The 57,118-nt window shown below is 39.7% G+C and carries 63 protein-coding genes and 3 pseudogenes (1 of these 66 running past the window's edge); 28 read left to right on the top strand and 38 right to left on the bottom strand.

Annotation, left to right across the window (positions count from 1 at the left end; all coding sequences use genetic code 11):
- Positions 1-37 precede the first annotated feature (37 nt).
- On the top strand, positions 38-886 hold the full coding sequence (locus NST57_RS09490) for an STAS domain-containing protein (protein WP_341298448.1): 849 nt from the start codon (positions 38-40) through the stop codon (positions 884-886).
- Positions 887-918: 32 nt separating this feature from the next.
- Here the strand turns inward: NST57_RS09490 and NST57_RS09495 are convergent, their stop codons facing one another.
- Complete coding sequence (locus tag NST57_RS09495; protein WP_341298449.1) at positions 919-1,461, bottom strand: IseA DL-endopeptidase inhibitor family protein; 543 nt, start codon at positions 1,459-1,461, stop codon at positions 919-921.
- 296 nt (positions 1,462-1,757) lie between these two features.
- On the opposite strand from NST57_RS09495, the gene NST57_RS09500 reads away from it, so the two are divergent.
- Entirely contained in the window at positions 1,758-2,201 is a 444-nt protein-coding gene (locus NST57_RS09500; RefSeq protein WP_341298450.1) for a hypothetical protein, read from the top strand.
- Positions 2,202-2,314: 113 nt separating this feature from the next.
- A protein-coding gene (locus NST57_RS09505) for an IS3 family transposase (RefSeq protein ID WP_142155484.1) occupies positions 2,315-3,465 on the top strand; the annotation gives its coding sequence in 2 pieces (ribosomal slippage) (positions 2,315-2,585 and positions 2,585-3,465; 1,152 coding nt in all).
- A gap of 70 nt (positions 3,466-3,535) precedes the next feature.
- Here the strand turns inward: NST57_RS09505 and lexA are convergent.
- Positions 3,536-4,156, bottom strand: coding sequence for a transcriptional repressor LexA (lexA, locus tag NST57_RS09510; protein ID WP_007499350.1), 621 nt, complete (start codon positions 4,154-4,156; stop codon positions 3,536-3,538).
- Positions 4,157-4,315: 159 nt separating this feature from the next.
- Between lexA and yneA the strand changes: the two genes are divergently transcribed.
- The 6 genes from yneA to NST57_RS09540 all read left to right on the top strand — a co-directional run bounded on the left by yneA (position 4,316) and on the right by NST57_RS09540 (position 8,732).
- Positions 4,316-4,627, top strand: coding sequence for a cell division suppressor protein YneA (gene yneA / locus NST57_RS09515; RefSeq protein WP_007499348.1), 312 nt, complete (start codon positions 4,316-4,318; stop codon positions 4,625-4,627).
- Positions 4,628-4,644: 17 nt separating this feature from the next.
- The gene (locus NST57_RS09520) at positions 4,645-5,292 is read left to right on the top strand and encodes a YneB family resolvase-like protein (protein WP_341298451.1); all 648 of its coding nucleotides are present in this window, start codon (positions 4,645-4,647) and stop codon (positions 5,290-5,292) included.
- 69 nt (positions 5,293-5,361) lie between these two features.
- On the top strand, positions 5,362-5,592 hold the full coding sequence (locus NST57_RS09525) for a DUF896 domain-containing protein (protein WP_142155175.1): 231 nt from the start codon (positions 5,362-5,364) through the stop codon (positions 5,590-5,592).
- 188 nt (positions 5,593-5,780) lie between these two features.
- Entirely contained in the window at positions 5,781-7,784 is a 2,004-nt protein-coding gene (tkt, locus tag NST57_RS09530; protein ID WP_008343815.1) for a transketolase, read from the top strand.
- Between the two features lie 198 nt (positions 7,785-7,982).
- Positions 7,983-8,429 carry a sporulation inhibitor of replication protein SirA gene (gene sirA, locus NST57_RS09535; RefSeq protein ID WP_007499339.1) on the top strand — a complete coding sequence of 149 codons (447 nt, stop codon included), beginning with the start codon at positions 7,983-7,985 and terminating at the stop codon, positions 8,427-8,429.
- Positions 8,430-8,513: 84 nt separating this feature from the next.
- Positions 8,514-8,732, top strand: a complete 219-nt coding sequence (locus NST57_RS09540) for a YneF family protein (protein WP_003212379.1) — start codon at positions 8,514-8,516, stop codon at positions 8,730-8,732.
- A 264-nt stretch (positions 8,733-8,996) separates the two neighbouring features.
- On the opposite strand, the gene NST57_RS09545 is transcribed toward NST57_RS09540, so the two are convergent.
- Positions 8,997-9,170 (bottom strand): aspartyl-phosphate phosphatase Spo0E family protein, encoded by a 174-nt coding sequence (locus NST57_RS09545; RefSeq protein ID WP_369810454.1) that lies wholly within the window; start codon positions 9,168-9,170, stop codon positions 8,997-8,999.
- Between the two features lie 208 nt (positions 9,171-9,378).
- Here NST57_RS09545 and NST57_RS09550 point away from each other — a divergent pair, with 208 nt between their 5' ends.
- A complete protein-coding gene (locus NST57_RS09550) occupies positions 9,379-10,086 on the top strand; it encodes a cytochrome c biogenesis protein CcdA (protein WP_142155176.1) in 708 nt (235 codons plus the stop codon).
- 94 nt (positions 10,087-10,180) lie between these two features.
- Complete coding sequence (locus NST57_RS09555) at positions 10,181-10,663, top strand: CcdC protein domain-containing protein (protein ID WP_142155177.1); 483 nt, start codon at positions 10,181-10,183, stop codon at positions 10,661-10,663.
- Between the two features lie 21 nt (positions 10,664-10,684).
- Here the strand turns inward: NST57_RS09555 and NST57_RS09560 are convergent, their stop codons facing one another.
- The 4 genes from NST57_RS09560 to sspO form a co-directional block, all read right to left on the bottom strand.
- On the bottom strand, positions 10,685-11,113 hold the full coding sequence (locus NST57_RS09560) for a DUF2621 domain-containing protein (protein WP_142155178.1): 429 nt from the start codon (positions 11,111-11,113) through the stop codon (positions 10,685-10,687).
- 259 nt (positions 11,114-11,372) lie between these two features.
- On the bottom strand, positions 11,373-11,762 hold the full coding sequence (locus NST57_RS09565; protein ID WP_341298452.1) for an Hsp20/alpha crystallin family protein: 390 nt from the start codon (positions 11,760-11,762) through the stop codon (positions 11,373-11,375).
- A gap of 103 nt (positions 11,763-11,865) precedes the next feature.
- Positions 11,866-12,012: a small acid-soluble spore protein P gene (locus NST57_RS09570; RefSeq protein WP_012010105.1), complete on the bottom strand. Its 147-nt coding sequence runs from the start codon at positions 12,010-12,012 to the stop codon at positions 11,866-11,868.
- Between the two features lie 17 nt (positions 12,013-12,029).
- Positions 12,030-12,176, bottom strand: coding sequence for a small acid-soluble spore protein O (gene sspO, locus NST57_RS09575; RefSeq protein ID WP_008343809.1), 147 nt, complete (start codon positions 12,174-12,176; stop codon positions 12,030-12,032).
- Positions 12,177-12,396: 220 nt separating this feature from the next.
- Between sspO and acnA the strand changes: the two genes are divergently transcribed.
- The 7 genes from acnA to NST57_RS09610 all read left to right on the top strand — a co-directional run bounded on the left by acnA (position 12,397) and on the right by NST57_RS09610 (position 17,189).
- Positions 12,397-15,126: an aconitate hydratase AcnA gene (gene acnA, locus NST57_RS09580; RefSeq protein WP_341298453.1), complete on the top strand. Its 2,730-nt coding sequence runs from the start codon at positions 12,397-12,399 to the stop codon at positions 15,124-15,126.
- Positions 15,127-15,192: 66 nt separating this feature from the next.
- Positions 15,193-15,696, top strand: coding sequence for a TlpA family protein disulfide reductase (locus tag NST57_RS09585; RefSeq protein ID WP_008343807.1), 504 nt, complete (start codon positions 15,193-15,195; stop codon positions 15,694-15,696).
- A gap of 76 nt (positions 15,697-15,772) precedes the next feature.
- Entirely contained in the window at positions 15,773-15,898 is a 126-nt protein-coding gene (locus NST57_RS09590) for an FbpB family small basic protein (protein WP_003211002.1), read from the top strand.
- A 51-nt stretch (positions 15,899-15,949) separates the two neighbouring features.
- Positions 15,950-16,093, top strand: coding sequence for an acid-soluble spore protein N (locus tag NST57_RS09595; RefSeq protein ID WP_008357830.1), 144 nt, complete (start codon positions 15,950-15,952; stop codon positions 16,091-16,093).
- A 15-nt stretch (positions 16,094-16,108) separates the two neighbouring features.
- The gene (tlp, locus tag NST57_RS09600) at positions 16,109-16,351 is read left to right on the top strand and encodes a small acid-soluble spore protein Tlp (RefSeq protein WP_017359579.1); all 243 of its coding nucleotides are present in this window, start codon (positions 16,109-16,111) and stop codon (positions 16,349-16,351) included.
- A gap of 103 nt (positions 16,352-16,454) precedes the next feature.
- A complete protein-coding gene (locus NST57_RS09605) occupies positions 16,455-16,877 on the top strand; it encodes an acyl-CoA thioesterase (protein WP_008343800.1) in 423 nt (140 codons plus the stop codon).
- A gap of 3 nt (positions 16,878-16,880) precedes the next feature.
- Positions 16,881-17,189, top strand: a complete 309-nt coding sequence (locus tag NST57_RS09610; RefSeq protein ID WP_142155181.1) for a hypothetical protein — start codon at positions 16,881-16,883, stop codon at positions 17,187-17,189.
- Positions 17,190-17,230: 41 nt separating this feature from the next.
- On the opposite strand, the gene NST57_RS09615 is transcribed toward NST57_RS09610, so the two are convergent.
- Positions 17,231-17,518 (bottom strand): HesB/YadR/YfhF family protein, encoded by a 288-nt coding sequence (locus NST57_RS09615; protein WP_008343795.1) that lies wholly within the window; start codon positions 17,516-17,518, stop codon positions 17,231-17,233.
- Between the two features lie 97 nt (positions 17,519-17,615).
- Complete coding sequence (gene plsY / locus NST57_RS09620; RefSeq protein ID WP_142155182.1) at positions 17,616-18,197, bottom strand: glycerol-3-phosphate 1-O-acyltransferase PlsY; 582 nt, start codon at positions 18,195-18,197, stop codon at positions 17,616-17,618.
- Positions 18,198-18,351: 154 nt separating this feature from the next.
- Between plsY and NST57_RS09625 the strand changes: the two genes are divergently transcribed.
- The 4 genes and pseudogenes from NST57_RS09625 (at position 18,352) to NST57_RS09640 (ending at position 24,556) form a co-directional block, all read left to right on the top strand.
- Positions 18,352-18,765, top strand: a complete 414-nt coding sequence (locus NST57_RS09625; protein WP_142155183.1) for a CoA-binding protein — start codon at positions 18,352-18,354, stop codon at positions 18,763-18,765.
- Positions 18,766-19,181: 416 nt separating this feature from the next.
- Positions 19,182-21,149 (top strand): DNA topoisomerase IV subunit B, encoded by a 1,968-nt coding sequence (gene parE, locus NST57_RS09630; protein WP_142155184.1) that lies wholly within the window; start codon positions 19,182-19,184, stop codon positions 21,147-21,149.
- A 2-nt stretch (positions 21,150-21,151) separates the two neighbouring features.
- The gene (gene parC / locus NST57_RS09635) at positions 21,152-23,593 is read left to right on the top strand and encodes a DNA topoisomerase IV subunit A (RefSeq protein WP_341298454.1); all 2,442 of its coding nucleotides are present in this window, start codon (positions 21,152-21,154) and stop codon (positions 23,591-23,593) included.
- Positions 23,594-23,709: 116 nt separating this feature from the next.
- Positions 23,710-24,556 (top strand): annotated as a pseudogene (locus NST57_RS09640) (IS3 family transposase).
- A gap of 78 nt (positions 24,557-24,634) precedes the next feature.
- On the opposite strand, the gene NST57_RS09645 reads toward NST57_RS09640, so the two are convergent.
- From NST57_RS09645 to NST57_RS09655, 3 genes are all read right to left on the bottom strand, one after another.
- Positions 24,635-24,760, bottom strand: a complete 126-nt coding sequence (locus NST57_RS09645; RefSeq protein WP_008343787.1) for a hypothetical protein — start codon at positions 24,758-24,760, stop codon at positions 24,635-24,637.
- Between the two features lie 28 nt (positions 24,761-24,788).
- Positions 24,789-25,136 carry a hypothetical protein gene (locus tag NST57_RS09650; RefSeq protein ID WP_142155186.1) on the bottom strand — a complete coding sequence of 116 codons (348 nt, stop codon included), beginning with the start codon at positions 25,134-25,136 and terminating at the stop codon, positions 24,789-24,791.
- Between the two features lie 195 nt (positions 25,137-25,331).
- Positions 25,332-26,504: an MFS transporter gene (locus NST57_RS09655; protein WP_341298455.1), complete on the bottom strand. Its 1,173-nt coding sequence runs from the start codon at positions 26,502-26,504 to the stop codon at positions 25,332-25,334.
- A 77-nt stretch (positions 26,505-26,581) separates the two neighbouring features.
- Between NST57_RS09655 and NST57_RS09660 the strand changes: the two genes are divergently transcribed.
- Together NST57_RS09660 and NST57_RS09665 are read left to right on the top strand one after the other, a co-directional pair.
- Positions 26,582-27,745, top strand: coding sequence for an isocitrate/isopropylmalate dehydrogenase family protein (locus NST57_RS09660; protein WP_341298456.1), 1,164 nt, complete (start codon positions 26,582-26,584; stop codon positions 27,743-27,745).
- 2 nt (positions 27,746-27,747) lie between these two features.
- A pseudogene (locus NST57_RS09665) lies at positions 27,748-28,233 on the top strand (DapH/DapD/GlmU-related protein).
- 295 nt (positions 28,234-28,528) lie between these two features.
- Here NST57_RS09665 and NST57_RS09670 read toward each other — a convergent pair.
- Positions 28,529-28,766: pseudogene (locus NST57_RS09670) on the bottom strand (NAD-binding protein); the annotation flags it as partial.
- Between the two features lie 194 nt (positions 28,767-28,960).
- On the opposite strand from NST57_RS09670, the gene NST57_RS09675 reads away from it, so the two are divergent.
- Positions 28,961-30,052, top strand: coding sequence for a TrkH family potassium uptake protein (locus tag NST57_RS09675; protein WP_341298457.1), 1,092 nt, complete (start codon positions 28,961-28,963; stop codon positions 30,050-30,052).
- Between the two features lie 63 nt (positions 30,053-30,115).
- Here the strand turns inward: NST57_RS09675 and arsC are convergent, their stop codons facing one another.
- From arsC to NST57_RS09725, 10 genes are all read right to left on the bottom strand, one after another.
- Positions 30,116-30,535 (bottom strand): arsenate reductase (thioredoxin), encoded by a 420-nt coding sequence (gene arsC, locus NST57_RS09680; RefSeq protein WP_142155189.1) that lies wholly within the window; start codon positions 30,533-30,535, stop codon positions 30,116-30,118.
- A 14-nt stretch (positions 30,536-30,549) separates the two neighbouring features.
- Positions 30,550-31,848 carry an arsenic transporter gene (locus NST57_RS09685; RefSeq protein ID WP_341298458.1) on the bottom strand — a complete coding sequence of 433 codons (1,299 nt, stop codon included), beginning with the start codon at positions 31,846-31,848 and terminating at the stop codon, positions 30,550-30,552.
- A 12-nt stretch (positions 31,849-31,860) separates the two neighbouring features.
- Positions 31,861-32,175 carry a metalloregulator ArsR/SmtB family transcription factor gene (locus tag NST57_RS09690; RefSeq protein ID WP_200831260.1) on the bottom strand — a complete coding sequence of 105 codons (315 nt, stop codon included), beginning with the start codon at positions 32,173-32,175 and terminating at the stop codon, positions 31,861-31,863.
- A gap of 788 nt (positions 32,176-32,963) precedes the next feature.
- Positions 32,964-33,218: a hypothetical protein gene (locus NST57_RS09695; RefSeq protein WP_341298459.1), complete on the bottom strand. Its 255-nt coding sequence runs from the start codon at positions 33,216-33,218 to the stop codon at positions 32,964-32,966.
- A 14-nt stretch (positions 33,219-33,232) separates the two neighbouring features.
- Positions 33,233-33,415 carry a hypothetical protein gene (locus NST57_RS09700; protein ID WP_160141245.1) on the bottom strand — a complete coding sequence of 61 codons (183 nt, stop codon included), beginning with the start codon at positions 33,413-33,415 and terminating at the stop codon, positions 33,233-33,235.
- Between the two features lie 201 nt (positions 33,416-33,616).
- Positions 33,617-34,720, bottom strand: coding sequence for a threonine synthase (locus NST57_RS09705; protein ID WP_341298460.1), 1,104 nt, complete (start codon positions 34,718-34,720; stop codon positions 33,617-33,619).
- Positions 34,721-34,792: 72 nt separating this feature from the next.
- Positions 34,793-35,167: a RidA family protein gene (locus tag NST57_RS09710; protein ID WP_163116581.1), complete on the bottom strand. Its 375-nt coding sequence runs from the start codon at positions 35,165-35,167 to the stop codon at positions 34,793-34,795.
- An 11-nt stretch (positions 35,168-35,178) separates the two neighbouring features.
- Entirely contained in the window at positions 35,179-35,829 is a 651-nt protein-coding gene (locus NST57_RS09715; protein WP_341298461.1) for a helix-turn-helix transcriptional regulator, read from the bottom strand.
- A gap of 162 nt (positions 35,830-35,991) precedes the next feature.
- Positions 35,992-36,672 (bottom strand): TetR/AcrR family transcriptional regulator, encoded by a 681-nt coding sequence (locus NST57_RS09720; protein WP_445818787.1) that lies wholly within the window; start codon positions 36,670-36,672, stop codon positions 35,992-35,994.
- A gap of 42 nt (positions 36,673-36,714) precedes the next feature.
- Positions 36,715-37,884 (bottom strand): FAD-dependent oxidoreductase, encoded by a 1,170-nt coding sequence (locus tag NST57_RS09725; protein WP_341298462.1) that lies wholly within the window; start codon positions 37,882-37,884, stop codon positions 36,715-36,717.
- A 257-nt stretch (positions 37,885-38,141) separates the two neighbouring features.
- On the opposite strand from NST57_RS09725, the gene NST57_RS09730 reads away from it, so the two are divergent.
- Together NST57_RS09730 and NST57_RS09735 are read left to right on the top strand one after the other, a co-directional pair.
- On the top strand, positions 38,142-38,330 hold the full coding sequence (locus NST57_RS09730) for a hypothetical protein (RefSeq protein WP_142155196.1): 189 nt from the start codon (positions 38,142-38,144) through the stop codon (positions 38,328-38,330).
- Positions 38,331-38,612: 282 nt separating this feature from the next.
- On the top strand, positions 38,613-39,026 hold the full coding sequence (locus NST57_RS09735) for a pentapeptide repeat-containing protein (protein WP_341298463.1): 414 nt from the start codon (positions 38,613-38,615) through the stop codon (positions 39,024-39,026).
- 399 nt (positions 39,027-39,425) lie between these two features.
- On the opposite strand, the gene NST57_RS09740 is transcribed toward NST57_RS09735, so the two are convergent.
- From NST57_RS09740 to NST57_RS09765, 6 genes are all read right to left on the bottom strand, one after another.
- Positions 39,426-39,848: a cytidine deaminase gene (locus NST57_RS09740; protein ID WP_142155197.1), complete on the bottom strand. Its 423-nt coding sequence runs from the start codon at positions 39,846-39,848 to the stop codon at positions 39,426-39,428.
- 279 nt (positions 39,849-40,127) lie between these two features.
- A complete protein-coding gene (locus tag NST57_RS09745) occupies positions 40,128-41,054 on the bottom strand; it encodes an alpha/beta hydrolase (protein ID WP_341298464.1) in 927 nt (308 codons plus the stop codon).
- A gap of 26 nt (positions 41,055-41,080) precedes the next feature.
- Positions 41,081-41,482 (bottom strand): MerR family transcriptional regulator, encoded by a 402-nt coding sequence (locus NST57_RS09750; protein ID WP_081114679.1) that lies wholly within the window; start codon positions 41,480-41,482, stop codon positions 41,081-41,083.
- A 241-nt stretch (positions 41,483-41,723) separates the two neighbouring features.
- Positions 41,724-43,199 (bottom strand): glycoside hydrolase family 1 protein, encoded by a 1,476-nt coding sequence (locus NST57_RS09755; RefSeq protein ID WP_341298465.1) that lies wholly within the window; start codon positions 43,197-43,199, stop codon positions 41,724-41,726.
- A 14-nt stretch (positions 43,200-43,213) separates the two neighbouring features.
- Positions 43,214-45,106 (bottom strand): beta-glucoside-specific PTS transporter subunit IIABC, encoded by a 1,893-nt coding sequence (locus NST57_RS09760; protein WP_341298466.1) that lies wholly within the window; start codon positions 45,104-45,106, stop codon positions 43,214-43,216.
- 118 nt (positions 45,107-45,224) lie between these two features.
- Positions 45,225-46,067 carry a PRD domain-containing protein gene (locus tag NST57_RS09765; protein WP_144680422.1) on the bottom strand — a complete coding sequence of 281 codons (843 nt, stop codon included), beginning with the start codon at positions 46,065-46,067 and terminating at the stop codon, positions 45,225-45,227.
- Positions 46,068-46,440: 373 nt separating this feature from the next.
- Here NST57_RS09765 and NST57_RS09770 point away from each other — a divergent pair, with 373 nt between their 5' ends.
- Entirely contained in the window at positions 46,441-46,749 is a 309-nt protein-coding gene (locus NST57_RS09770) for a DUF4870 domain-containing protein (protein ID WP_007499277.1), read from the top strand.
- A gap of 54 nt (positions 46,750-46,803) precedes the next feature.
- Here the strand turns inward: NST57_RS09770 and NST57_RS09775 are convergent, their stop codons facing one another.
- The 9 genes from NST57_RS09775 to NST57_RS09815 form a co-directional block, all read right to left on the bottom strand.
- Positions 46,804-48,207 carry a sensor histidine kinase gene (locus NST57_RS09775; RefSeq protein ID WP_341298467.1) on the bottom strand — a complete coding sequence of 468 codons (1,404 nt, stop codon included), beginning with the start codon at positions 48,205-48,207 and terminating at the stop codon, positions 46,804-46,806.
- Between the two features lie 2 nt (positions 48,208-48,209).
- Positions 48,210-48,917, bottom strand: a complete 708-nt coding sequence (locus NST57_RS09780) for a response regulator (RefSeq protein WP_142155200.1) — start codon at positions 48,915-48,917, stop codon at positions 48,210-48,212.
- 131 nt (positions 48,918-49,048) lie between these two features.
- The gene (locus NST57_RS09785; RefSeq protein ID WP_341298468.1) at positions 49,049-50,317 is read right to left on the bottom strand and encodes a glucuronoxylanase; all 1,269 of its coding nucleotides are present in this window, start codon (positions 50,315-50,317) and stop codon (positions 49,049-49,051) included.
- Between the two features lie 41 nt (positions 50,318-50,358).
- A complete protein-coding gene (locus tag NST57_RS09790) occupies positions 50,359-51,903 on the bottom strand; it encodes a glycoside hydrolase family 43 protein (protein ID WP_019744146.1) in 1,545 nt (514 codons plus the stop codon).
- 223 nt (positions 51,904-52,126) lie between these two features.
- A complete protein-coding gene (locus NST57_RS09795) occupies positions 52,127-53,587 on the bottom strand; it encodes a CoA-acylating methylmalonate-semialdehyde dehydrogenase (protein ID WP_341298469.1) in 1,461 nt (486 codons plus the stop codon).
- Positions 53,588-53,959: 372 nt separating this feature from the next.
- A complete protein-coding gene (locus tag NST57_RS09800) occupies positions 53,960-55,291 on the bottom strand; it encodes an alpha-glucosidase/alpha-galactosidase (RefSeq protein ID WP_076821603.1) in 1,332 nt (443 codons plus the stop codon).
- 31 nt (positions 55,292-55,322) lie between these two features.
- A complete protein-coding gene (locus NST57_RS09805) occupies positions 55,323-56,153 on the bottom strand; it encodes an ABC transporter permease subunit (RefSeq protein ID WP_142155203.1) in 831 nt (276 codons plus the stop codon).
- Positions 56,153-57,085 (bottom strand): carbohydrate ABC transporter permease, encoded by a 933-nt coding sequence (locus NST57_RS09810; protein WP_341298470.1) that lies wholly within the window; start codon positions 57,083-57,085, stop codon positions 56,153-56,155. The genes NST57_RS09805 and NST57_RS09810 overlap by 1 nt, the downstream gene beginning before the upstream one ends.
- 30 nt (positions 57,086-57,115) lie before the next feature.
- Positions 57,116-57,118, bottom strand: the 3' portion of a protein-coding gene (locus NST57_RS09815; protein ID WP_142155205.1) for an extracellular solute-binding protein. 1,254 nt of this gene lie beyond the right edge of the window; only the last 3 of its 1,257 coding nucleotides appear in the window; its start codon lies off the right edge, out of view — the gene reads right to left on this strand; it ends in the stop codon at positions 57,116-57,118.

Here is a 57,118-nt window from a genome sequence, read left to right on the forward strand (position 1 = left end):
AGACTGACAAGTAAAAAATGTGAAGGGACATATGCTTATGGAAAAGAACCGTGCATTATACGATTTTTTCATGCAACATGCAGAGAAACTGACTGAAACATGGTATGAATCAATTGAAGATGATGATCCAGAATCCATTTATCGTTCAACAGATTCCAGTATCATAGCAGAACTGAAACGGCAAAATCAAGATTATTATCAGCATTTTATACGCGCACTTATTGAAGACAAGACGTATTTACATACAAAATTTAAAAAATGGTCTGAAGACTTAGCAAGTGATCCGAAGCACTTGAACACGCCATTAGATTATGTCGTAAGAGAATATATGTCCAATCAAAGAGTGGTTCTTCATTACTTAAAAGAGTTTATAAAACAGCATCAAGGTGATATTGACATTGACCGAATATTTTATTGGTATGATTTGATATCTGAGGCATTTAATATTTCAATTCATGTCTTTATTCAGCAATATGTGAAAAATACCACCAAAAAACTTGTTGCTCAAAGAGACATGATTTATGAGCTGAGTTCCCCAGTCATTGTGTTAAAAAGTCATGTTGCGTTATTGCCTTTAGTTGGAGATATTGACACTGCGCGAGCAAAGATTATCTTAGAAAATACATTAAAACAGTGTTCGCAAAAAGGTATTCAACATTTATGTATTGATTTATCGGGTGTCATCATCATTGATACGATGGTAGCACATCAAATCTTTGATCTTGTCACGTCACTTCGGTTAATCGGGGTTGATACGACCATTTCAGGCATTAGACCAGAAATTGCTCAAACGGCTGTACAGCTTGGACTTCCTTTTAATGAATTTCAAACGATGTCATCACTAGCTCACGCTTTAGATCGTATGACTGAATTTTCATCCATATAAAAACCAGGCCTAGTGAACGGCCTGGTTTTTATTTAGATCACAGCGTCAATTTTTGTTACTTTCCAATCGTTTTGTACTTTCTCGAAAGTGACAGTACGTTTTACTTTGCGTCCATCAAGTGTTGGGACTGTGAATTCGTATGTGCGGATTGTACTTTTCTTAGAGACGAGTTTAGGTGTTGCCTTATCCCAATTAAGCATATTGTCTCCGTCACCAACTGGCACAGCCATTTTTCCTTTATGAACGATGAACTGATAGTCTTTTAAACCGTGAGTAATGGCATCTTTTGTGAAAACTTGAGATAGATAGCTGTTTAGTTTTTTCTTTGTATCAAATGTTTTAGACAGGTAGTTGTAAGTCATATCTTTATGAGTAAATGATTTTAATTTGTAATCTGAATGCTCTTTAATGTTGTAGCCTGACATCGCACTCCAAAAGTGTTCTCTTGCATCAAGGGCAATATGTAACGCTTCTTTATTTGTCAAAGCGGCTGATTTTTTGGAAGCGGCCAGTGTTGTTGTTTGTAATGAGATCATAAGCATAATAGCGGTTAATAAAACAAATAATTTTTTCAAGGCAATTGCCTCCTTTTCTCAATGAAAACTTCTTATGTTACAAATGTTACAATAGTTACAGGTATATTACAAGTATTAAATCTAAATGTTTTTTATTTCTTTTCTTTCTATCTATATAACGTTTGAGGGAGACAAAAAGTTTTCATTTTTTTATTTTTTTCTTCCTCATTAGTATTTAACCGTTCTAAAGAAGAATAAAACGTCTTTTGGAAAGATTTCTATTTGTCTCCTCAACACTCTTTTTTTATGTATGACATATACTGTCGTGATGAATGTCTAAGAAAGTGGTGTTTAGTATGTATAATCCATATGAAGGTACGTGGAATGGGTACTTGTACGATCGGCAGGTACAAAGCATGCCGGCGTTTCCTATTTCTCAAGTTGGAGGATTTCCCGGCTTGCCATTGGGAGGGACTGGGCAAGGGCAAGGTTCAGGAGGACAATCGGTCCCGCCAGCCCCGCCGCAGTATATCATCTCGCAATATCAACAAGCAGTTTCTCAGCCTCAAAGTATGCAGCCGCTCATTGCAGGGCAGAGTGTAGGCGGAAGCCAGCAAACGGTTCAATTTGCAGCTGGTTGTAATAGAAGGTGGACCATTGTGTTCCTTAGAAACGGTCAAGTATTTCTCATGTATGTTCTTTCCTCGCAGCCTTTTGGCCGTACAACGGGTTTCATATGGCCGAACTTTACATTTGGCTCGTTCCCAAGCTCCAGTATTCTTGCATATTCTTGTTCATAAAAGAAAAAGCCGGCTCTCATCGGGACTGACCCCATAAAGTGAGACAGATAAAAACACCTTTAAGTTGAAAATCGGGTATAGAATACCTGAAAACAATTTGGAGGTGTTTTTCTATGGGTTCAAGAGTTAGTTATCCATTTGAAGTGAAGATGAAGGCAATTGAAATGCGATTGGCGGGAGTACCAGTTAAAAAAGTGTTGGAGGAATTAAATATTCGGAATGTGACCCAACTTAAAACATGGATGAAATGGTATAAATCTGGAGACATTCATCGTTTAAGACAGCCGGTAGGCAAACAGTATTCATATGGTAAAGGACCTGAATATCAAGATGAGAACGAAAAGTTAAAAACAGAAAATCGTTTTCTAAAACAACAAATTGACCTATTAAAAAAGTACATGGAATGGGAAAGGAAGTGAAAAAAGAAGCGTTCGTGTCGATTTACGATACGGTAAAAGACACAGTAAGTGTAAGTACATTCTGTCAGATGTTTGAGGTCGCAAGATCAACATTTTATCGTTGGAAAAAACAAGATCTCCAGCCAAAACAGCAAGTGTTAATCGACCTCATATCGTCTCTTTGTGAGGCACACCAATATACGTATGGTTATCGTAAAATAACGGCTCTACTGCGAAAAGAAATGAAAATGAACCATAAGACCGTACAACGTATTATGCAAACCTACGGTTTACAGTGTCGTGTGAAAGTAAAAAAGCGTAAACAGACTGGTCAACCTTATTATATTGCAGAAAATCACTTAAAACAGGATTTTACTGCGACAAAGCCACTTGAAAAATTGGTGACTGATATAACGTATTTGCCCTTTGGCCAAAAAATACTTTATCTATCTAGCATAAAAGATTTATATACAAGTGAGATTGTGGCTTATACGATTGGTGATAAACAGGATGTTTCGCTTGTTCTAGATACGTTGAATCAGCTACAGGCACTGCCTAAAGGCTGCGTACTTCATAGTGATCAAGGTTCGGTCTACACTTCTTATGCTTATCAAAAGGAGATAAAGGAAAAAAGCATTACCATGAGCATGTCCCGTAAGGGAATGCCCGCTGATAATGCCCCCATCGAATCCTTCCACTCCAGTTTAAAATCAGAAGGATTCTATCTCCACCACCTGACAAACACTACAACAGCCATTGTAGAAAAAACAGTCAGGGAGTATATTGATTATTATAACAATATCCGAATTCAATTGAAATTAAACAACCAGTCACCAAAAGAGTTTCGGCAACTGGCTGTTTCATAAAGGTGTTTTGATTCCTGTCTCAAAAACGGGGGTCAGTCCCCATCAGCAGTTGATGAAATACCGGCTTTTTTTAATGAATATTTCTAAATACGCCAATCACTTTACCTAGTATACTCACATTCTGTAAAATAATCGGTTCCATTGATGGATTCTCAGGCTGTAATCTAAAGTGTGTATCTTCCTTATAAAAACGTTTCACTGTTGCTTCATCTTCTTCTGTCATAGCCACCACAATATCTCCATTGTTGGCAGTGCTTTGCTGACGCACAATGACGTAGTCCTTGTCCAAAATACCTGCATCAATCATACTTTCTCCCATAATTTCCAGCATAAATACTTGTTCATCTGGCGCTGCAAAAGTTTCTGGAAGTGGGAAATATTCTTCTACATTCTCAACAGCCGTGATAGGCAAGCCTGCTGTGACTTTTCCGATGACTGGAACATTCATAACAGCGCTCTTTGGAATATTCATTTCCTCTTCATCTAGTACTTCGATCGCTCTAGGTTTCGTTGGGTCTCTTCTAATTAAACCTTTCGTTTCTAGTCTAGCTAAATGTCCATGGACAGTTGAACTTGATGCTAGACCGACAGCTTCGCCAATTTCACGAACGGATGGGGGATAACCCTTGCTTTTTACTTCTTCTTTTATGAATTTCAGGATATCGAGTTGTCTTTTTGATAGCTTCGTCATCTTTTGCACCTCAAAACGTCAATTTTAAAGAAATTATAGCATGTTTTTCCTAACAGTACAAACATAGGTTCGAAAAAAACGTTTGACAGAAACGTTTGTTCGTATTTATAATAAGTGACAGAAAGAGCGAACACACATTCTATTAGGAGAGATGACATTATGAGGTTAAAGGAATCTATTATTTTTATTGGGCTATTCTCATTCATCGTTGGCATATTTCTCTCACTTATTGCAGTCACTAGCCATAATGATCCAAATCAATATGTTAAAATAGAGGTTCAATCAGGTGATACTCTTTGGGGATTAGCTGACCAAGTAAATGACAGTAAATCAATCGATAAAAATGCTTTTATTGACTGGGTAACTGAACACAATGATCTTGCTTCAACTGACATTCAGCCTGGAGACATCCTTGTAATTCCAGTTAAAAAAGAGCATCCAGTCGTATATCAACTTGCAACAGTACAGTAGAAAGGTCGATTGAAGACATGAATGCAATCATTTATGCGAGAGTAAGTACTGCCAAAGAAGAGCAAGAAACCTCGCTTAAAAGACAAGAAGAAGAACTGCTCGCTTTAGCTGCAGCGCACAGGATGAATGTAGTCAAAGTGATTAAAGAAAAAGCGAGTGGATATGATCTTGATCGTGACGGTGTTTTTGACATGCTGGCTGCGCTGAAAGAGGAAGAAATCGATGCTGTTCTCATTCAAGATGAGACACGCCTTGGAAGAGGGCAGGCGAAAATCGCTCTTCTTCATTGTCTGTTTAAAGAAAAAGTCAAGGTGTACAGCGTATTTCATAGAGGAGAGCTTGAGCTTTCAGAAGCAGACGAGATGGTCATTGAAATTGTAGGCGTTGTAGAAGAGTATCAGCGGAAAATTCATAATTTGAAAATTAAGCGCGGGATGAAAAAAGCTGTTGAGCGAGGGTATCAACCCGAACTGAATTTAAAACACCAAGAGCAGGCGCCTGGCCGCGAACGTATTGAAGTACCGATTTCTGAAATTGTTCGATTAAGAAAAAACAACATGACATTCGCTGAAATTGCAGTGACATTGCAGGCACTTGGTTTTGACATTTCAAAAGCAACCGTCCATAGAAGGTACCAAGAATATGAAAAAGGACTTGCGACTTAAAGCGTGATTTGTTGTAAAAATGACTGATATTTAGTAGTATGTAGAGAAAATGTTTTAAAGGAGTTTGTCATGATTTCTAAAGAACAGCTTGCAAGAATCAATGAGCTTTCAAAAAAGTCGAAAGAGGCCGGTTTGTCGGACGCTGAAAAAATAGAACAGAAGCAATTAAGAGAGGAATATTTAAAGGCTTTTCGTTCTTCTATGAAAAATACACTCAAAACCGTGAAAATCGTCGATCCGGAAGGAAACGATGTCACACCAGAAAAATTAAAAAGAGAAAGAGACCAGAATCTTCATTAAAGGTCATCATTTCTTTATTTTTGAAAAGATGGGAGGAATATTCTCATCTTTTTTCATATTTGCATAAGTTTTTAGGTGATCGATAAACTAAATGTGACAAAATCCTTCTTTTTCGGCGTGAAATAGTTGTGAAAAAAGGACAGTAGATTTATGATAATGGAGTACACAACATACGGAAGGGGATTTATATGGAAACGATTGAATTGAAATCTATTGCAACAATACGTACTCTCTCCATAGACGCAATTGAAAAAGCGAATTCAGGTCACCCTGGAATGCCGATGGGCGCTGCACCAATGGCTTACGCTTTATGGACGAATCACTTAAACGTAAGTCCGCAAAATCCAAATTGGTTTAACAGAGACCGTTTTGTGCTATCTGCGGGACATGGCTCTATGCTTTTATATAGCATGCTTCATTTAAGCGGATACAATCTGAGCATCGAAGATTTAAAACAATTCCGCCAATGGGGAAGCAAAACACCTGGACATCCTGAGTTTGGACATACAGAGGGTGTAGATGCGACAACAGGTCCTTTAGGACAAGGGATTGCGATGGCTGTTGGAATGGCACTTGCAGAAAGACATCTTGCAGAAACGTATAACAAAGACAACTTTAATGTTGTGGATCACTATACATACAGCATTTGCGGAGATGGAGACTTAATGGAAGGCATTTCTTCTGAAGCTGCTTCACTTGCTGGTCATTTAGGCTTAGGCCGTTTAATTGTTCTTTATGATTCAAACGACATTTCTTTAGATGGCGACCTCGATCGTTCTTTCTCTGAAAATGTGAAGAATCGTTTTGAAGCGATGAATTGGGAAGTTCTTTATGTAAAAGACGGCAATAACATTGAAGAAGTGACGGCTGCCATTGAAAAAGCCAAACAAAGTACAGACAAACCTACACTTATTGAAGTGAAGACGACAATCGGTTTCGGTTCTCCAAACCGTGCGGGAACGTCTGGGGTGCACGGTGCACCGCTTGGCAGTGAGGAAGCGAAGCTAACGAAGGAAGCTTATTCTTGGACGTTTGAAGAAGATTTCCATGTACCTTCTGAAGTGTACGATCATTTCAAAACAGCTGTTAAAGACGCTGGACAGAAAAAAGAATCAGCGTGGAATGAACTGTTTGAGCAATATGAAAAAGAATATCCAGAACTGGCAGCTCAGCTGAAGCTTGCGATTGAAGGAAAACTTCCTGAGAATTGGGATCAAGAAGTTCCTGTTTATGAAGCAGGTTCAAGCCTTGCCTCTCGTGCTTCTTCTGGAGAAGTATTAAATGGCATTGCAAAGCAAGTACCATTCTTTATTGGTGGGTCTGCTGACCTTGCTGGATCAAATAAAACAACAATCAAAGATACAAATGACTTTGGTAGAGAGAATTATGCTGGCAGAAACATTTGGTTTGGTGTGAGAGAATTCGCAATGGGTGCAGCATTAAACGGTATGGCACTTCACGGCGGACTTCGTGTATTCGGTGGAACATTCTTTGTTTTCTCAGACTACTTAAGACCTGCCATTCGTCTTGCTGCATTAATGGGACTTCCTGTCACTTATGTATTTACGCATGATAGTATTGCGGTTGGGGAAGATGGACCAACGCATGAGCCAGTTGAACAGCTCGCTTCATTACGTGCGATGCCTAACCTTTCTGTTATTCGTCCAGCTGATGGAAACGAAACAGCTGCAGCATGGAAAATTGCTGTATCTTCAACGAATAAACCGACAGCGCTTGTTCTTACTCGTCAAAACCTTCCAACGATTGATCAAGCACCAGAGAAGGCATATGAAGGCGTAGAAAAAGGTGGATATGTCGTCGTTGAAGCAGCTGATGCACAGCCAGAAGCTCTTCTACTTGCTTCAGGATCTGAAGTAGGTTTAGCCATTGAAGCGCAAAAAGCACTTGAAAAAGAAGGCATTCGCGTTTCTGTCGTGAGCTTACCTGCATGGGATCGCTTTGATGAGCAGTCAGACGAATACAAAGAGTCCGTTCTTCCTAAAGCAGTGAGAGCACGTGTTGCAATCGAAATGGGTGCTTCACTTGGCTGGGAACGTTACACTGGCCTTGATGGCGATGTGATTGCGATTGATAAATTTGGCGCTTCTGCACCAGGCGAAACCATTATTGAAAAATACGGTTTCACTGTCAGCAACGTGGTGAGCCGCGTAAAAGCAAAGCTGAATAAATAATCAGTCTCCAAGCATCATGCTTTTTTGTAGTCGGTTTGCAGAGCTTTTCACTATGCTCTGCAAACTTTTTTCTTTTTTCTTGTTTTTTTGACAAAACTAGTTTCTTCTTGCTTCATATATAGACAATTCTTTCTTTCACATTTTTGTATAATACAAGCAATAAGCGAGATTGACGAAATGTGGAAGGAAGGGATAGACATGGAACGCCATTATTATATTTATTGGATTGAGGATGAGTTTGCTCATCATTATTTTGGTAGAGAATCTATTTTGTTTCATTTGTTTGAATCGTTACACTGGACGAACCGCAGTGATGACGAATTAGTCATGCTTGTTAAGCAAGTGGATTATGTAACGAAACGAATCCCTGCTTTTCATATGCATCAGCGTTTAATGAACAATTTAACCAACATACACTATACACAAATAGGCTCAATTTACAGTGCATCGCTACCAGATGGAAAAGGCACAGCCGCATTCATTATTAAAGACCGTTATATTCAAATGTCTGCCACAGGAAGCTATGAGGCAGAAGCGGTGTTTTTTGAAGTGCTAAGAAAAATTAGTCCTTGTTTCCTGGCTATGGACTTTGGATCAAAGAAGCACGGGTGGCTCAATCCGGTAAAAGTGAGGAATTTTGTTTAAAAAAATAAAATTGAACGTGAAATGTTGTATAATAGCCTTTTGTTTAGTACACTTTATACGAGACAACATGAAGGAGGAAGAATTATGGATTTATGGGTTGTCATCCTTGTAGGCGTTGTTGCACTGCTTGCAGGAGTTGCACTCGGATTCTTTATTGCTCGTAAGTATATGATGAGCTACTTGAAAAAGAATCCACCAATTAATGAACAAATGCTTCGAATGATGATGATGCAAATGGGCATGAAACCGTCCCAAAAGAAAATCAATCAAATGATGAAAGCCATGAACAACCAAGCGAAATAATACGTACGTTATTATGATCATAGATGGAACATGGTCCCTAAAGATTGGACAAGCGATGTCCTGTCTTTATTGAAGTCACCTTCATCAGACGCATAAAACCACTGTACTTGCATGAATAAAGCAGGGAAAGTGGTTTTTATTTTGCCGTGAACCATCCGTTAAAGACAAAAACAAAAAACCCCTGTGAGCAGAGGTTTTCGTTTATTGTCACACATATCAACTTTTCTAAAAATCGTGCGGCATTGTTTCTATCTTGAGATATCATTAGTTGGCTGAGTTTGAGTGTAAGTGTCGTTGATATTGTAAGAGGAGATGATCTAGCTGCTGGCTATGTTCGATGGTCACTGTTGATGTCATCCCATTATGCAAGACAACTTTCATCAGCTCTTCTCTTTTTTCTTCAATTTGAGTTAATAATGATGTTTTTACCAAAGTCATGTTCCTTTCATGCAAATCTTGATAAAAAGAATCGATTCTATTATATCCATTTTAAGGTTTATTTTCAAATTTAAAGGGTTTGGTATCTTGATGTCAAATTAAATTATATAAGGTTTTAAGAGATTAGACCATCTTTATTGAGGTGATGTAAAAAAAATGAAATGAATTTGTCATCTCTTATTGTATATTGTAAGAAGGGGGTGTTCTTTTGTCAGATTTGAATTACTTTTTAGCGTTTGGAGCAGGGTTTCTTTCTTTTATCTCACCGTGCTGTCTGCCACTTTATCCAGCCTTTTTATCCTATATTACGGGCGTTAGTATAGATGAAGTGAAATCTGAGAAGGTGATGCTGAGAAGAAGAAGTCTTCTTCATACATTATTCTTTTTAATTGGGTTCTCTCTTATTTTTATTGCCATTGGCTTTGGGACATCGTTTGTTGGGAAGTTTTTCATTGAATATCAGCATGCGATTCGTCAAATTGGTGCCATTCTCATTGTTTTCTTTGGCTTTATGATTCTTGGTGTATTTCAGCCTTCTTTTTTAATGGGAGAAAAGAGGTTGCAGTTTAAAAATCGTCCGGCCGGTTTTTTGGGATCGATTCTCATCGGAATGGGTTTTGCTGCTGGTTGGACACCATGTACCGGCCCGATTTTATCAGCTGTCATCACACTTGCCAGCAACAAGCCAGAGTCCGCTGTGACTTACATGATTGCATATGTATTAGGTTTTGCTATCCCGTTTTTTGTTCTTTCCTTTTTCATCACAAAAATGGCTTGGATCAGAAAGCGTCAGCAGCTCATCATGAAAACTGGCGGGATTATTATGATCGTAGTAGGGATCTTGCTGTTCTTTGATCTTCTGACATGGATCATTATTATGTTCTCATCATTATTTGGAGGATTTACGGGTTTTTGAAATCGTTTTCTACAGTCGCGGCGAATGGTTTTTTTTCGTCAATTGGAGTATATTATACATAGGCTGACCTTAAAGAATAAAGGAATGATTTGATATGATGATCATAATTTCTTCTATAGTTGCGGTATGTATGGCGGTAGCTGTCATGTTTATTCGCATTAAATCATCTGCAAAACCTGCAACCGCAAAAAAAATTATATTACCTCCTATCTTCATGAGCACTGGTGCACTGATGTTTTTTGTCCCAATGTTTCAAGTAACTGGAGCTGAATTTTTAGAAGCGATTACTGTAGGGATGTTTTTCTCTATCTTCTTAATTAAAACATCGAAATTTGAAATTAGAGGCAATGAAATCTATTTGAAGCGTTCAAAAGCATTTGTGTTTATTCTTATCGGGCTTCTTGTCCTCCGTATCGGAATGAAGACGATTTTAAGCTCTTCTATTGATTATGGTGCGCTCAGCGGGATGTTTTGGATTTTAGCCTTTGGCATGATTGTCCCTTGGCGGGTTGCGATGTATTTGTCGTTTAGAAAGATATCTAAACAATTAGATCTGCAGCAGGCCCAAATGAATTAAACCTCCTTTTTAAAAAGGAGGTTATTTTAATAAAGATTCATATGGCGAATGGTCGATATTTTTTTCTTGAAGGCGCTTTAGTAGAAATTTATGATCCCGCTTTGGTGTAGCGATAATATAGCCGCGAATGATTAAGTCTAAATTAATGCTGGCAGCTTGTTCTTTTAGTGCCAGCTCGCCAATTTTACCGGCGATTTTTTCTTTGGCGACATCTCTAAACAGCTCTGGAACCGGTAATACTAGCTCATTTAATAGCTGTTTGTCTTCATCGCGCCATAGGTGCAGGCTCTTTTGAATATATTCATCCTGCCAATCAAGCTCTGATTTCCCGTCTTCTTTCGGCAATCGTTTTAAAAACTTGCGAAACATAAAAAAGCCACCGATTGCTAGTAATCCAATCATCACTGTACCCCAAAATAAAATGAACCACAAAAACCAGCCGCTTAACATGTTCTCACTCCCTATATCCCTTCTCTCTATTCTATTTTACATGAAGGAAAGGTAGAAGAAAATAACAAAAATGTATGTGTTTTTTCTCTATAAACGCCTTTTTTGATCAAGAGGTGCCCATTTACTAGAATGACCCAAACCATTTAGTAGAAACGGAATACATTATTGTATAGCGACTCTACTATTTGGCCATGGTGGCTCGCACAAGGTATTGACTTGAAACGAACGGAAGAGAGCCCACCTGTATACAGGCGGGCTCTTAATGTTTGAAGTGCGGCATTTGAAAGGAAAATGCTCCGTCTTGACGATGGGCATTCTTTTTGATTTTTATTGATATGATTCTGTTTTCGTAATCTGTATCAATGTCTTTGTCATTCAAATAAAAAGGGAGCATGACGCTTTTTTCAATCGGTTGTTCTCTTTCATCAATCAAATAAGTGAGGATGAGCTCATATCCGGAAAAGGTCAGTTTTAAATCAGTGATCGATAGGGTGGAGAGGTCGATCTCAATAATATAATCACGGCTTGTTTCGTAAAGATCTATTGGCAGCTGTTCGTCATACCAAACAAAAGGATCGTCCATTAATACACTCAGCCAATCATCTATTTCAAGAAAATCAGAGGAATTCACTTGCTTTTCATTTCCCATAAACACTCCTCCATCACATCTCATAATAAATCATATGATGAAAGCTGAAATGTGTGAAAGACCTAAAACATTTCGTTTGGTCACGGGCCTTTGGAGAATATGTTTACATATCATGATGTGAATTGTGCTTTTGTCTTGTATGGTTACGGTTTTTCACTTTTTTACTGCCTGATAGCGGCTCAGGCTGTCCGCTTTGATGCTCTTTAGGAGAGTTTTGACGGATGTCTTTCCCAGTGTTTTTGTTCGTCATCATTTCTCACTCCTTTCTTATTGATTTTTTTTACGCTTTTTATTGTTTTGCTTTTGTTCTTCTGTTAAAACGAGCTGATCATTTTCTATATAGCCTGCACCATTTCCTTGGCTTTTGGCTGCGTTCATGCCTTCAATTACATGATTTGCTTTTCTTTTTGTCATGTTCTATCACCTCAGCATTAGTATGAACCCGTGCTGCTCAGTTTATGAAGAGTAATCATTTCCTCATGATAAGCTAAACTTATTGAATTTAATAAAAGCATTGTTATTTACTTATGTATGAATTTGTTTTAAGATGAAATTGTGAGAAAATTGTGGTGAAATACGACGATTTTTCTGAGAATTGAAATTGATCTTGATCATCAAAAGGGGGATTTTGGACATGTCGAAACAGCAGCAAGTCGCTAAACAAGACGCTTTTCAATCTAGAAAAACGTTTTCGACAAATGGGAAAACGTATCACTATTATTCGTTAGAAGCACTCGAGAAACAAGGAATCGGAAATGTTTCTAAATTGCCTTATTCCATTAAGGTATTGTTAGAATCAGTGCTTCGCCAAGTAGACGGTAAAGTGATCAAAAAGGAACACGTTGAGAACTTGGCAAAATGGGGAACTGCCGAGGTAAAAGAAATTGATGTTCCATTTAAACCATCTCGTGTTATTTTACAAGACTTCACGGGTGTGCCAGCTGTCGTTGACCTTGCTTCTTTAAGAAAAGCAATGGCAGATGTGGGCGGAGATCCAGATAAAATCAACCCTGAAATTCCAGTTGACCTGGTCATTGACCACTCTGTACAAGTCGATAAAGCTGGAACTGAAGATGCATTAAACATTAACATGGATTTAGAATTCGAACGTAACGCAGAGCGTTATAACTTCCTTAGCTGGGCAAAGAAAGCGTTTAACAATTATCAAGCTGTTCCGCCTGCAACAGGGATTGTTCACCAAGTGAACTTAGAGTATCTTGCAAGTGTTGTTCATGCAATCGAAGAAGATGGCGAGATCATCACTTACCCAGATACATTAGTTGGTACGGACTCTCATACAACAATGATAAACGGTATCGGTGTACTTGGATGGGGCGTTGGCGGTATCGAAGCAGAAGCTGGTATGCTTGGTCAGCCTTCTTATTTCCCAGTGCCAGAAGTCATTGGGGCTAAATTAGTAGGAGAGCTTCCAAACGGAACGACTGCAACTGACCTTGCCTTAAAAGTGACACAAGTACTTCGTGAAAAAGGCGTTGTTAACAAATTCGTTGAGTTCTTTGGACCAGGAGTTGCCCAGCTGCCATTAGCTGATCGTGCAACGATTGCGAACATGGCGCCTGAATACGGTGCAACTTGCGGATTCTTCCCAGTAGATGCGGAAGCTCTTGCATATCTTCGCCTAACTGGCCGTGACGAAGAGCAAATCAACATCGTTGAAGAATATTCTCGTGCAAATGGTTTATTCTATACACCTGATGCTGAGGAACCAATTTTTACAGATGTTGTGGAAATTGATCTTTCTAAAATTGAATCAAACTTATCTGGTCCGAAACGTCCACAAGATTTGATTCCGCTTTCTGAAATGAAAGAAACATTCCATAAGCATATTGAAAGCCCAGCTGGGAACCAAGGATTTGGTTTAGAAAAATCAGAGCTGGACAAACAAATCGAATTTGATCTTGAAAACGGTGAAAAAGCTGTTATGAAGACAGGTGCGATTGCCATTGCAGCGATTACGAGCTGTACGAATACTTCTAACCCATACGTTTTAATTGGGGCAGGTCTTGTTGCGAAGAAAGCAAGTGAGCTCGGTATGAAGGTGCCAAATTACGTGAAAACGTCACTAGCACCGGGTTCTAAAGTTGTAACAGGGTACCTTGTGAATTCGGGACTTCTTCCATATTTAAGAGACCTCGGATTTAACATTGTTGGGTATGGCTGTACAACATGTATCGGAAACTCAGGACCGCTTGAAAAAGAAATTGAAGATGCTGTCTCTGAAAATGATCTGCTGATCACTTCTGTTTTATCAGGTAACCGTAACTTTGAAGGGCGTATCCACCCGCTTGTAAAAGGAAACTACCTTGCATCTCCACCATTAGTTGTGGCTTATGCACTTGCTGGTACGGTGAATATTGATTTAACAAAAGATCCGATCGGTGTCGATAAAAATGGCGAGAACGTTTATTTCAATGACATTTGGCCATCAATGGATGAAATCAACAGCGTCGTTAAAAGCACTGTCACACCTGAGCTATTCCGTTCAGAGTATGAAACTGTTTTTGACAACAATGACCGCTGGAATGAAATTAAAACAACGGATGATGCATTGTATAAATGGGATGAAAATTCCACATATATTGATAACCCGCCATTTTTTGAAAACTTATCAGTTGAACCTGGTAAAGTTGAACCACTTAAAGGACTGCGCGTAGTGGCGAAGTTCGGTGATTCTGTCACAACAGACCATATTTCTCCTGCTGGAGCAATTGGTAAAGACACGCCTGCAGGTAAATACTTGCAAGAAAGAGGCGTTTCGCCAAGAGACTTTAACTCATATGGATCACGTCGTGGTAACCACCATGTTATGATGAGAGGTACTTTTGCAAACATCCGCATTAAGAACCAAATCGCACCAGGAACAGAAGGCGGGTATACAACGTACTGGCCAACTGGTGAAGTGACATCCATTTATGATGCATGCATGCGTTATAAAGAAGATGGAACTGGTCTTGCAATCTTAGCAGGCAAAGACTACGGAATGGGTTCTTCACGTGACTGGGCTGCAAAAGGAACAAATCTTCTTGGAATTAAATTCGTTCTTGCGGAAAGCTTTGAGCGTATCCACAGAAGTAACCTTGTCTTCATGGGCGTACTTCCTTTACAGTTTAAAGACGGTGAAAGTGCAGAAACTTATGGACTAACAGGAACAGAAACATTCGAAGTAGATGTTGATGAAACAGTTCGTCCGCGTGATCTTGTCACTGTAAAAGCAATTGATACAGATGGCAACGAGAAAACATTTGAAGTAATTGTTCGCTTTGACAGTGAAGTCGAAATTGACTACTACCGTCATGGTGGTATCCTTCAAATGGTACTGCGTGAGAAATTGGCAAGCAACTAATAAAGCAAAGAAGAGAAGGCGCTTAGACAGCTTTCTCTTCTTTTTTAACATAGTGGAGGATCAATCATGTGGAAAAAAGGAATGGCAAGCGCTGTTTTACTTGTGTTGATTGGTTTACTTGCATGGAATGTATTCGGACCAAAAGAACCTGCCATCGGTCTTGAAACAGGGGACAAAGCCCCTGATTTTGAGCTCAAAACCCTTGATGGCAAAACGGCATCGTTATCTGATTATCGAGGAAAAAAAGTACTCCTCAATTTTTGGGCGACATGGTGTAAGCCTTGCCGAACAGAAATGCCAGATCTAGATGCAATTAGAAGTGAAAATGACCAAGTTGAGGTACTAGCGGTGAATTTGACGAACACTGAAAAAAGTGTGGATCACGTCGCCTCATTTATTGATGAACTTAAGGTTAGTTTTCCTGTTTTATTAGATCAAAAAGGTATTCAAGCGAGATATCAGGTACTTTCATATCCGACAACATACATACTAGATGAAAAAGGGCGTATCCTTTCTGTAAAGCATCAAATGCTCACAAAAAAAGAAATTGAAAAAGAGCTGGATCTATAATGATTCAGCTCTTTTTTGCTTATTTTCTAAATGTTTTGGCGAAAATGGTATGAACAGAGTGGAGGTGGTGATAAAAATGAGAAGAAGAAAGCGCCGTACATTTGAAGAACTTGTGCTTGAAAATAAAAAAGAATTATTAAGCAATGAGGAATTTTTAAACCAGCTTGAAGAAAAGTTGGAAGAGCGATTTAGACAGAAATAAGTTATGATTTATCCTTTTTCGTTCATCCTAAAGAAGAGGGAGGGATGAATGATGGGTAGAGAGCATGATAAACAAGCGCAGTTTACACCAGACCATTTAGGGACAAAACCTGTAGCATACAAACGAAATAAAGGCAAAAAGATGCATAATAAATCGAATGAACAGCCTGATGTGATACAGACGAAGGGCGAATAATAGGAGGGAAGCATGATGAATGACAAGTCATATCAATCCAATCCAGATGATCGTTCTGATAATGTTGAGAAGCTTCAGGATATGATCGAAAACACACTTGAAAATATTGATGAATCTGAAGCAGCAATGGGTCTTTCAACAGAGGAAGAAAAGCAGATGATCAAGCAAAAAAATGAAAACCGTAGAACAAGTATTGACGCAATGCGTTCTGAAATAAAGGACGAAGAAGCAGCAAGAAAGAGCGGTTACACTGAATAAACCAGGGATTCCTGGTTTATTTTATTGCCTCTTTTTAGAAGAACCATTTGGAATGTGGTAAAATGTCAGAGACGTTAGGTTTTGATAGGAGAGCGATGAAAACGTGTATGTATCTAAAAAAGAAATAGAAGTCCGTTATGCAGAAACAGATCAAATGGGCATTGTGTATCACGCCAACTATTTAATCTGGATGGAAGTCGGCAGAACAGCGTTAATTAAAGAATTAGGCTTTTCCTATGCCCAGTTAGAGGCAGACGGTGTCCTTGCACCTGTTGTCGATCTTCAGGTTCAATATAAGAAACCACTACTGTACGGTGAAACGGCTACAGTTCACACATGGATTGAAGAATATAACGGCGTGAAAACGGTGTATGGCTATGAAATACAAAAACCTGATGGACAAACGGCTATTACAGGGACCACCTCACATATTTGTGTGGACAAAGAAACCTTTAGACCGATTCAATTTAGAAAAGCTTTCCCTGCATGGCACAGCGTATACGAACAGTCAAAGAAGCAGGTTTGATTCATGGCATTTGGTATTAAAAGAAAAGATTTGAATGCTTGGAAATCAGCTGTTCGGCAAGGAAATGTGGCCTTTTTGACACACTATTGGCTTGATGACCGTTTTCCGCATGCGAATACTGTCACAAAGGCAGCCTGTCAGGATATGGAGCAATTAATCGCTTGGGGACAAAAGCATGGATTAAAGAAAGAATGGATTCATGCTCGCGAAGGTTTTCCTCATTTTGATCTCATCGGTGATTCGCAAAAACGGATTTTGCAAAAAGAGCGGCTGTTAGGAAACATTCAGGAGTATGGACTTTATATTGAGTGATAAACAAAAAAGATACCCGAGGGATGAGGTATCTTTTTTGTTTATTCATAATGAAACTCTGGTTCTTTCACGGACTCGTTATAATCAATATGCAGATCATGGTTGTCAAAATACCAAATATCACTTTCTTCCACGAAGAAAGTAATGCCTTCTACTTCAGCGGTTGCGCCTGCATTTTGAGGTTCATCTTTTGCGACGCCGAGAGAAAAGCCTTTTTGTACATTACTGCATCCGCCATATCTGACAAAAAAGCGAACATGATCACCTTTTTCTAAATCCAGTTCATTCTTGTACCAATTGAGTGCATCATCTTTTATTGTTAATTTCAATGTGATCGCCCCTTTTTGAAGTCATGCTGTTTTTAAATGCAGGATAACAAAAACAGCTTTTCTTTACTTTTACCACATATTTAAATTGATGAAACGGCTAAAGCCATTTGATTTTCGGTTCAGTTTTGTTGAAAATCCGTTTGAGGTTGGCAATGTGTCTGAAGATTACAAAGCCAGCAAGAACGGCAACAACAATAATTAAAAATAAATCTTGGGTGAATATGCTGTAAATGAATGTGTAGATCCCAGTCAGCATAGATGATAATGAAACATATTTACTAATGTATAAAAATAAGAAAAAAGCAGCGATCATCGTAATAAATAAGAACGGGGCATAAAATAATAGCACGCCGCCTGATGTAGCGACCGCTTTTCCCCCTTTAAATTTTGCAAAAACAGGAAAGCTGTGACCGATAACAGCAGCAACTCCTGCTAATAAGGGATGAATGTCCAGTTGCATGAAAAACGGTAAAGCCGAAGCAAGAGTCCCCTTTAAAATATCAGCAGTAATAACGATAGACCCTGCTTTCACACCAAGTGTACGAAATGCATTCGTTGCACCTAGGTTTCCGCTGCCATGTTCACGGATATCGATTCCCTTTGCAGCTTTCCCGACAATGAGACCTGATGGAATACTGCCGAGTAGATAAGCCAAAATAAACATCAAAGCAATTAACATCTGCATAACTCCTTTATATTCTCCCTCTTGTCTTACATTTTAACATGATCTTATGAAAAACATGTCGATCTTTTTTTGAAAAAATCGACGGCCGATGAATTCGGCTTTGTTTTTAACAAGAAATTCGCTAAAATAGAAGAAAAGGAGTGTCTGGATGAATCATCCTTCAAAACAAGAAATTGGGCGTATATTAAAAAGCAGTAAGCGAATTGCGGTTGTTGGTTTGTCAGATCAGCCGCATCGAACGTCTTATATGGTTTCAAAAGCCATGCAGGATGCCGGTTATGACATCATTCCTGTCAATCCAACGATTGATGAAGCACTTGGGGTAAAAGCGGTAGGCTCTTTAAAAGACATAGATGGGCCTGTTGATATCGTCAATGTCTTTAGACGTTCAGAGTTTTTGCCTGAAGTGGCGAAAGAATTTCTTGAAATAAATGCACCTGTTTTTTGGGCACAGCAAGGCGTATATCATGAAGATGCGAAAAGGCTGATTGAGGAAAATGGCAAGGTCGCCATCATGGATTTATGTATCAAAGTGGCTCATGCGATGACAAAAACTCATTAAATCGTCAAAAATCCTTGAAAAACCAAGGATTTTTGCTTTTTTGTTGCAGAAATATATTTGCGATTCTAGAAGAAAGCGATAAAATAAGGCGACAGGGACATATCGGTGACCTTGCATATCGAGAAAAAGAGCGATAAGATAAATGTAGAACATTTGTTCTTTTTTGCTAAAACCATCATATGATTGCATTTGGCTTATGAAACAGTCTTGTTTATAATGGACTTCTAGTTCTGATTGCAGAATGTAGAACATGATTCATAACCGTGCAAAAGAGCATGTATTACTGAATCACACATGCATGGTGATGATGCAGCTTATTAAAGTGGACAGTAATGAGCAGCATGATCATCATTAAAATCTAGAGAGATCATTGATGATTAGCCGGTTATGTTTGTTAGTGAAAGGGGATTAAGCATTTGGTTAAAAAGCAGCAAGTAGATTATAACGATGATTCTATTCAGGTGCTAGAGGGACTTGAAGCGGTCCGTAAACGTCCAGGGATGTATATTGGGTCGACGGATTCCCGCGGTCTTCATCACCTTGTCTATGAGATTGTAGACAACTCTGTCGATGAAGTGCTCGCTGGCCATGGAGATCATATCATTGTCAAAATACATAAAGATAATAGCATTTCCGTCCAAGATAAAGGACGCGGAATGCCTACTGGTATGCATAAGCTTGGAAAACCGACACCTGAGATCATTTTAACGGTCCTGCACGCAGGCGGAAAATTTGGTCAAGGCGGTTATAAAACAAGTGGTGGACTTCACGGGGTTGGGGCATCCGTTGTAAACGCACTTTCAGAGTGGCTCACCGTGACAATAGAACGCGATGGATTTATTTATCACCAGCGCTTTGAACATGGCGGAAAGCCCGTCACATCACTTGAAAAAATCGGGAAAACGAAAAAGACAGGTACACTGATTCATTTTAAGCCAGATCCAACGATGTTCAGTGTCACCACCTATAATTTTGATACATTATCAGAGCGATTAAGAGAATCAGCCTTTTTATTAAAAGGGCTAAAAATAGAGTTGATTGATGAGCGCCATGATGTGCAGGAAACCTTTTATTATGAGACAGGTATTGAAGCGTTCGTTGCTTATTTAAATGAGGAAAAGGATGTACTTAGTGAAGTCATTTCATTTGAAGGGGAACATCAGTCCATTGAAGTAGATTTAGCCTTTCAGTTTAACGATGGCTATTCAGAGAATATTCTTTCTTTCGTCAATAACGTCAGAACAAAAGATGGCGGTACGCATGAGTCTGGTGCAAAAACGGCCATGACGAGAGCCTTTAATGAATATGCACGCAAAGTGGCCCTTTTAAAAGAAAAAGACAAAAATTTAGAAGGCACAGATATTCGTGAAGGCCTGTCAGCTGTTATTTCTGTCAGAATTCCTGAAGAACTTCTTCAATTTGAAGGACAAACAAAAGGAAAGCTTGGAACGAGTGAGGCAAGGTCAGCTGTTGATGCCGTTATTTCTGAAAAGTTGGCTTATTTTCTTGAAGAAAACCGTGAAACGGCGACACTGCTTGTGAAAAAAGCGATTAAAGCGCAGCAGGCAAGAGAAGCGGCTAGAAAAGCAAGAGAAGAAGCAAGGAGTGGCAAGAAACGAAAAAAATCTGAAGCAACACTAAGCGGAAAATTAACACCTGCTCAATCTAGAAACCCGGCAAGAAATGAACTGTATCTAGTAGAGGGCGACTCAGCGGGTGGATCAGCCAAGCAAGGACGTGACCGGAAATTCCAAGCGGTGCTGCCGCTTCGAGGTAAGGTCATTAATACAGAGAAAGCAAAGCTTGCGGATATTTTCAAAAACGAAGAAATCAATACCATTATCCATGCCATTGGCGGCGGGGTTGGTGTCGATTTTAATGTAGAAGACATCAATTATGACAAAATTGTCATTATGACAGATGCTGATACAGATGGTGCGCATATTCAGGTTCTATTGCTTACATTCTTCTACCGCTATATGAAGCCGCTGATTGAGCATGGCAAAGTATTCATTGCCCTTCCGCCTTTATATAAAGTCAGCAAAGGCTCAGGGAAGAAAGAAGTCATTGAATATGCTTGGTCTGATGAAGAAATGGATGACGTACTAAAGAAAGTTGGAAAAGGATATACGATTCAGCGCTATAAAGGTTTAGGTGAAATGAATGCCGACCAGCTATGGGAAACGACAATGAATCCAGAGTCGAGAACGCTTGTCAGGGTGAAGATCGATGATGCTGCACGGGTGGAACGCCGCGTCACGACACTGATGGGTGACAAAGTAGAACCACGCCGTAAATGGATTGAAAAGAATGTCGCCTTTGGACTTGATGAGGAAAGCAACATTCTTGAAAATGAAAACTTGTCGCTAGCTGAGGAGGTTTAAACATGGCACAACAAGAACGATTTCATGATTTACCGTTAGAAGAAGTGATTGGGGACCGTTTTGGTCGTTATAGTAAATATATTATCCAAGATCGTGCACTTCCAGATGCACGTGATGGATTAAAGCCTGTGCAACGTAGAATTTTATATGCGATGTATGCAGAAGGAAATACACAAGATAAAAACTTCCGTAAAGCTGCTAAAACAGTCGGTAACGTCATTGGTAACTATCATCCGCATGGTGATTCTTCGGTTTATGAAGCGATGGTGAGAATGAGCCAGGAATGGAAAGTGCGAAATGTACTGATTGAGATGCATGGAAATAACGGGAGTATCGACGGAGATCCTCCTGCTGCCATGCGTTATACGGAAGCAAGGCTTTCTGCCATTGCATCAGAGCTTTTAAGGGACCTCGACAAGGAGACAGTCGAATTTGTCTCGAACTTTGATGATACAAGCAAAGAGCCTGTTGTCTTACCAGCGATGTTTCCCAACCTTCTTGTGAACGGTTCAACAGGGATTTCAGCCGGTTATGCGACTGATATTCCACCGCACCATCTAGGAGAAGTGATTGATGGCGTGATTAAGCGAATCGAACAGCCGCATTGTACGGTTGAGGATTTAATGACAGTCATCAAAGGGCCAGATTTCCCAACAGGCGGGATCATTCAAGGTGTGGACGGTATTAAGAAGGCATATGAAACAGGAAAAGGAAAGATTATGATTCGCGGAAAAGCGGAGATTGAAACCATTCGTGGTGGACGTCAGCAAATCGTGATCACAGAAATTCCTTATGAAGTGAATAAGGCCAATCTTGTCAAAAAGATGGACGAGTTCCGCATTGAAAGAAAAGTAGAAGGAATTTCAGAAGTTCGGGATGAGACGGATCGTACCGGCCTTCGGATTGTTGTAGAGCTGAAAAAAGAAGCAGATGCGAATGGTGTCTTGAATTTCTTATATAAAAATTCTGATCTGCAAATCCCGTATAACTTTAATATGGTCGCGATACATAACAGAAGACCGACTTTAATGACGCTTACAACTGTACTAGACGCTTACATTGCTCATCAAAAAGAAGTGGTGACGAACCGCTCAGCATACGAGCTTAGAAAAGCGAAAGAACGTCATCATATTGTAGATGGGTTAATTAAAGCTCTTTCCATTTTAGATGACGTCATTGCGACGATCCGCTCGTCTAATGATAAGCGTGATGCGAAAAACAACTTGATGGAGAAATATGATTTTACAGAAGCACAATCAGAAGCGATTGTTTCTCTCCAGTTATATCGTTTAACAAATACAGATATCACCCAACTAAGAGACGAAGCAAGAGAGCTTGACGTGCGAATTGCAGAGCTTGAAGACATTTTATCGAATGAGAAGAAGCTGTTTAAAGTCATTACGAACAATTTGAAGAAGTTGAAGAAGACATATGCTGATGAAAGACGATCCGTCATTGAGGAAAAAATTGAAGAAATTAAGATTAACCTTGAAGTGATGATTGCATCAGAGGACGTTTACGTCACAGTCACAAAGGATGGTTACATCAAACGGACGAGCCAGCGTTCCTATGCCGCATCAAACGGTAAGGACTTCGGTATGAAGGATACAGACCGACTGATTCACCAGTTTGAAATGAATACAACAGATGTTCTTCTGCTATTTACGAATAAAGGGAGCTACATTTACTGCCCAGTTCATCAGTTGCCAGATATACGCTGGAAAGACATGGGGCAGCATATTACGAATATTATTTCGATTGATCGCGATGAATCCATTCAAAAAGCGATCCCAATTAAAGAATTCGATGAATCATCGTATCTCCTGTTCTTTACAAAAGGCGGTATGGTGAAGAAAACAGAGCTTCTCCAATATAAAGCGCAGCGTTATTCAAAACCGCTTGTCGCCTTGAATTTAAAAGGCGATGATGAACTTGTAGATGTTCATGTCACAACAGGTCAGCAAGAATTGTTTATTGCAACGAAAAATGGCTATGGATTATGGTTTGATGAAGAAGAAGTGAGTGTGGTCGGTCCGAGAGCGGCTGGTGTGAAAGGCATCAATTTGAAGGACGGAGACGAGGTGGTCTCTGGACAAATCATTGATCCGAAGAACAATGTGCTTGTGCTCACGACACAAAGAGGTGCTGTGAAGCGGATGAACCTCTCTGAATTTGATAAGACATCAAGAGCAAAGCGCGGAGTGATCATGCTAAGAGAATTAAAGAAAAACCCTCACCGAACTGTTGCTGTGATTGCTGCTTCACTGCACGATACACTTGAGATTGATACGGAAAAGGGTGCCACGATTCCGCTCGATATTTCCACACTGAGGGCAAATGATCGTTATAGCAATGGATCGTTTATTTTAGATGAGGAAGAGCAGGGAGAAGTAACTCAAGTTCTTCTAACACCTGCTGCATCTGACCAAGATGACAATAAATAAGCAAAACGAAAACCCCCTGCGTAAGGGACTGACCCCATAAAGTGAGACAGATAAAAACACCTTTAAGTTGAAAATCGGGTATAGAATACCTGAAAACAATTTGGAGGTGTTTTTCTATGGGTTCAAGAGTTAGTTATCCATTTGAAGTGAAGATGAAGGCAATTGAAATGCGATTGGCGGGAGTACCAGTTAAAAAAGTGTTGGAGGAATTAAATATTCGGAATGTGACCCAACTTAAAACATGGATGAAATGGTATAAATCTGGAGACATTCATCGTTTGTGAGGCACACCAATATACGTATGGTTATCGTAAAATAACGGCTCTACTGCGAAAAGAAATGAAAATGAACCATAAGACCGTACAACGTATTATGCAAACCTACGGTTTACAGTGTCGTGTGAAAGTAAAAAAGCGTAAACAGACTGGTCAACCTTATTATATTGCAGAAAATCACTTAAAACAGGATTTTACTGCGACAAAGCCACTTGAAAAATTGGTGACTGATATAACGTATTTGCCCTTTGGCCAAAAAATACTTTATCTATCTAGCATAAAAGATTTATATACAAGTGAGATTGTGGCTTATACGATTGGTGATAAACAGGATGTTTCGCTTGTTCTAGATACGTTGAATCAGCTACAGGCACTGCCTAAAGGCTGCGTACTTCATAGTGATCAAGGTTCGGTCTACACTTCTTATGCTTATCAAAAGGAGATAAAGGAAAAAAGCATTACCATGAGCATGTCCCGTAAGGGAATGCCCGCTGATAATGCCCCCATCGAATCCTTCCACTCCAGTTTAAAATCAGAAGGATTCTATCTCCACCACCTGACAAACACTACAACAGCCATTGTAGAAAAAACAGTCAGGGAGTATATAGATTATTATAACAATATCCGAATTCAATTGAAATTAAACAACCAGTCACCAAAAGAGTTTCGGCAACTGGCTGTTTCATAAAGGTGTTTTGATTCCTGTCTCAAAAACGGGGGTCAGTCCCGTCCCTAAGGCAGAGGGTTTTTTTATGATGAGGTCAATTTAACTCTCGTGATTGCCAAACATGCTTGTGATGGCATGCACTACTTCAATTCCTTGGTAAACGAAAAGAGAAAGTGAAGTGACAGAGAATAGACCTAGAATGAATACTCTTAAGAAAAATAACATCGTGTAAAACCTCCCAATTTTTGTTTGATTAAATGGTTGGGTTAACACGAGCTACTCGGAAATTCGAAGACTGGTAGAACACTGCAAGTAAATGCTTCTTTTTCCGGTCAAATCGATCAGTATAAGTGATGCGTGCAAATCCAGCTGCCATACTGCCAATGACTAACAGTGCTGTAAATGCCGCAAATACTGCGTTCACATGTTTTTGTTTTTTATCATCGCCTGCTGTCTGAACGATTTTCATTTCATGTGATTCTTGATCAGCAACCACCTTTGCATGATGGTATACCTGAACGGAATGAGGCATTGAGAACAAATGAAAACTTGCAAGTGCTATGAATAAGACTGCTAATTTTAACAGCATATTTTTTTTCATTTATCTCACCCCTTCCTGTTTATTTTCATGATCTTACCACGTTTTCAGTTATTTGAAAAGTCTTATTTTTTTACTTTCCCTCTTTAAAAAAGCGCTAAACATCAAGACATCTATAGGACTGTTTCACTTCATGAAAGGTTTCAATTTTATTTATTAAATTTAAAAAAAGTACCGAGATCAAAGATCTGGCACTTGTCAAAAAGAATGTATTGATGTCGGTTTTGCAACAGCTTTTGTGAAGATTCCCGCAATACAAATGGCAAACAGAACAAAAATAAACGCATGAAGCAGTCCGACTTGATTGGCGAGCAGTCCTAAAACAGGGGGCCCTGATAGAGAGGCTGTATACCCAGATAAAGTGACGATACTGACACGTTTGACAGCATAGCGGCTATCATCACCAGCTGCTGAAATGGTCAGCGGGAAGCCTAAGGACGCGCCAAGTCCCCATAAAAAGATAGATATCATACACACGACGAGTGAAATCTTTAAAATCACCAAGAATAGTCCGGCGGCAGCAGATAAGATCGCGATTCTTAGCAATAGCACCCTGCCAAAGCGATCAATGAAACGTCCGCTTACCAGTCTGCCACTAATCATCCCGCACAAAAATAATGCATAGATGACCGTACTCATTGAATGAGAAACCTGATAGCCATCAACCATTGCTAGTGGAATCCAATCATTTGCAGAACCTTCTACAAATGCGAGACATAAGGCAATCATCGCTAATGAGATCGTCCGTTTGTTCAGCCATGATGTTTGAGAAGCCTCAACTGATTCTGTCTGCGTCTCATCCGAATCTTTTCCTGTCCCGTGCGGAATAAACCGTGTACAAATCAGGATGCTGAGAAAGAAAAGGAGTGCAATGGTAAGAAGGTGAATGAGGACAGACACACCTAAATAAATAAAGAGAATTCCGGCACCTGCACCAATTAACGTTCCAATACTGAAAGAAGCATGCAAAATTGGCAGGATCGTTCTCTTGATCTGATACTCAATCTCCGTTCCTTCTAAGTTCATGGCTACATTGCACATGCCTGAGCCTGAACCAAAAAGAAAAAGACCAGCAGTGACAATTAGCGTAGAAGAGAGGGCGGCGCCGATTGCAAGGGTTGAGAATCCAATAAACATCAAAAAAGCGCTGACCACAATCGCCACTCGGCCGCCTTTTTTGCGAACGAATACATTGGAAAGAATCAGCCCGACAATGGAACCTACAGATAGGCCGAGTAAAATGAGTCCCATGGTGCCTGTATCTGCTTGCAACAAATCTCTCACTTCTGGTGTTCTTGAAAACCAAGTGGAGATGGAGATCCCAGACATCGTAAAAATAACAATGATCGCTTTATACCACTTTAATTTCATCTAATCCCTCATATCTATGTAGTCATACAGAACAAATCTACTCGATTATAAAGGAGACTTCCTGATTCGTAAATAACATGAGGGAGGATCATCATGAAGAAAATATTCCAACTTCATCTTTCTTTGATAGAATAAAGACAAAAGGGGCGATACATATGTCATATCGAATGGGTGTTTTAAAGGGAGACGGGATTGGACCGGAAATTGTTAATTCTAGTATGCGTATTTTAAAGACAGCGCTGTCACAGTTCAATGAACCATTTGTGGAATTTGTAGAGTGTCCCATTGGTGCTGAAGCCATTCATTCTCATCAAGATCCAGTGCCAGCATCTACGATAGCCGCCTTGAAAAAATGCCATGGCTGGATATTAGGACCTCATGATTCAGCTTCATATCCTGATCTATTGAAAGAAAGAAGAAATCCAAGTGGAGAACTTCGTCATACATTTGATTTATTTGCAAATATTCGTCCATCGCAATCGCTGCCAGGTGTAAAAAGCGTTGCCAGTGGCATCGACCTTGTCATTTTTCGAGAAAATACAGAAGGCTTTTATCCAGATCGAAATATGTATCAGGGGACAGGAGAGTGGATGATTACACCAGATGTCGCCATATCTACAGGTGTGTTTACAAAAAAAGCAATTACCCGTATTGCCCACGCAGCCTTTCAACGTGCAGTGGAGAGGAGGGGGAAAGTCACCATTGTTCATAAAGCGAACGTGATCAAATTAGGATCTGGCTTGTTTTTACGAACATGTCAAGAGGTAGCGAAAGCATATCCGCAAGTGGAGGTTGAGGATATTCATATTGATGCGATGGCTGCCCATTTAGTGAGACGTGCAGGTGATTTTGATGTGATTGTGACAGAAAATATGTTTGGCGACATTTTATCTGATCTTGCAGGGGAACTAGTCGGCAGTTTAGGAATGGCACCCTCATTAAATTGCAATGAAAATCAAGCGATGGCACAGGCGGCACATGGTTCAGCACCGGATATTGCTGGTCAAAATATCGCCAATCCAATGGGCATGATTCTTTCTACAGTGATGCTTTGTAACTGGCTACATGTGAAATATCAAGATGAAAGATTAAAACAGACAGCCAGTCTGATCGAACATACTCTTGATGAGACCTTAAAAAAGAACTTGAAAACGAAGGATTTAGGAGGAAATGAGACGACGACACAATTCACCGAGGCATTCATTCAAACGATGAATGAAGTTTCAATAAAAGGGAGATGAACATGAAAACAGAAAAAGAAAAGATGATCAAGGGAGAATACTATCACCCAAATGACCACACATTGAAGGCAGATCGAGCAAAAGCGCGACAATTGACATTTGCCTATCAGCAAACAAATGAGCCATTACAAAGTGATTATGGATACAATATCGAGGTTGGCTAGCATTTTTTTGCAAATTTTGATGCAGTGTTATTAGATGTTTGCAAGATTACAATTGGAGATCATTGTTTGTTAGGTCCGAATGTACATATTTATACAGCTGGACATCCGTTAAATCCAGTAGAGCGTCAAACAGGTATTGAATTCGGCAAACCAGTCACAATTGGACATCATGTATGGATTGGCGGCGGTGCCATTATCAATCCAGGTGTGACAATCGGAGATCATGCTGTCATTGCATCGGGATCCGTTGTAACGAAAGATGTTCAGGCAAATGTGATTGTTGGCGGGAATCCTGCAAAAATTTTAAAACATTTAGAGGAATGAAAATCTGACGAATCAACCGTTAGATTTTCATTTTTCGTTTTATCTCAATAAGATAAGTATACTTAATAATGAGACGAAGAAAATTCAATTGTTCTTTAACTTCCTAGAATATATATTATGTAAACTAATAGAATGAAAATATAAAGGATCATCACTATCATTATTAAAACACCGAGCTTTTGCATGTGCTGCTCGAAGAAATTCTCCAATAGCAATCAATAATCATTCCCCTTCACCCTGTAAACGTTTAAAAGAGCGATATACATTTTCGTAGCATAACTACGACATCATTGTCCTCCAATAATATAATGGTTGTTAAAACACTAGCCTGGATGTTTTCACCCTAAGTTTTTCAATACGGCTTCATCTGTTGAATCTTCAATGACTGCATGCGAAGCGATTTGCGCATATTCGTTTACACGATCTTCATTTAGATCCATAGCTAGCACTTCAAGTCCCTCTTCACTTAATGCTTTACATATACTTCCCACGAAACGACCTAACCCGATAACAGCAAATTCTTTTTTAGGCATTTTAATGACTCCTTTTGTTGTCTATCAAATCTTTTTTCTATTTAAATAAATTGATCATAGATAAACATTCGTATCCCTATTCGTTATATAATAACATTAAAATTTCAGGTGAGTGAAAGTAGGCTAGGAAATGTTTAAATATGATCAATTTTTAAAAAAATCAGTAAAATTAACGCCTCCTCAAATTTTAGCTGATGATACAAATTGGTGGGCTTGGTTTTCTAACTTTAGCTGTCATGGTCATTTTGTTATTTGGTAAAAAGGTAGGTTTACGAGAGAGATTATTGGTTCAAGAGGCTTTTAATCTGACAAATATAGGTGGTATTGTACGTCTTATAAAGGTTTTGTTTATCTTTTCAATAACATTCGAGTTAATGGCTACGTGTATATTATCATTTCGGTGGATACCGGAATATGGTTTTTTTAAAGGGATGTACATCAGTTTATTTCATGCCATTTCTGCTTTTAATAACGCTGGTTTTTCTCTTTTTTCAAATAGTTTGATGGACTATGTACATGATCCACTGATTAATTTGACCATCACCTTCCTGTTTATCATTGGTGGTCTTGGATTTACAGTGATATTTGACATTTGGAATAAGCGGAGATTTAAATTGTTATCAATCCATTCGAAACTGATGATCATAGGAACCCTCATAACAAATGGTGTTGCGCTTTTACTCATCTTTTTAATGGAATTTGGAAACCCCCATACTCTAGGTCCTATGAATCTTCTTGATAAATTCTGGGCCTCTTATTTTCAAGCTGTGACACCAAGAACTGCAGGTTTTAATTCGCTTGATATAGCACATATGCATGAAAGCTCTTTAACTCTTATCATGCTTCTTATGTTTATTGGTGCGGGAAGTGCGTCTACAGGAAGCGGGATTAAGTTAACAACGATGATGATCATTTTGATCTCTGTCCTGCATTTTCTGAAAGGGAATAAAGAACCCGTTATCTATAGACGTACAATAAAACATGATGTAGTTATTAAAGCATTATCTATTAGCTTTATCAGTTTATGTTTTGTGTTTATCACTATTTTTTTATTGACTATGACTGAAAAAGCTCCTTTTATTGATATTGTCTTTGAAACTCTTTCAGCATTTGGTACGGTAGGTCTTTCAATGGGGTTGACTCCGGATTTAACGTTTTTAGGTAAGGTTATTCTGGCGATTCTTATGTTTATTGGTAGAGTAGGCTCTCTAACCATCGTATTTATCTTTATGAAACGAACGAAAAGCCCAATACGTTATCCAGAGGGAGAAGTGTTTGTCGGTTAAAGTGAAAATAAACTTTAATGGATTCACCATGCTGAAGGTGAATCCATTTTTCATTACAAGAAGTTACTTTCCAGTCTCAGCAAACTGTTTCAATCGATCTCCAATTTCATCTCTTACCCTTTGGAAAAATGCCCACTTCTCTTCTTCTGTTCCTTCTGCTTTTGCTGGATCATCAAAGCCCCAATGGACACGTTTGACATGAGGTGGAGTCATCGGGCATTTATCAGCTGCATCACCGCATAGTGTGACGACTAAGTCAGCGTGATGCAATATGTTCTGATCAATCAGGTCAGACGTTTGATTAGAAATATCAATCCCTATTTCTTTCATTGCTTTTACAGCATTCGGATTTAATCCATGAGCTTCAATACCAGCGCTATAAACCTTCCACTCATCTCCAAGATGCTTTTTAGCCCAACCTTCAGCCATTTGACTGCGGCAAGAATTACCGGTACATAAAAAGTAAATTGTTTTCTTTGACATGTTGATCGTCTCCTTTAATGTATAATCAATAGCCAGAAATACAACGCTAAAAGTGTAATGAATAGTGTTGGTACAGTTAAAATGACCCCTATTTTGAAATATGTCCCCCAGGAAATCTTCACACCTTTTTGAGAAAGGACGTGGAGCCACAGTAGTGTTGCTAAGGAGCCAATGGGCGTAATTTTTGGTCCTAAATCAGAACCAATGACATTTGCGTATATTAACGCTTCTCTCATCATTCCTTGTGTATCGGTGCCGGATATGGCCAATGCATTGATCATGACCGTCGGCATATTATTCATGACAGATGAAAGAATCGCTGCGATAAATCCCATACCAAGAGTCCCTGCTAATAAACCTTGATCTGCTACAGCTTGAATCACGCTTGAAAGAGCATCAGTAAGCCCTGCATTTCGCATGCCATAGACAACAACGTACATACCTATGGAAAAGAAAACGATCGCCCAGGGAGCTTCTTTTAGAACGCTTTTTGTTTGAACAGAAGGGCTTTTTTGTGCAATGACCAAGAATAAAATGGCAATCACACCAGCTATGACCGATACAGGTATAGATAAAAATTCGCTTGCAAAATAACCAATCAATAAAAAAGCTAATATATACCAAGATAATCTAAACATCTTTGGATCTTTTATTGCTTCACTTGGGTGTTTTAACTCATTCATATCATAGCGTTTAGGTATACTCTTTCTAAAGAAAAGGTACAGTACAGTGATACTCGCAAGCAACGAAAAAAGGTTTGGAACCACCATTCTTGATGCATATTCAATAAACGTAATGTTAAAATAGTCGGCTGTTACAATGTTCACCAAATTACTTACGACAAGAGGGAGCGACGTTGTATCTGCAATAAACCCACTCGCGATAATAAAAGGGAATACAATTTTTTCATTGAAGTGTAATGCTCTGACCATGGCTAAAACAATGGGTGTCAAAATAAGTGCTGCACCATCGTTTGCAAATAAAGCAGCGACGATTGCACCAAGGATGGTCACATACACAAACATACGCAACCCACTGCCTTTTGCAGATTTTGCCATATGCAATGCTGCCCATTCAAAAAAGCCGATTCGATCAAGGATGAGTGAAATGACGATAATGGCGACAAAAGCTAAAGTCGCATTCCAAACGATGCCTGTCACGGTGATCACATCGTCAACATTCACAACACCTACGATTAATGCTAAAATAGCCCCTCCACATGCGGACCAACCTATGGATAAATTTTTTGGCTGCCAAATAACCAATACCAAAGTGAACAGAAATATAAGTAACGATAAAACGGCAAAACTCAAACCCATCCCTCCTTACGAACAAGAAATGTTTGTTGCGTTCTGTTGTATTCTTTTTAAAAGGTCATCTTCTTTATTAATTTGATTTAAGATGATACGAATGGTCTCAAATTCTGGACACAGTGTATTGATTGAATAATAACGCCACTGCCCTTTTCTGTTCTCATGAACAAATCCAGCTTTTTTTAATTTTCGTAGATGCTGACTAATAGCTGGTTGACTCATTTCGAACATATCTACCAGTTCACACACACAATATTCTTTCTCCAAAAATAATTTCATCATGATCAGTCTTGTTTGATCACTGAGTGTTTTTAAACAATTCGACATATGTGTCACACCAATTGAAACATCTGCAGTCACAATGATTACCCCCTCTTTTCAAATATTGGTGTCGGTCCCTGTTATCAACTCCTTCAACAGTATATAACTGAAAACTTATATAATCAATTGATTATATGAATTTAAACAAAAATTTATTCTCTTGAAAATTCCTAACCCAATAAATGCTGAAGGGATTATGACTGAAAATGAAAAAAGAGTTGCTGAATGGCGTCATTGAATTCCGGATGCAAACCGGTTTTCTCCGGATCGAAGTTCTCTTTTCCCTTCTTATATAACAATATAAAGCTGAACATAAACACACATGCAAAAAATGTGGCAATAGGTAGAGTCCAAATGTTTTCTTCAGGAAATACAAAGGTCAGCAACGGTACAGCGAACAAAGCAGGAATTCTAGCACGAAACAGTCGAGATATCATGACTGCTAGTTATGCTCCCCTTTCATTTCACCTTAAGGAAATTCTATTTTTGGATCATAATAGCTATCATTTTTGTGCCAGCATGCTGTTGGATTTATGCTATCATGAGTCATTTGGGTGTTTTAAGTACCAGTACCAACATTTTTTTGCAAACCAATTTTCTGCTTATGCTTTGATTATTGTGTAATGTCGAGCTGTTTGAATATGTTCTAATATCGCTTTCGTACTTTATTGCAAGCAAAAAACCATGTCACTTAAGACATGGTTTTACGTCATGAACACAAATGAAAAACTTTATCCTTGACCTCTATTTTATTGAGGGAAAGAATCAATTGATACGTAAAGATTCTCTTTACTTTATATAAATCCCAAAGGCTCATTTTGTTGATGTGCCAGTTCCATTCCCTCTGCTAGATGGAGAGCGTTCATTTTATCAATATCATCATCTGGCCAATTGCGGATCAGTTGACGCAATCTAACTGCAACGGTCTGACAAACCTCTGGCATTAAGTAACTGTCGGAATCTGGTTGTTCTAACAACGGGATGATGTCATCTGTATAATGTTCAAATGGTATTTCTCCGCCAAACCCTTGCATATTATCTAAATTCATCCCAATACACGCTGCTAACCTGCATCTAAAATCATGGAAGTCGGTGTATGACCAATGTGCTTCGCAATGAGTAAAATCCAATCCCATCCCATCATCTTTCCCCTTCCTTGTTCAACGTCTTCTAGTACTTCTACTTTTTGAACGAGCCAACATAAGTCCCACTTCTCGTAACAATTAAACATTATTTCTATCTTCACTGCCTAAATTCCTCTTTATTCGACAATTGGTTCATTACAAACCACATAACATCAATTCCAGAGTTTTTCTTGACGGACACAAGAAAATCAAAGAATATATATTGGACTGCAGTGGCTTTTGCAGTTTTTACTTTCGCCCCCTTCTTTCTTCGGAAACGTTTAAATGATTGAACTGGTAAAAAGTAAAATTCCGTTATAGGTTTATGTTGATTTAATCCCTGCACCACAAAGAGGAATGATGATGGTTTCTGCTGATTCCTTTTGATATTTCATGTAGCCAGCAAAATTGATGGCAGATGTCACTTCGACATAAAATCCTTTCTCACTTAGTTTAGAGCGTGCATGTAGAATTTCTTCTTCTTCAATATCAATAAACGTACCATTCGTCTTGTATACAGCTTCTAAAATTTGTTTGGAGCGTGCCGGTGCAGCAATGGCGATCCCTTCTGCTAAGGTTCCTTTATTCGTCACAGGCGTTGCTGATTCCTCCGCATGTTGAAAAGCTTTCACAAGTGGTGCGCAGTTCTTTGCTTGTACGGCAACAATTTTCGGTATTTTATGAATGAGACCATTTTCGAATAACTCTTTAAAGCCATAATACGCACCGAGGAGCAGAGTCCCGTTTCCAACCGGAATGATTAAAGCATCCGGTGCTCCTTTTAGTTGTTCATAGATTTCATAGGCGTATGTTTTTGTTCCTTCAAAAAAGTAAGGGTTATAGACATGGCTTGCATAAAAAACGTTTTCATTATCTACTGCCTTTTGGGCCGCGGCTGCAATGTCTTCTCGTGTACCATGAATTTCTTTAATCGTTGCTCCGTGTGCTTTTATTTGAGCGACTTTTTTAGGTGACGTTTGATCACTGAGATAGATGTCACAGGCAATACCACAACGCGCCGCATACGCAGCAATTGCCGTTCCTGCATTCCCGCTGCTATCAGCAATGACTTTTGTTACTCCTAATTCTTTAGCTTTTGTCATTAACACAGCTGCTCCACGGTCTTTAAATGATAGTGTAGGCATCATATAATCAACTTTTACATAAGTATTTGGCTCACTAGAATCTAAAAGGATGAATGGCGATTGCCCCTCGCCCATGGTGACAGATTCCCACGTCTTAGAACCTTTTGGAAATGGCATGGTTTCAACATAACGCCATAATGAATTTGGATAGTGATCCCAAGCTGCGACGTCTATTTTCGGGGTATCTTTTACTAGATTTAATACTCCACCACAATCACATTTCCATAGAGTTGGTGTCATCTCATATTTTTTCCCGCAATGGTTACAAATCAATTGATTCATCAATCATCAACCCCTATAAATATTTTTTTATACGAAATATAATTTTTTATATGGAATGGGCAAAAAAATATATTAAACATATGCAATGGCATCCATTTCAATTTTGAATCCAAAATGTAATGCATTCGTTGGCACAACCGTACGAGCTGGTTTATGTTCACCGAAAAATTCGGTATAAACCGCATCTACTTTGTCCCATAATTCAATATCTGAAATGTATAATGTCATGCGCAAAATCTTTTCTTTTTTACTTCCTGCAGCTTCTACAATCATCTCCACATTCTTAAGCGCTTGTAATGTTTCTTCTTCAATGGGGCCGAACTCTTTTTCTGTCGTTTCGGGATTGATAGCAAATTGTCCCGAAACATAGACCGTGTTTTGATGAATGGTTGCGAATGCATAGTGTCCGTTTGATTTTAGATTTCCTACCTCGAGTACGCTTTCCATTTTGACACTCCTTACCTCGATTTATTTTTGATTTCATCCAAATAGCTATAGACGGTTACTTTGGAAATGCCTAACATAGATGCGACCTTCTCAACAGATCCTTTCATTAAAAAAATGCCCTTTTCATCCATGAATTTAATTAGTTCAATTTTTTCATGACGTTTCATGACTGGATGAACACTGTTTTGAATGATTTGTTGAATCAATTGATCCACTATTTCTTCCACATTTTCAAGATCATCATTTGATGTTGTTTCTTTTCCTTGAGCTTCCACTTGTGTAGAAAGAAATGTGTCCATAAATTGCTGCATTTGATTTAGTGCTTCAACATCAAAATTGATACAGAAAGCACCGATTACTTTTTGCTTTGAATCACGTATTAATGAAGTCGAAGAACGAATCGTACGCTTATCTTCTGTTACAAATGTATAACCAGCCAAATAATCTTCTTTAAAATCTTCTGATTGTAATACAGTCTTTACGAGATGATCAAATGATTGGCCGATTTCTCTTCCTGTCACATGGTTATTTACTGTAAACATGACAGATGCTTGAGGATTCGTTAAATCATGAATCACCACTTCACAATTTGGTCCAAACATTTTTGCAGTAGATTTTGCTAAAGGAATATAACTCTCTAATAACTTTTTAATATGTTCCATGCCTAAGCACCTCATTTTTTTATTCCACTAGATTATATAATTTTTTATACATAAAAACAATATATAGATTTATTTATATATCATGATGCTCACAAGATCATAAATATGAAAATTACCATATAAAAAAAGCAGCCATTGACTGCTTTTTTCTTGTGCTCCTTTCTAATTGTCTTCCTGCTGGATTCCATACAAAATGACGTCAATTCCCCATCGGAATCGTTCCATTGAAACGGGATCACCTGCAAACATTTCTTCTTTTACACGATGAATGAAAGGAAATCGCGCTTTGTCTGCATCATGAAATGCTTTTTTTGTGTCTGAAATCTGCGAAGAGTCATGTTTTTTCCAAGAGACCTTTTCGTATGCTACCGAAGATACGTATAACAGCAATAGGTCTACTCCCCATGCTGCGGATGTAGATTTGATCCCGCCTTCATGCAATGCAGCGAGAAGATGTTCGGTCAACTGAAGAAAGTTCGTTCCTTGTGGAATGGTGGAAAGAGAAATTTCAGCGAGACCAGGTTTTTCGAATAGCAGTAGGAAATAAGTATGCAATATGTCGAATAACTGTTCTTTCCATGTGCCATCCTCTGAATCTGGATAAACCATTTGTCCGAGACCATAATCCAATACGTAAGCACTGAGTTCTTGAACATTGTTCACGTAGACATACAAGGATGCAGGTCCCGTATCGAGTGCTTTAGCCACCTTACGCATGCTCATGCCCTCTATTCCTTGCTCCTTAAGAAGCTCATAGGCTGTTTTCACAATAAGCTCACGGCTTAAGGGTTCTTTAGCCGGCCGAGACCGGCGACTGATCATACGACGATTTGAATTGTTCATACTCTCTTTATAACATGTCAAAGTAAAATAGTAAATTGAGCATCAATCATCATCCTTTTGAAAAGAATTCATCATATCTGCAAGCTTGACCGCAGCGTCTTTTGAAAAACACAGTTTTAAACTATTCTCCGATTCATGTGCCTTTTCCGATGAATATTCGTACATCATGTCTTCGTATTCCTCAATGGCCTTTTCAATATCATGAGGATGTCGGACAATAGCAAGTGCTAGCTCCCTTGCATCAAACATCGCCATGTTTACACCCTCGCCTGCGAATGGTGACATGACATGAGCTGCATCACCGATAAGCGTTACTCCTTTATGACGGTTCCATTTAAAACCGATAGGAAGCGTATAAATCCGTCTTGGAATGATGGCATCTTCTGCATAACGAATATAATTTTTCAACTGATCATCCCAATCACTAAATAACGCTAATATTTGTTCTTTTGCTTCTTTCGCTTGATGAAACGGTATACCACAAGTCTCGATCCAGCTGCGTTCTACCATAAGGCTTGCATACACTTTGATTCGGCCATCTCCGTTTAACTGCCCAATCAGTCCTTTATGGTCTGCTAGAGCAAACAACTTCCCACGTTTATTAAATTTAGCTAAATCAGGGTGGTTCATCTCTACGCTTAGGACATTTAATTCCAGCATCGTGAGCCCAGAGTATTCAATCTCCATGTCTGTTAACAGAGGACGCACACGAGAAAATGCACCATCAGCCCCAATCAAAAGATCAACTGTCTCGACAACTCCGTTTTCAAAATGAAGCTCTGTCATACCACATTCTAATGAAACGCATCTTTCTAGTTTATATCCATATTTGATGGTTTCAGCATCAATTTGTTCTAACAGTAGTTCACATAACACACCACGATCAATTTCCGGGCGAGTACCTTTTTGATCTGATTCCGTTTCTTCATCTAAATAAATTCTTCCTGATTTATCAAGTAATCGGAAATCTTCTCCTTCATAACGGGCATTCCTTTGAAATTTCTCATAAACTCCTGCTTCTTTTAATGCTTTTTGGCCTGTTTCTTCGTGAATATCCAGTGAGCCTCCTCGTTCAAGACTCTTGTCATGCATCTCCCGTTCGTAGATGGTTGTTTGTATACCGTAATTTTGCAAAATTAAGGCAAGTGTTAGTCCCCCAGGTCCTCCTCCGATGATAGCGATTTGCTTTTGATCCTTACATAATGACGTCATCTTCTGCATCTCCTCATCCCTTTGTAGAAATCGTTTTAAATTACATTTCATTTATATTATAACGAACATCGTTCGTAAAGAACAGTGTTCGTTTAAAAATCGTTTGTTTTACGATTGTGTTTTAATGAAAAGAAACCAATCGCTCACCATCATATGATACACTCCATTTAGGACGGTTAAAGGTTGTCAAATCATCACAACGATACTTGGATCAGTAGATCTCCATTGTTCTCATTCTAAGTGTAAGAGGTGTTTCTATGAATAAATTATTGGCCATGTTGATATTAGGATTGAGCTTTAGTGGTGCCGCACTCATTCTTTCAGTCCATTTGTTATTCAAACCGAAACCAGAACAATTTGAGCTGTTGTTTGCTGCTGGATCATTGGGCGCTTTCGCAGTATTTGCTGTCTCATGCCTAGTGCTTCGAAAGCAATTCAATCGCTAAAAAACCTAAACAACATCCATCTTTATAACAATGGAGATGTGTTTAGGTTTTTGTGATTTACCTTAGTGTTCAGTCAAAGAATGTATCCAAGCTGACCCCGATAGGGAAAAACAAAGAAACTGCTGAAACATATCACGATATGCACTCTAAACGAATCACTAGCTTTGGCATAATAGACATCAATGCGAAAATCTTTGAACAAGCGCTCAGAAAAATGAAATGAGCTTGCTGAATGGACATCATGATTGTGAAAAATTCTGAAGAAATGATAGGGTGATAGCGATGAGAAGACTTGAGTCTGGTATATCAATAGACAACGAAACATTTTCTGATGTTGCCAGATATGAAAACGAAACAATCAGCAGAACGACGATCATCAACTCAAATGTTCGTTCTCCTATTTTTTGGAGCTGTCACCTGGAGCATCTTTTATTTGATACGTGTGATCTCACGAATGCAAGATTTTTTGCCGGTAGTACGATTGATCATTGTACTTTTTTTCGTTCCGACTTGCGCTCTGTGGGCATTGGCAAAAACGAAGCCGTCTTCACCAATTGCGTATTTTCTTCCTGTGATATGAGAGGAATGACATTGGAGAATGCTGCGTTTATCGATTGTACTTTCTCTAATGTCGATTCAGTGACCGCGTTTTACAGGCAGGGAACATCGTCAATTGTACCTTTGCTGGTAAGCTAATAGATATAACGTTTGAGGGAAATGGTAAACAAAAGCTGATCGCCAATTTTGAAAACTGCATCCTTGATGGTGTTCGTTTTATAGGCTGTGACCTGTCGGCATGTATTCCTCCAGCATCCAAAAACCATCTATATGTTGAAAAGGTATCTGCACGTGTGAAAAAGGCCTTGAAGAAGATAGATGATGATGATCCTACTCTTTCTGACGATGACCGTAAAATACTAGTACGCAGTCTGCGCAAGCTTGAACAAACGGAACAGTATATTTTTAACACGAAATATATGGAGAAAATATATGGGGCTGCTTTTGTTGAACGATTTTTCAGTCATCTTGGATGTAGCAAGGATCACATGTAACGTTTGCTACATCCTTTTTCCTATTTTATCTTTATGTAGTACATCAGCTTCGAGTATATTTGAGCGGAATGAGTTCTTCGATTTTCACCTTGACCAGCTCCCCATCCATATCAAGGATGACAAAACATGTTGGTCCAAAGTCTGAAATGAGCTCTCGGCAGATGCCGCAAGGGCTTACTACCCTAATTCTTCTATCTTCTTCATCTGAATAAGGGTGTCTCACTGCAACAATGGTATCAAAATCCTTATATCCACTCGATAAAGCGCTACCAATCGCAATGGCTTCTGCGCAAATCGTTACCCGTCCGATATAGGCTTCTATATGGACAGCTGATATGATTTCTCCTGTTTTCATGCGGATCGCTGCCCCTACATGATGCTTGTCATCTTCATAAAGACTGATAATCTTCTTTTTTGCTTCGTCTATTAATTCTATATCTTCTTGTGATAGATCAAACGTTTTCATCGCGTTCCCCCTTTCACCTTACTGCTCGTATGTATTATACCAAACATGAGGTGATGAACTGAATAGGGAAAAAACAGCCTATGATTGTACATATCATCATCTTCTTATCCTTTATAGCTTCACTCTCCTTTACTAACCAGCCAAAAGACCGTTTGATCTGTAGTGAATTGCCATTCTGAATGTATTTCATATTCAATTGAAAAAGGCTGCTTTCAAGTAAGCAGCCTTTTCGCCTATTTACATCAGAACATGTACCCTTTCTAGGTGTGAACTGAATCCCTAACGATTGATCACTTGAATGATTTTCTTCAGAGCATCTGCCGCTTCTGGAATTGGCATGACAACAAACACATGCAGCATTTCAGGATAAACAAAGGTTTTGATGTCTATTCCTTGTTCTGATAGGTTTTCATCGAGCTTTATGGCATCTGGATATAACATATCATGTGTTCCGATAAAATGAGTGATCTTCCCGAGCCCTTTAAAGTCACCGTAAATGGGACTGATCAATGGGTCTATGAGACTTTGATCAGCTGCCCACATTTTTGCAATGACTTCCATTCCTTCATGACCTAGAATCGGGTCCTTCTTTGCATATTCAAACATGAGAGGATTGCTTAAGCTCATGTCAACACATGCAGATAATAAAATAATATCCTTCGGCTGCGGCAGATCCTCCTTCTTCAAAAGGTGCGCCAGACCAAGTGAGATGTTTCCACCAGCTGAATCTCCCATGATCGTCAGTTGATTGGCACTTTCAGCAGTTTTCAGAAGGTCTTTATATAGGTTAAGAATTTTCGGATACGTATCTTGGTTGCTATAATGAGGCACTTTTGGATAAATAGGAGCGACTACTTTCGCACCTAGTGATTGCGCCATTTTATCCATGAACCACCAATGGACATTCAAAGGCTGATTTGTCCACGCGCCACCATGTAGATAGAGAATGACTTTTTGATTTTTTGATGCTTGTTCATTCAATGTGAAAACTTGCATGCCTTCGAATGTCTGCTCTTGTACCTCACTGATTAACTTCACATCATCCCCAATGGCATAAGGCTGCGTATTTTCAATTCCTTTTTGCTCAAGAAATTTTTTTGTCTGTTCGATACTAGAAAAGCTCTCTTTATTACTTTGCGAAGCGAATAATGCTTCAAATTGAATACTTTCTTCAGAACGTTCTCCATTAAAAATGTGTACACTCATTTTTTTCTCTCCTTCACCTAATAGGTTTATTGATCATCCTGCTTTGGAACACGAAATGATTCCAGGTAGACTTGTACTTTTTTTTCAGGGGTTTTTAATAAGTTAGATAAAAGGTCTTGAATGAGACGAAGGCTTTTAATTTTCTTTTCAATTTCTTCATGTTTAAGATGGACAATTTGTCTTAGGGTATCAAGGTCTATGTCTTGACTGAGCATGTCCATAATTTCAGCTATTTCCTTTAATGAATAACCGAGCGTTTTCGCATCTTTGATCAATTGAATTTTCACAACATAGTCGTCTGTATAGAGTCTGTAACCGTTTGAACGTCGTCTTGGAGCAGGTAATATGTTGTGCTCTTCATAGTAACGAATTGCGGCAGGACTCACTCCTGTTTTTTTGGCAAGTTCTCCTCTAGTCATCAACTCCATCGTTACTCCTTTTTTATTATTTTGTTTTACTATATGTACATTATAAAGGTTGAACTATACTTCAAGGTCAAGGTGAAACATTTTTCGGCCAACTTTTGTTATCAGATTAGTGGAGCGAAGAGATCCCGAGTGCTTGCTATGACATGATGTGGGTTACTTTTCGGTAAGGTAAACAAATAAAACACCATCGCACCTGGCCAATTAAGGCGGATGCAATGGTGTCATCATCATTCCATCTGGATTATGATAAATCTTCCCCATTTGTTGCAATCACTTTTTTGTACCAGTAGAAGGAATCTTTTTTGTAACGATTTAATGTCCCATTCCCTCTGTCGTCTTGATCTACATAGATCAAACCATAGCGTTTACTCATTTGAGATGTTCCGCAGCTAATTAAGTCAATACAACCCCATGGTGTATACCCCATTAAGTCGACACCTTCTTTGACTGCTTCTTTCATCTGTTCAATATGTTGTTTTAAATAATCAATTCGATAATCGTCGTGAATTTCTCCGTCTGGTGTCAATGTATCTCTTGCGCCAAGTCCGTTTTCACAAACAAATAAAGGTTTTTGGTATCTGTCATACAGTTTAATTAATGAAATGCGCAGACCCATTGGATCAATTGGCCAATCCCATTGTGATAACTCCAAATGCTCATTTTTAATTGGACTATCAAATGTACCCGCTAGCTCGGCTGCATCTTCTCGGGCTTCTGCTACGTGGGACATATAGTAGCTGATCGCCACAAAATCAACGATGCCCTCTTTCAAAATTTGCTCATCCTGCTCTTCGATATCAAGTTTGATGTCGTTGTCAGCAAAATATTTCACCATGTATGTTGGATATTCACCTCTAGCTTGAACATCCGGATAGAACATATTCAATTGGTTCGATTTTACCGCTTGCAGCTGGTCCTCTGGTTTCGTTGTTTTTGCATAGGCTTCAATTTGGTTAATCATACAGCCAATTTGTGCATGTGGAATGATTTCTTTTGCAGCCTTCACTGTGAGAGCGCTGGCGATAAATTGGTGATGTGATGCTTGATACGCAGCCTGTAATTTATGGTCTACTAGGTCCTCTAAAATTCCAGCACCGGTGTAAAGGCTGTTGAGGTTCATATTCATTTCATTGAATGTAATCCAATACTTCACTTTATTTTTATATCTTTCTAAAATGGCGCGGGCATATTTTTCAAACAACGGGACAAGCTCTCTACTCATCCAGCCATTATATTTCTCTGTTAAAGTAATCGGCATTTCATAGTGAGACATTGTGACTAGCGGTTCAATTCCATATTTCGCACACTCATCAAATACGTTATCGTAAAAAGCCAATCCTTCTTCGTTCGGCTTGTCTTCTAAACCAGTTGGAAAGATTCTTGCCCATGAAATAGACAAGCGAAACACTTTAAAGCCCATCTCTGCAAATAGTGCAATATCCTCTTCATATCGATGGTAAAAATCGATTCCGCGTCTTTTCGGGAAATCAAATTCATCGGGTTGTTCCTTGTATCTTGTTAATTCAGCTGAACTCACATCGAAAGTAAAGTTGTTCACTTTTCCTTTTTCATAAGGATCTTTATATGCAGCAAAGTCTGATGTCGACAGGCCCTTGCCACCTTCTAAGTATGCGCCCTCTATTTGATTGGCAGCAGTTGCGCCACCCCATAGAAAATTATCTGAAAATCCTTTTTTTAATTCTTTCATTTCAATCATCCCTTCTCTTTATATTAGTGAATAAGCATTAAGAGCTTATTTTGACCTGCGGTGACATGAGCGTCACCTGTATGAATCACATCAAGGTATTGCGTTGAATTTGTGACGACAATAGGTGTCACTACATCTAAATGGTTTGATTGAATTCCTTCTATATCAAACGATAATAAATGATCACCGGTCTTCATCTCATCGCCCTCTTTTACCAGTACATCAAAGAATTGGCCATTTAGGCTGACGGTATCAATCCCCACGTGGATCAATAATTCAATCCCATCATCTGAAACGAGTCCGATGGCATGTTTAGTAGGTGTAACAGTCACTACTTTTCCTGAGAACGGTGCTTGTACCACCCCCTTATCAGGCAAAATTGCGACTCCCTTCCCCATCATTTCACTTGAGAACACGGAATCATTCACTTCAGATAAAGGAATGACCTTTCCACTCATAGGTGCTTGAACTTCATAAGGACTTGTTTGCTTAGACATTTGTTGATTCTCTGTACTCTCAGTGTGATTTGGCTTTTCTGCTGCTTGCTCGGTAGCGGCCGTGACAGACTCCTGAAATCCAAGGAGAATGGTGATGAGAAGTGACACGATGAAGCTAAGGGCGATTCCAATCAGAGCCAGCTGAAAATTATTTGTCCCTTTCATAATGTAAGTTGGCAGTGAAGTAATGCCTGGGATCGAAAAGGCTGTCGTTTTAACTGAAAATAAACCGTAAAAACATCCACCGACTGCGCCGCCAATTAATGAAGCATAAAAAGGTTTTTTTAGTCTAAGTGTGACTCCATAAATGGCTGGTTCTGTGATCCCGAAGAAACTAGGAAGCAATGTTGAAAGCGCTAAAGACCTTGTTTCTACCCGCTTGGTGCGGATGATGACACCTAACACAGCGCCTGCTTGTGACATATTCGCAATGAAATTCATCGGAAGCAGCATGATATCGTAACCCACTTTTTCAAAGCTGGCTAACGTGCTTGGGAAGAATGCGTAATGCATTCCAGTTAACACAATGAGTGGCATCAAACCTCCCATTAATAAACCGGCAATCGGACCAGCGAAATTGAACAAAGACGTGAAAAAGATTTCTAAATATTGCCCAGAAACGTTCCCAATAGGAGCGATAAAAGCCAGTGTAAGAGGAGCCGTGATCATCAGGCTCAGTACCGGTGTAAATACGATACTTAAGGATTTTGGGATCGCTTTTGTTATCCACTTATCGACAAAACTTAGTAATAGCACACCTAAAATAATTGGTAATACAGAAGATGTGTAATTATTTAGTGGAATACTTAACCCTAAAAAACTTAACGGGTCTGCTCCTTTTGCTGCACCTTCGATCATCGTTGGATATAGTAAAATCCCTGCTAATGCGAGCGCAAGAGATTCTCGCGTTTTAAATTTCTTCGCTGCCGAATAAGCAATGAGGAAAGGTAAAAAGTAAAAGACAGCATTTGAAAAAATTTGAAGTACTTGATAGGTAGAACTTGTCTCCGTCAGCCAGCCTAAGCTAACGAACAGTGCCATGATCCCTTTGATCAATCCACTACCAACAATCGCTGGCAAAATAGGTGTGAAAATCCCGCTGATCACATCGAATACGACTTCAATTGGGTTCATCTTTGACGTGTTTTTAACAGGAGCAGAATCATTGCTACTATGACCGGCCAGATGATCGATTTCCTCATAAACCTCTGCTACCTTTGCTCCAATAATGACTTGGAACTGTCCACTTTGGAATTGAGCACCTAAAACACCATCTAATGTTTTCAGCTCATCTACTTTTACCTGACTTTCATCGTTGAGATTAAATCTTAGCCGTGTGATACAATGCCAACTTTGAGATATATTTTCGGTTCCACCGATTAATTTCACAATTTTTCCAGCCAATTCTTTGTTTTCCATGCTTTCACCCCTTCATTTTCACAAAAAAAACCTAAACAAAATCCACCATAGAAAAGATCATTCTTTCTCATGGAGATTTGTTTAGGTTAATGCTTTTTCATAACACGCCTAAAAGAAATCATTTATTTTTTTGGTGTTCCTTTGTGATTCTCTCAATATGGATGACTAAAAAAACAAGTTCGTCTTCTGTCACATTCCAATTGAATTCTCGTTTTAACATTTCTTTGATGATCAATCCGCAGGCATAACTCTTCATATAACGATCCTGTATTAATTCTTTTAACGAGTCATCCATCTGCTGCGGTGGTTGATTGGTTTCCTGCCTGACAATAAAATATCTCAAGTGGGTAATAAACCTCGAATAATTAATGGATGATTTATCCAATATCATCTCGAAAATATTTTGAATGATTTTGACGATTTCTTTCGTGAGGTGAGTCATCTTAATGGTGTCTCCCATAGACTGACCATCTATTTGAGCGTTTACAAAATGCAGGGCAATGAGTGAAGCTTCAGTATCTTCAAAAGAAATGCCCATCATCTTTTGAATAATTGTCAGTGCTTTTTTCCCGACTTGATATTCTTGAAAATAGAGATGTGGAATTTCCCACACAATGGGGTTTTCATACGCCATTTTTTCTTCGTGCCTTTGAATAGCGAAGGTGAGATGATCGGATAGCGAAAAGAGCACGCTGGAACCTAACTTCTTATTCAACATCTCTTCGCCTACGCGAATGATTTTTTCAGTTAATAAAAGGATATCAGTTGGGATAGCGGCAAGTTGAGATTCTAATGGAGACGTCTGATCAGAATAAAATGTCTTACTGACAGCGCTCTCATCTAGTGTATCACCTTTCTTCTTTTTAAAACCTATTCCTGTTCCAAACACAACGACTTCATTTTGAGCCTCTGTTAGAGCTAATACGATATTATTATTTAAAACTTTAACGACGGTGAACATCCTCATCCCACCTTACCTAAAATGCTAAAAAAAGCATAAAAAAACACCAAAATCTCAGCAAACAACGTACAAATGTACAAACTGTTTACCTGACTTGGTGGTGCCTGATCATATCAGTAACACTCCTGCATCGGTTACGACTTTATTTTAAATAGAGGGATGACCAAAGTCAACTATTTTTTCTGAAAAAATAGATTGAAATACCCAGAATCATTTTATCTTTCCTTGTCATTTTACAGTTTAACATATTTAAGGTTGCTGTAAGGTTCGGATTAATACAAGTTAAGGTTGAGGTTGTACAATGGGTTTGTAAGGAATTGAGGGATGAGTCAAATGGTCCCCTCTTCTAAATCAATCATAGAGGTGAAAAGCTTTGAGAGAAAATAAAATTTTGTCTTCATTATGTTACTTCAGTATCTTTTTTGCACCGTTTCTATTTCCGATTATCGTTTATTTCTTAGGAAAAGACGAAGTGAAATACCATGCAAAAAAATCACTATGGACACATATTATTCCTTATTTGATTTTCGGTCTTGGTATTGCCGGTTCAGGTTTACTTGGCATGAACGATATCAGTCATGCTGGTCCGTTCTTAATTGCAACTTATGCTGTGACATTCCTTGTGGCGATCTACTTCTTCATTTGGAACATTGTGAAAGGCATAAAAGTGTTTTCAGAATAAGAGTTAGAAAAAACGGTTCTGTGATTGAGCAGAACCGTTTTTTTGTATGTCCGTTTAAGCGGGTAATTGGATATCAATCGTTGTTCCTTCTCCTATCATACTTTGTATTGTAATATCTCCCCCGTGTTTTTGGATGATATCTTTTGCAATCGCCATTCCAAGACCTGAGCCTGCATGTGTCCCTCCAGTATTCGTCCCTCTATAGTAGCGGTCAAACACTTTTTCTAGCTCTGCCTCTTCAATTCCTTTGCCGTTGTCTTGAATGGTGATGTGGGTATGTTCTTTTTGTTCAAGCTGTACAATGATTTTCACATCAGCATTATTGTGAACAAGGGCATTTAAAATGAGATTGGTGACCGCTCTTCGTATGAAGATCGTATCAATATTCAGCATCAGCTTGTCTACATTCGTTTGCAGCTCAATGGTCTGATCTGCATATCTCGAATCGTTGAGGATATCAATTAACGTTTCACGCAGCAATGGCACAATGTTCACAAGCTCTTTATGCAGCATCACGTCGTTATTTTTCAGCCTTGTTGTTAAATTGAGATCCTCCATCACATCTTTGATGTAAAGTGATTTATTCTCTATGATGCTGGCATAATGTCTAATGTCTTGATTTGAAAGAGGATAATTTGGATCTTTCATGATTTCTGCATAGCCTTGAATAGAGGATAATGGTGTTTTAATATCATGAGAAATATGGCTGATCCACTCTTCTCGCATTTGCTCTAATTTGTCTTTTTCTTTTTGGCTTGAAGCGAGCTGTTCTGATAAGTGATTGACATTATAGAATACATCTTTATAGATTCCCTTCGTTGGCAGCTTCGTCGTATAATCTCCGTTTGCGAGTCGCTGGATGCCGTAAATGGCACGGCCGAGCGGTTTGATGAGCTGCCGGCTGAATAAGTATCCAATGAATAAGGCAATGATGGCATCAATCGATAATAAAATCATCGTCCCGATATTGAATTGCGATATTAATTCTTTCGTATCAAAAGAAAATAAATATTTTCCGATGGAAGGGTCCTTAAATCCGATAAAGTAGCTGTATTCCTTGCCCTTTCCGTTTTTCCCCCCAGCATAAATAGTCGACATCAATTGCTTATCTTTATATTTATGTAAGTTCACGATTTCTATAGGTGTGTATTTGCTCTTTAAGCCTTTAGGTGCTAGTGCATGATAGACGTCTTGTCCATTTTCGTCTAATATTTGAATCCACGCATTTTGTTGTTTTAAGGCTTGCTGTCCTTCTTTACTCACAGTGATATTTTGATCAGACAAGGTGATGTATTGTTCAAATGTTCTTGTGAAGGTTTCCGGCGTATTTTCTTCGTTTTGCTGACTGCTTGCTTGTAGTACAAGCCATATCATGAATCCAAATAAGTTAATAAAGACCGTGATAATGGTCACGATAATGACAGAGACCATGTATCTGCCTGTTAATCGCCATTTCATCTTTATGCATCCTTTACAACAAATTTATAGCCAAGCCCTTTGACCGTCACGAGAAATTCTGGTGTAGATGGGGAATGTTCTATTTTTTCCCGAAGTCTTCGTATATGGACCATTACCGTATTATCAGAACCGAAGAAATCCTCTCCCCAAACCGTTTGATAAAGCGTTTCTTTACTGATCACGCGATTCGGATGCTGCAAGAAATAAGTCATTAACATAAGTTCTTTCGGAGTGAGCTCAATCGCCGCTCCGTTTTTCGTCAGTTCGGCTTGCTGCTCGTTTAACTCAAATGGGCCTTTTTTGATCACGGGCTCCTCTTGAGAAGGCTGTAAGTATGATGACCGTCTTAGCTGGGCTTTTACCCGGTAGGCGACTTCTTTTGGACTGAACGGTTTTGTAATGTAATCATCGCCGCCAATGGCAAGTCCTACAATTTTGTCTGATTCCTCTCCCTTTGCTGATAAAAAGATAATCGGAACATGCGAGACATCTCTGATTTGTTTGCAAATATCGTAGCCTTCACCGTCTGGCAGCATAATATCCAGTATGATGAGATCTGGTTGTTCTTGATGAAATAGCGAAAGCCCATCACGGGCAGTTGAAGCTGTTAACACCTGGTCAATGCCTTCTCTTGTTAATACGGTATGGATTAATTCCAATATTTCTTTTTCGTCATCTATAATCAATACTTTGCTTTGAACCTTTGGCATGATGATCACTCTCCTGAAGTCATTGTTATTATTATACCCAAAGTGTTGACGTCGTGAAAAATCAACTTACTATTTACACAGAAAAAAGCCAATTTTCTTTTTGAATGAGAAAATTGGCTTTTCGTGTTTCTCTAGCGTTTGACCACAAATGTTGTCACACTTTGAGCCGGAAGATGAGCCCAAAATTGATTGCCCGAAATCGTGATATCTGTACCAGGCTGAAGGTTGCTGCTGCCGCTCGTCACCCATCTAGACGCCTGAGAAACAGAGCCATTTTGCACGACGAAGTGTTGATTGACCCCTGCATTGTTTTTATTAATCGCCACAATGACGACCTGATTGTTTCCTTTATAGGCTGAGACGAAAACATTCGATTCAGGGCTTTTCGTTGCATCAATTCTGACGTACCCTGGACGCACAAATTTGGAGAAATGCGCCATGTTGTATCCACGTTTGCTAATCATTCCATCTTCCTTCATAGGACCGTATGATCTCCTAATGTACCACCACACATACGCCTGAAAGTCCCCTTCCACCATTGAATGGTGAATATGCTCTGATACCCCTAATGCCTCAGGCCAGCGGTCCGCTGAATTGTTATCACTATTCGGATAGTAGACCTCTGTCATCCATAGCTCTTTCCCTGCCCCTTTTTGTTTGAAAAGAGGGTACGGAAGCTGGCTGATTTGGGTTCCGTATAGATGAGCGCCGAGAATGTCCATATTTCTAAGCGCCTGCGGATCGTTTAAGATAGGATCTGAGATATTCTTCAGGTATTGAAAGGATTCTGGTGCAATCACACGTGCATTAATGGAGCCAGCATTTTCTCTCATGAATCGCAGGATTTCCTGAGGCGTCCACCATGTCCATTCATGTGCATAATCAGGCTCGTTTTGAACAGAAATGGCATAAAGATTGACTCCGTTGTTTTTCATGTAGGTGACAAAATCATTCAGATGCTGAGCATATGCTGCGTATTGATTGTATTTAAGCCGTTTGGCAGGTGATCCATTCCGGTTGAATGTTTCAACCATACTGCTTGGAGGATTCCAAGGGGAAGCAATGACTAAAGCACCATGCTCGATCGCTCGTTTGGCCGTCGCGACTTCTCTGCTCCAATTGTTTCTGTTTTCGTCTACATATATTCTAAGAATGGAAAACCCTAACTGATTTTGTCCATTGCCAAAGGCGGTTTCCCTTTGTGGTGCTGTCAAATCACCAATCCAAGCTGGGTGGTTCATTCCGCCAAAACCACGAATCACTTGTCTTTCTGCGTTGAGGTTAATGTTTGCGTCACTGGCTGCTGATACCTCAGCTGCTCCGGGTCCAATGAACATGACAGATAGCATGGTGAAACACACCAATAAAGCAAGCATTGGTTTTTTTATACATGACATCAAATTTCCCACTCCTCTATCAAACATTTAAGCACCTTTATTCGCTACCTTTGAGTAAACTGCCAAGAATCAAATTGGAATAGATTTCCCCCGCCTGTTCCGGTAAAGACAAAAAATACGTTGTGCACTCCGGATGCGCCGTTAATCGATGTTTCTATTTCCCGCCAGTTTTGTGTTCCACCGGTGGAAGGAACATCAAGTGTACCGACCAGTCTGCCGTTCGCGCTGCCAAGGCGTACTTCTATTTTCCCGCCTACTGTCGATGCGACATTGGCTTTAAATGTTCTAGCACCATTTGAACCAAAGTCTACATTCCCTAAAGCCACCCAATCGCCGTTTTGAATGTTGGTGACATGCTGGTTATTCACTGGTCCTCCTGGTGCTGACGAGGCTTCTGTCAAAATGCGTCCATTCCAAGCGAATGTTTCAGCTTCAACACGTTGATATGGATTCAGATTAGATAGCTGTTTCACTCCTTCATAATTGGCTGCTACTTCTCGAAGGGAGCCATCTGCATTATGCACAAGCTTATTAATATGTGGAGAGCGGTAACCCTTGCCGGCCCCGTATAAAGCAGAGCTAACGGTTTGCGTATGATACACCACATACCACTCATTTTTAAAATTGAACACCGCATGATGGTTGTTACCGCCGCCACCAAAAAAAGCACCCGGATTTTTCAGAAAGTGTCCTTTATACGTGAAGGGTCCCATCGGACTTGAGCTCGTCATATAGCCGATTTCACCAGGTGGTTTATCAGCAGGATGAGAGCCGCCAAAATTGATGCAATAGGAATAGTAATAGGTTCCGTTATACTTATGCATCCCCGAATCTTCAAACATAAAAGGAGCATCAATGGTGGATGCGCTACTGGCCACACTTGTCATATCAGCACCTAGCTTCAGGACTCTTGCTGTTTTAGGATTTGCCCATTGTCCCTGCGTTGGATTGGAACCGCCTGGAACGCCTCCGCCGGCATATAGATAGCCAGTGCCGTCATCATCTACAAATACGGCCGGATCAAAAAGCCATACAACTCCGGACATGCCAGGTGTACTTGGCGTAACGAGCGCTTTTCCAATTGGATCAGTCCATGGGCCAATCGGGCTGTCTGCTGTAAGGACACCTATCCCTCCGCCGCTATTAGCGAAATAAAGGAAAAATTTATCCTTTCCATTGATCTTCTTTACAGCAGCGGCTGGAGCCCAAGAAGCGCCTGCCCATTTGGCAATGCCTCTGCCGCCATTTGCCCCATTTGCCCCCGCTACTGGAATCGCTCCGTGATCGGTCCAGTTGACCATATCCGCCGAAGAGATGACGAATACTCTATTCAGATTCGCAAATGAATTGTCCTTAATCGTTCCGTTGCTTTGATATTCATAGTCATCACTCGACATATAAAGGTACACTCTTCCGTTATAGGTAAGCGCAAACGGGTCTGCTCCTAAGTGATGGTCAATGAGCGGGTTTGCATTTCCTACTTGCTTGGCAATAGGAGTGCTTGCCGCATTCGCTTCATATACCGGCAAACAACTCAGTACCAAAGTGAAAATCAATAAACAAACGCTGCACTTCATCCTCGTCCTCATCGTGTCATTTCCTCCTGTTTTCATCTTCCTGATATTGGGGTTTAGGCCCAATTTCAAATTATGTTGATGTTTCGTGATGAAGAATGAATACAAAGAATGATTTCTCCCTGTGAATCCCTGTAAAGAGTGCGATGAAAACCCTTACTTTTTAACTAGAAGACAACAAAAAAATGCAGTCTCCATGACGGAGCTGCATTCTTCCTCAATGTTCAATAAATGTAGGCTACATATAACGAGCGGTCACCATTTTCTTTCTCGTGTAAAACTCTACTCCATCTGTCCCATTGGCGTGCAAGTCTCCGTAGAAGGAGTCTTTCCAGCCGGAAAATGGGAAGAAAGCCATTGGAGCAGGAACACCAATGTTAATGCCTAACATGCCGGCTTCGATGTTTTCGCGAAATTCTCTGATGCTTGAAGCGCTGTCTGTGTATAGGCAGGCACCGTTTGCGAATTTTGATTGATTGGACAGGTCGATTGCTTCTGCGAGTGATGAGACACGGACAATGGATAAGACTGGGGCAAAAATCTCGTCCTGCCAAATTTTCATTTGATTTGTGACATGATCAAAGATCGTTGGTCCGACGAAATACCCTTCCCCACTTGTTTCATTATCTTGTCTGCCGTCACGAATCAGGCTTGCGCCTTCTTCAATTCCTGATTGGATATATTGAAGAGTTCGTTCTTTATGTTCCTTCCGAATAACTGGTCCGAGAAAGACATCTTCATTTATTCCGTTTCCGATGACAAGCTGGTTGGATTCATCGACCAATTGTTGAATCAAGTCGTCCGCCACGTCTTCTTCCACTGCGACGACTGCTGCTGCCATGCAGCGTTCACCTGCTGATCCAAAAGCAGCGCCAATGATTTGTTTTGTTGCTGATTCTAAATCAGCATCTTTCAAGACGATGGAGTGATTTTTTGCACCGGCAAGTGCTTGTACACGTTTACCATGTGCTGTCCCTTTTTTATAGACGTATTCTGCGACTGGCTGAGAGCCGACAAACGAAATGGCTTTTACCTTTTCATGTTCAAGCAGACCGTTTACTACATCGTGAGCGCCATTGACAATGTTGAGCACACCTTTTGGAAGTCCTGCTTCTTCAAATAGTTCTGCTAACCGTGCAGCAAGGATTGGCGTCCGTTCTGAAGGCTTTAAAACAAATGTATTTCCGCAAGCGATGGCAAGCGGGAACATCCAGCATGGGACCATCATCGGAAAGTTAAAAGGGGTAATGCCGCCGATGACGCCAATTGGGTAGCGGTACATGCCAGACTCTAGACCAGTCGCAATATCAGGCAGTTGTTTCCCCATCATTAAGGTTGGTGCACCAGCGGCAAATTCCACACATTCAATTCCTCGCTGCACCTCTCCTTTTGCTTCTGTTACACTTTTTCCGTTTTCCAGCGTGACGAGTTCAGCTAACTCATCCCATTTCTCAACGAGTAACTGTTGGTATTTAAATAAAATACGTGCCCGCCGGGGAACAGCTGTTTTAGACCAAGTGGTGAACGCTTCCTGTGCTGCTTGGACTGCATGTTCTACATCCGTTTTTGTTGAAAGCGGTACTTCTGCGATGACTTCGCCAGTAGCTGGATTATAAACAGCTTCCGTTTGATTCGTTTCGGCGTCCACCCATTGTCCGCCAATATAATTTTTCAACGTTTGTACATCTGTTTTGGTCATGTTCCCTCTCTCCTCTTTGTTTGGATTGTGATGCAATCGTGTGTTTATTTATCGTCATTGTCTCATCTGAGGGGTCTTCATCTGTATACACTCTATGTCAAATGAAACCACAGTTTTGCTTTACGTTCTGATAAAACATGTGAAATCTATCGCTTTCAGCTCTTTCGGTTCCGCTGATCTGTCCCCCTTTTAGGTCGTTTTGTCTGTGTGTCATGTGGCATGATCATGTTAATCAATTGATGATGTGTTTTTGGTTAACTGTTGGTTAACTTTAGAAAAATCATAATATTAAAAATGCTTTCAGTCAATGATCAGTTTGTTGATCTAAAAAAACCTGATGCCAGGTGCATCAGGCTTAGACCGTTTATTTTGTTATTTAGAAGAAATTGCGTATTGACTCGGCTCTGTATAGGCCGGGAGCATCTCCCCGTGTGCTTCAATTAATTCATTACATAGTTTGATGGTGTCATCAATTGATAATTCAGCACTTGTATGCGGGTCTAATAATGCCGCTTGGTAAATGTGTTCTTTTTTGCCGCTGATTGCAGCTTCAATCGTCATGAGCTGTGAGCTGATATTGGTCCGGTTGAGTCCAGCCAATTGTTCAGGTATCTCTCCGATATAACATGGCATGATACCGCTCCGGTCTGCAACACATGGCACTTCGACACAGGCTTTTTCAGGAAGATTGTGAATGAGTCCACCTGTGTTCAGTACATTTCCACCAAATTTAAAGGGAACGTTCGTTTCAATCGCTTCAATGATACGTGAACCATATTCTTTAGAGCGCGTATGCGTGATCTGTGTGTTTCCCACAAGGTCATGCTTCATCGTATTCCAATTGTTGATTTGTTCCTCGCAGCGTCTTGGGTATTCATCGAGCGGAATGTTAAACTGTCCAATCAGTTCTGGATAACGAGATTTGATAAAATACGGGTGATATTCTGCATTGTGCTCTGAAGACTCGGTGACATAGTAACCGAATTTATCCATTAGTTCAAAACGAACCATATCCGGATGCCGCGTTTTTTGTTTTTCTTTTGCTCTTTTTTTGATTTCTGGATACAAGTCTTGACCGTCCCGTTTCACTTCTAATAACCATGCCATGTGGTTAATGCCAGCAATTTTTTCTTCAATGCCTTCATGGTCCATTTCAAGTGATTGAAATAAATCTTTCGTACACACCTGTACGCTATGGCAAAGACCAACCGTTTGAACCCGAGTATAACGCAGCATAGCGCCAGTCAGTGTGGCCATTGGATTCGTGTAATTTAACAATAAAGCGTGTGGACATACCTCTTCCATATCCTTTGCGAAGTCCAGCATGACAGGAATGGTTCGAAGTGAACGGAAAATGCCGCCGATGCCAACCGTATCCGCAATCGTTTGTCTTAATCCATATTTTTTTGGAATCTCAAAATCAATGACAGTGCTTGGCTGATAGCCTCCCACCTGGATGGCATTGATGACATATTTCGCATTCTTTAAGGCTTCTTTCCGGTTGTGATAGGACTGAATGGTCACATGTGCACCGTAGTTCTCTTTTAAGTGACGCAGCATCGTTTCTGATTCTTTCAGCCGGTTGTGGTCGATATCATATAACGCAAATTCAAAGCCGGCAAGTGCGGGAACGAACAGACAATCTCCTAATATATTTTTAGCAAACACGGTACTTCCTGCACCGATAAATGTAATTTTAGACATAGACGACACTCCTTTTTACATCAAGGTTGGATTACCCTTTAACAGAGCCTTGAGACAGCCCTGCGATAAAGTATTTTTGCAAAAGTAAAAACATCGTGACCATTGGCAACATCGCAATGAGAGCAGCGGCGCCAACGAGCTGGAGCTGGTGTTGATTTTGACCAAAGAAATTGGATAAGGCGACTGTAAGTGTATGCATCTCTTTATCTTGCAAGAAGAAGATGGCAAATTGATAGTCGTTCCAAATATACACACAGGCAATGATTAAAACAGAAGCGGTAATCGGCTTCAGCAGCGGAAAAACGACGGTGAAAAAGACTCTGAGTGTTCCCGCGCCATCAATACGAGCGGCTTCTTCAAGCTCCTTTGGAATCGTCGACCGGATAAAACCGGCATATAGAAAAATCGTCAGTGGCAAAAAAGCAGCGACATTGTTTAAAATAGCGATTTGATAAGTATTCATCATGCCAATTTGTACAACCATTTTGTATAGCGGGACAAGGGCGGTGAGCGGCGGTATCACCATAATGGCAATGAATAAGAGATACACCGCTTGATTCAGTTTTGTTCCTCTTCTTGCGAGCGGATAGGCGGCAAGTGATCCAAAGATGATGAGTAGGGCAGCCGAGCTGAACGTAATGATCACTGTATTCAAAAAGGACTGGCCAAGCTGAGCATCTGTCCATGCCATCCGAAAGTTTTCAAAATGGAGCGTTGATGGGAACAGCCATTTTGAGCTAAAATCTCCTATACCCTTTAGAGATGTCGTGACTAAAATATAAAATGGAATCAGGTGAAGCAATGTAATCGAAAGGGCGAGTAAGGAGTACCATCTTTTCTTTCGTTTATAGGCGTTATCCATCACACCTCGGTCTCCTTTCGTTTGAAATAAATGAGCGCTACGACACTAACGACAAGGATGATGACAGCCATGAAGACACCTTGCGTCGCTGCATAGCCTGCATCCTGCCGTTTGAAATACAGATCATACATAAAGGTCGACATCGATTGCGAGGAATCTCCGGGTCCTCCGCCAGTGAGCGCGACAATAACATCAAATAATTTAAGTCCACCGATCACATTGAGCACAACATTGATGGTGATAGAAGGCATTAAAAGCGGTAATGTGATGCGCCAAAATTGCTGAAGACCTGAAGCGCCATCGAGTTGTGCTGCTTCATAATAATCTTTAGGAATGCTTTGGAGTCCTGCTAAATAAATGATCATGGCAATCCCGACGAATTGATACGTATTCACAAACACGATGATCCAAGTGTTTAGCTGCGGATTACCAAGTGCGTTCATTGGATCAAATCCAAAAAAGGTGACAACGTCGTTTAATGCACCACCTTGGTACGCAAAGACAAAATACCAGATATAGCCCATGGCAATCGGGCTGATCATGACGGGTAAATAGATCACCGTTCTTGTGATGGCTCTCATCTTTAAACTTTGGTTTAATAAGAGTGCATATCCAAGTCCAATCATATTTTGTAAGAGGGTGCTCCCGATGCCGTAAAGAAGGGTATTTTTCACAACAAGCCATGTGGTTGGATCTTGCAGTAGTCGTTTGTATTGATCCAGCCCAATCCACTCATACTGTTGTGAAAAACCGTTCCAATTTGTAAAAGAGAGCTGAATCCCGTTAAAAAAGGGATAAATGATAAAGGTACTGACAACGAGAACAGCAGGCAGATACATCCACCAAAGTGAAGAATTTTGGCTATTTTTCATCTTCTGTTTTGGAAAAGAGGTAAATGTCGCCGCCTGTTTTTCTTTTGTGATGTCTCTCATTGGCTTCACTCCTGTTTCAGCATGAGCCTGCTA

The sequence above is a fragment of the Bacillus sp. FSL M8-0077 genome (assembly GCF_038050255.1).
GTDB lineage: Bacteria > Bacillota > Bacilli > Bacillales > Bacillaceae > Bacillus > Bacillus altitudinis.

Coding starts and splice junctions, on each gene's coding strand:
- parC (WP_341298454.1), top strand. CDS start 21,152: ATGGCACAACAAGAACGATTTCATGATTTACCGTTAGAAGAAGTGATT.
- NST57_RS09565 (WP_341298452.1), bottom strand. CDS start 11,762: ATGGGAAATGAAAAGCAAGTGAATTCCTCTGATTTTCTTGAAATAGAT.
- NST57_RS09675 (WP_341298457.1), top strand. CDS start 28,961: ATGATACAAATTGGTGGGCTTGGTTTTCTAACTTTAGCTGTCATGGTC.
- NST57_RS09735 (WP_341298463.1), top strand. CDS start 38,613: ATGAGAAGACTTGAGTCTGGTATATCAATAGACAACGAAACATTTTCT.
- NST57_RS09800 (WP_076821603.1), bottom strand. CDS start 55,291: ATGTCTAAAATTACATTTATCGGTGCAGGAAGTACCGTGTTTGCTAAA.
- NST57_RS09545 (WP_369810454.1), bottom strand. CDS start 9,170: ATGACTTTGGTAAAAACATCATTATTAACTCAAATTGAAGAAAAAAGA.
- NST57_RS09805 (WP_142155203.1), bottom strand. CDS start 56,153: ATGGATAACGCCTATAAACGAAAGAAAAGATGGTACTCCTTACTCGCC.
- NST57_RS09650 (WP_142155186.1), bottom strand. CDS start 25,136: ATGAAAAAAAATATGCTGTTAAAATTAGCAGTCTTATTCATAGCACTT.
- tlp (WP_017359579.1), top strand. CDS start 16,109: ATGAATGACAAGTCATATCAATCCAATCCAGATGATCGTTCTGATAAT.
- NST57_RS09525 (WP_142155175.1), top strand. CDS start 5,362: ATGATTTCTAAAGAACAGCTTGCAAGAATCAATGAGCTTTCAAAAAAG.
- NST57_RS09500 (WP_341298450.1), top strand. CDS start 1,758: ATGTATAATCCATATGAAGGTACGTGGAATGGGTACTTGTACGATCGG.
- NST57_RS09760 (WP_341298466.1), bottom strand. CDS start 45,106: ATGGAAAACAAAGAATTGGCTGGAAAAATTGTGAAATTAATCGGTGGA.
- NST57_RS09745 (WP_341298464.1), bottom strand. CDS start 41,054: ATGAGTGTACACATTTTTAATGGAGAACGTTCTGAAGAAAGTATTCAA.
- lexA (WP_007499350.1), bottom strand. CDS start 4,156: ATGACGAAGCTATCAAAAAGACAACTCGATATCCTGAAATTCATAAAA.
- NST57_RS09540 (WP_003212379.1), top strand. CDS start 8,514: ATGGATTTATGGGTTGTCATCCTTGTAGGCGTTGTTGCACTGCTTGCA.
- NST57_RS09560 (WP_142155178.1), bottom strand. CDS start 11,113: ATGTTAAGCGGCTGGTTTTTGTGGTTCATTTTATTTTGGGGTACAGTG.
- sspO (WP_008343809.1), bottom strand. CDS start 12,176: ATGACAAAAAGAAAAGCAAATCATGTAATTGAAGGCATGAACGCAGCC.
- NST57_RS09555 (WP_142155177.1), top strand. CDS start 10,181: ATGATGATCATAATTTCTTCTATAGTTGCGGTATGTATGGCGGTAGCT.
- NST57_RS09765 (WP_144680422.1), bottom strand. CDS start 46,067: ATGTTCACCGTCGTTAAAGTTTTAAATAATAATATCGTATTAGCTCTA.
- NST57_RS09790 (WP_019744146.1), bottom strand. CDS start 51,903: ATGAGGACGAGGATGAAGTGCAGCGTTTGTTTATTGATTTTCACTTTG.
- plsY (WP_142155182.1), bottom strand. CDS start 18,197: ATGTTAATTGCTTTGATGTTTATTTTGGCTTATCTACTCGGCAGTATT.
- NST57_RS09690 (WP_200831260.1), bottom strand. CDS start 32,175: ATGTCGAATTGTTTAAAAACACTCAGTGATCAAACAAGACTGATCATG.
- NST57_RS09725 (WP_341298462.1), bottom strand. CDS start 37,884: ATGACGTCATTATGTAAGGATCAAAAGCAAATCGCTATCATCGGAGGA.
- NST57_RS09720 (WP_445818787.1), bottom strand. CDS start 36,672: ATGAACAATTCAAATCGTCGTATGATCAGTCGCCGGTCTCGGCCGGCT.
- NST57_RS09750 (WP_081114679.1), bottom strand. CDS start 41,482: ATGGAGTTGATGACTAGAGGAGAACTTGCCAAAAAAACAGGAGTGAGT.
- yneA (WP_007499348.1), top strand. CDS start 4,316: ATGAGGTTAAAGGAATCTATTATTTTTATTGGGCTATTCTCATTCATC.
- NST57_RS09610 (WP_142155181.1), top strand. CDS start 16,881: ATGGCATTTGGTATTAAAAGAAAAGATTTGAATGCTTGGAAATCAGCT.
- NST57_RS09705 (WP_341298460.1), bottom strand. CDS start 34,720: ATGAATCAATTGATTTGTAACCATTGCGGGAAAAAATATGAGATGACA.
- arsC (WP_142155189.1), bottom strand. CDS start 30,535: ATGTCAAAGAAAACAATTTACTTTTTATGTACCGGTAATTCTTGCCGC.
- NST57_RS09740 (WP_142155197.1), bottom strand. CDS start 39,848: ATGAAAACGTTTGATCTATCACAAGAAGATATAGAATTAATAGACGAA.
- NST57_RS09655 (WP_341298455.1), bottom strand. CDS start 26,504: ATGAAATTAAAGTGGTATAAAGCGATCATTGTTATTTTTACGATGTCT.
- NST57_RS09590 (WP_003211002.1), top strand. CDS start 15,773: ATGAGAAGAAGAAAGCGCCGTACATTTGAAGAACTTGTGCTTGAAAAT.
- NST57_RS09645 (WP_008343787.1), bottom strand. CDS start 24,760: ATGTTATTTTTCTTAAGAGTATTCATTCTAGGTCTATTCTCTGTCACT.
- NST57_RS09695 (WP_341298459.1), bottom strand. CDS start 33,218: ATGAATTTAGATAATATGCAAGGGTTTGGCGGAGAAATACCATTTGAA.
- NST57_RS09585 (WP_008343807.1), top strand. CDS start 15,193: ATGTGGAAAAAAGGAATGGCAAGCGCTGTTTTACTTGTGTTGATTGGT.
- NST57_RS09780 (WP_142155200.1), bottom strand. CDS start 48,917: ATGCCAAAGGTTCAAAGCAAAGTATTGATTATAGATGACGAAAAAGAA.
- NST57_RS09625 (WP_142155183.1), top strand. CDS start 18,352: ATGAATCATCCTTCAAAACAAGAAATTGGGCGTATATTAAAAAGCAGT.
- NST57_RS09570 (WP_012010105.1), bottom strand. CDS start 12,012: ATGACGAACAAAAACACTGGGAAAGACATCCGTCAAAACTCTCCTAAA.
- NST57_RS09715 (WP_341298461.1), bottom strand. CDS start 35,829: ATGGAACATATTAAAAAGTTATTAGAGAGTTATATTCCTTTAGCAAAA.
- NST57_RS09660 (WP_341298456.1), top strand. CDS start 26,582: ATGAGGGAGGATCATCATGAAGAAAATATTCCAACTTCATCTTTCTTT.
- NST57_RS09710 (WP_163116581.1), bottom strand. CDS start 35,167: ATGGAAAGCGTACTCGAGGTAGGAAATCTAAAATCAAACGGACACTAT.
- tkt (WP_008343815.1), top strand. CDS start 5,781: ATGGAAACGATTGAATTGAAATCTATTGCAACAATACGTACTCTCTCC.
- NST57_RS09795 (WP_341298469.1), bottom strand. CDS start 53,587: ATGACCAAAACAGATGTACAAACGTTGAAAAATTATATTGGCGGACAA.
- NST57_RS09595 (WP_008357830.1), top strand. CDS start 15,950: ATGGGTAGAGAGCATGATAAACAAGCGCAGTTTACACCAGACCATTTA.
- NST57_RS09520 (WP_341298451.1), top strand. CDS start 4,645: ATGAATGCAATCATTTATGCGAGAGTAAGTACTGCCAAAGAAGAGCAA.
- NST57_RS09755 (WP_341298465.1), bottom strand. CDS start 43,199: ATGATTGAAATGAAAGAATTAAAAAAAGGATTTTCAGATAATTTTCTA.
- acnA (WP_341298453.1), top strand. CDS start 12,397: ATGTCGAAACAGCAGCAAGTCGCTAAACAAGACGCTTTTCAATCTAGA.
- NST57_RS09490 (WP_341298448.1), top strand. CDS start 38: ATGGAAAAGAACCGTGCATTATACGATTTTTTCATGCAACATGCAGAG.
- NST57_RS09810 (WP_341298470.1), bottom strand. CDS start 57,085: ATGAGAGACATCACAAAAGAAAAACAGGCGGCGACATTTACCTCTTTT.
- NST57_RS09775 (WP_341298467.1), bottom strand. CDS start 48,207: ATGAAATGGCGATTAACAGGCAGATACATGGTCTCTGTCATTATCGTG.
- NST57_RS09730 (WP_142155196.1), top strand. CDS start 38,142: ATGAATAAATTATTGGCCATGTTGATATTAGGATTGAGCTTTAGTGGT.
- sirA (WP_007499339.1), top strand. CDS start 7,983: ATGGAACGCCATTATTATATTTATTGGATTGAGGATGAGTTTGCTCAT.